The 56081-nt window shown below is 72.0% G+C and carries 52 protein-coding genes, 1 pseudogene and 1 riboswitch (1 of these 54 running past the window's edge); of the genes and pseudogenes, 26 read left to right on the top strand and 27 right to left on the bottom strand.

Annotated features, from left to right (window positions below):
* The 4 genes from ACWPOB_RS24430 to ACWPOB_RS24415 all read left to right on the top strand — a co-directional run.
* Positions 1-1179, top strand: partial view of a thymidine phosphorylase gene (locus tag ACWPOB_RS24430; RefSeq protein ID WP_455402394.1) — the 3' portion only. The gene continues 105 nt to the left of window position 1, outside the view; 1179 of the gene's 1284 nt are visible here — the last part of the coding sequence; the start codon falls outside the window, past its left edge; the stop codon is at positions 1177-1179.
* A 17-nt stretch (positions 1180-1196) separates the two neighbouring features.
* Positions 1197-2297, top strand: coding sequence for an adenosine deaminase (locus ACWPOB_RS24425; RefSeq protein ID WP_100057605.1), 1101 nt, complete (start codon positions 1197-1199; stop codon positions 2295-2297).
* A 54-nt stretch (positions 2298-2351) separates the two neighbouring features.
* Positions 2352-4442, top strand: coding sequence for an AAA family ATPase (locus tag ACWPOB_RS24420; protein ID WP_455402393.1), 2091 nt, complete (start codon positions 2352-2354; stop codon positions 4440-4442).
* A gap of 82 nt (positions 4443-4524) precedes the next feature.
* Positions 4525-5913 (top strand): NAD(P)/FAD-dependent oxidoreductase, encoded by a 1389-nt coding sequence (locus ACWPOB_RS24415; RefSeq protein WP_455402392.1) that lies wholly within the window; start codon positions 4525-4527, stop codon positions 5911-5913.
* Here the strand turns inward: ACWPOB_RS24415 and ACWPOB_RS24410 are convergent.
* The 5 genes from ACWPOB_RS24410 to ACWPOB_RS24390 form a co-directional block, all read right to left on the bottom strand.
* Entirely contained in the window at positions 5846-7078 is a 1233-nt protein-coding gene (locus ACWPOB_RS24410) for a primosomal protein (protein WP_100057608.1), read from the bottom strand. The genes ACWPOB_RS24415 and ACWPOB_RS24410 overlap by 68 nt on opposite strands.
* Before the next feature lie 60 nt (positions 7079-7138).
* On the bottom strand, positions 7139-7444 hold the full coding sequence (locus ACWPOB_RS24405) for a YbaB/EbfC family nucleoid-associated protein (protein ID WP_100057611.1): 306 nt from the start codon (positions 7442-7444) through the stop codon (positions 7139-7141).
* 5 nt (positions 7445-7449) lie between these two features.
* A complete protein-coding gene (locus ACWPOB_RS24400; RefSeq protein ID WP_050035492.1) occupies positions 7450-7782 on the bottom strand; it encodes a hypothetical protein in 333 nt (110 codons plus the stop codon).
* 97 nt (positions 7783-7879) lie between these two features.
* The gene (locus ACWPOB_RS24395) at positions 7880-8854 is read right to left on the bottom strand and encodes a C40 family peptidase (RefSeq protein WP_455402391.1); all 975 of its coding nucleotides are present in this window, start codon (positions 8852-8854) and stop codon (positions 7880-7882) included.
* On the bottom strand, positions 8851-9195 hold the full coding sequence (locus ACWPOB_RS24390) for a hypothetical protein (protein WP_455402390.1): 345 nt from the start codon (positions 9193-9195) through the stop codon (positions 8851-8853). Before ACWPOB_RS24390 ends, ACWPOB_RS24395 begins: the two co-directional genes overlap by 4 nt.
* A 171-nt stretch (positions 9196-9366) precedes the next feature.
* Positions 9367-9434, top strand: a riboswitch (guanidine-III (ykkC-III) riboswitch).
* 10 nt (positions 9435-9444) lie between these two features.
* On the opposite strand from ACWPOB_RS24390, the gene ACWPOB_RS24385 reads away from it, so the two are divergent.
* Entirely contained in the window at positions 9445-9759 is a 315-nt protein-coding gene (locus ACWPOB_RS24385) for a DMT family transporter (protein ID WP_100057291.1), read from the top strand.
* Between the two features lie 103 nt (positions 9760-9862).
* Here the strand turns inward: ACWPOB_RS24385 and ACWPOB_RS24380 are convergent, their stop codons facing one another.
* Genes ACWPOB_RS24380 through ACWPOB_RS24360 form a run of 5 tightly spaced genes read right to left on the bottom strand, consistent with a single transcriptional unit; the run spans position 9863 to position 15043 of the window.
* Positions 9863-11419, bottom strand: a complete 1557-nt coding sequence (locus ACWPOB_RS24380; RefSeq protein WP_455402389.1) for an MFS transporter — start codon at positions 11417-11419, stop codon at positions 9863-9865.
* Positions 11420-11434: 15 nt separating this feature from the next.
* On the bottom strand, positions 11435-12412 hold the full coding sequence (locus ACWPOB_RS24375) for a glycine betaine ABC transporter substrate-binding protein (RefSeq protein ID WP_455402388.1): 978 nt from the start codon (positions 12410-12412) through the stop codon (positions 11435-11437).
* Complete coding sequence (locus ACWPOB_RS24370; RefSeq protein WP_100057289.1) at positions 12409-13215, bottom strand: ABC transporter permease; 807 nt, start codon at positions 13213-13215, stop codon at positions 12409-12411. The genes ACWPOB_RS24375 and ACWPOB_RS24370 overlap by 4 nt, the downstream gene beginning before the upstream one ends.
* Positions 13212-14402 carry an ABC transporter ATP-binding protein gene (locus ACWPOB_RS24365; RefSeq protein ID WP_455402387.1) on the bottom strand — a complete coding sequence of 397 codons (1191 nt, stop codon included), beginning with the start codon at positions 14400-14402 and terminating at the stop codon, positions 13212-13214. Before ACWPOB_RS24365 ends, ACWPOB_RS24370 begins: the two co-directional genes overlap by 4 nt.
* Positions 14399-15043: an ABC transporter permease gene (locus tag ACWPOB_RS24360; RefSeq protein WP_455402403.1), complete on the bottom strand. Its 645-nt coding sequence runs from the start codon at positions 15041-15043 to the stop codon at positions 14399-14401. Before ACWPOB_RS24360 ends, ACWPOB_RS24365 begins: the two co-directional genes overlap by 4 nt.
* Positions 15044-15230: 187 nt before the next feature.
* On the opposite strand from ACWPOB_RS24360, the gene upp reads away from it, so the two are divergent.
* The gene (upp, locus tag ACWPOB_RS24355; RefSeq protein WP_100057293.1) at positions 15231-15854 is read left to right on the top strand and encodes a uracil phosphoribosyltransferase; all 624 of its coding nucleotides are present in this window, start codon (positions 15231-15233) and stop codon (positions 15852-15854) included.
* Positions 15855-16234: 380 nt separating this feature from the next.
* Positions 16235-16930 (top strand): MspA family porin, encoded by a 696-nt coding sequence (locus tag ACWPOB_RS24350; RefSeq protein WP_100057290.1) that lies wholly within the window; start codon positions 16235-16237, stop codon positions 16928-16930.
* A gap of 71 nt (positions 16931-17001) precedes the next feature.
* On the opposite strand, the gene ACWPOB_RS24345 is transcribed toward ACWPOB_RS24350, so the two are convergent.
* Both ACWPOB_RS24345 and ACWPOB_RS24340 read right to left on the bottom strand, forming a co-directional pair.
* Positions 17002-18477 carry a phospho-sugar mutase gene (locus ACWPOB_RS24345; RefSeq protein WP_455402386.1) on the bottom strand — a complete coding sequence of 492 codons (1476 nt, stop codon included), beginning with the start codon at positions 18475-18477 and terminating at the stop codon, positions 17002-17004.
* Entirely contained in the window at positions 18474-19286 is an 813-nt protein-coding gene (locus ACWPOB_RS24340) for a purine-nucleoside phosphorylase (protein WP_455402385.1), read from the bottom strand. The genes ACWPOB_RS24345 and ACWPOB_RS24340 overlap by 4 nt, the downstream gene beginning before the upstream one ends.
* Before the next feature lie 65 nt (positions 19287-19351).
* Here ACWPOB_RS24340 and ACWPOB_RS24335 point away from each other — a divergent pair, with 65 nt between their 5' ends.
* From ACWPOB_RS24335 to ACWPOB_RS24310, 6 genes are all read left to right on the top strand, one after another.
* A complete protein-coding gene (locus ACWPOB_RS24335; protein ID WP_100058051.1) occupies positions 19352-20050 on the top strand; it encodes an enoyl-CoA hydratase/isomerase family protein in 699 nt (232 codons plus the stop codon).
* A 34-nt stretch (positions 20051-20084) separates the two neighbouring features.
* The gene (locus ACWPOB_RS24330) at positions 20085-21245 is read left to right on the top strand and encodes a M20 family metallopeptidase (protein ID WP_100058053.1); all 1161 of its coding nucleotides are present in this window, start codon (positions 20085-20087) and stop codon (positions 21243-21245) included.
* Positions 21242-22396 (top strand): M20 family metallopeptidase, encoded by a 1155-nt coding sequence (locus ACWPOB_RS24325; RefSeq protein ID WP_100058050.1) that lies wholly within the window; start codon positions 21242-21244, stop codon positions 22394-22396. Before ACWPOB_RS24330 ends, ACWPOB_RS24325 begins: the two co-directional genes overlap by 4 nt.
* A 54-nt stretch (positions 22397-22450) precedes the next feature.
* On the top strand, positions 22451-23491 hold the full coding sequence (locus ACWPOB_RS24320) for an iron ABC transporter substrate-binding protein (protein WP_455402384.1): 1041 nt from the start codon (positions 22451-22453) through the stop codon (positions 23489-23491).
* Positions 23492-23595: 104 nt separating this feature from the next.
* Positions 23596-25050 carry an ABC transporter permease gene (locus ACWPOB_RS24315; protein ID WP_455402402.1) on the top strand — a complete coding sequence of 485 codons (1455 nt, stop codon included), beginning with the start codon at positions 23596-23598 and terminating at the stop codon, positions 25048-25050.
* Complete coding sequence (locus ACWPOB_RS24310; protein ID WP_100056769.1) at positions 25047-26093, top strand: ABC transporter ATP-binding protein; 1047 nt, start codon at positions 25047-25049, stop codon at positions 26091-26093. Before ACWPOB_RS24315 ends, ACWPOB_RS24310 begins: the two co-directional genes overlap by 4 nt.
* Here ACWPOB_RS24310 and ACWPOB_RS24305 read toward each other — a convergent pair.
* Positions 26090-26560: a gamma-glutamylcyclotransferase gene (locus ACWPOB_RS24305; RefSeq protein ID WP_006939627.1), complete on the bottom strand. Its 471-nt coding sequence runs from the start codon at positions 26558-26560 to the stop codon at positions 26090-26092. The genes ACWPOB_RS24310 and ACWPOB_RS24305 overlap by 4 nt on opposite strands.
* Positions 26561-26737: 177 nt before the next feature.
* On the opposite strand from ACWPOB_RS24305, the gene ACWPOB_RS24300 reads away from it, so the two are divergent.
* The 4 genes from ACWPOB_RS24300 (at position 26738) to ACWPOB_RS24285 (ending at position 30844) form a co-directional block, all read left to right on the top strand.
* Positions 26738-28138 carry an NAD(P)H-quinone dehydrogenase gene (locus ACWPOB_RS24300; protein ID WP_100056768.1) on the top strand — a complete coding sequence of 467 codons (1401 nt, stop codon included), beginning with the start codon at positions 26738-26740 and terminating at the stop codon, positions 28136-28138.
* Between the two features lie 61 nt (positions 28139-28199).
* Positions 28200-28619 (top strand): VOC family protein, encoded by a 420-nt coding sequence (locus tag ACWPOB_RS24295; RefSeq protein WP_100056767.1) that lies wholly within the window; start codon positions 28200-28202, stop codon positions 28617-28619.
* The gene (locus tag ACWPOB_RS24290; protein ID WP_455402383.1) at positions 28616-29431 is read left to right on the top strand and encodes a MerR family transcriptional regulator; all 816 of its coding nucleotides are present in this window, start codon (positions 28616-28618) and stop codon (positions 29429-29431) included. Before ACWPOB_RS24295 ends, ACWPOB_RS24290 begins: the two co-directional genes overlap by 4 nt.
* 243 nt (positions 29432-29674) lie before the next feature.
* Positions 29675-30844, top strand: coding sequence for an aminotransferase-like domain-containing protein (locus ACWPOB_RS24285; protein ID WP_455402401.1), 1170 nt, complete (start codon positions 29675-29677; stop codon positions 30842-30844).
* A gap of 6 nt (positions 30845-30850) precedes the next feature.
* Here the strand turns inward: ACWPOB_RS24285 and glpK are convergent, their stop codons facing one another.
* The gene (gene glpK, locus ACWPOB_RS24280; RefSeq protein ID WP_455402382.1) at positions 30851-32365 is read right to left on the bottom strand and encodes a glycerol kinase GlpK; all 1515 of its coding nucleotides are present in this window, start codon (positions 32363-32365) and stop codon (positions 30851-30853) included.
* Positions 32366-32460: 95 nt separating this feature from the next.
* Here glpK and glpD point away from each other — a divergent pair, with 95 nt between their 5' ends.
* A complete protein-coding gene (gene glpD, locus ACWPOB_RS24275) occupies positions 32461-34194 on the top strand; it encodes a glycerol-3-phosphate dehydrogenase (protein ID WP_100056764.1) in 1734 nt (577 codons plus the stop codon).
* Between the two features lie 77 nt (positions 34195-34271).
* On the opposite strand, the gene ACWPOB_RS24270 is transcribed toward glpD, so the two are convergent.
* Positions 34272-34808: a hypothetical protein gene (locus ACWPOB_RS24270; protein ID WP_100056771.1), complete on the bottom strand. Its 537-nt coding sequence runs from the start codon at positions 34806-34808 to the stop codon at positions 34272-34274.
* A gap of 151 nt (positions 34809-34959) precedes the next feature.
* Between ACWPOB_RS24270 and ACWPOB_RS24265 the strand changes: the two are divergent.
* Both ACWPOB_RS24265 and ACWPOB_RS24260 read left to right on the top strand, forming a co-directional pair.
* Positions 34960-35523, top strand: a pseudogene (locus tag ACWPOB_RS24265) (TetR/AcrR family transcriptional regulator); the annotation flags it as partial.
* A gap of 57 nt (positions 35524-35580) precedes the next feature.
* Positions 35581-35838 (top strand): DUF7218 family protein, encoded by a 258-nt coding sequence (locus tag ACWPOB_RS24260; protein WP_100056770.1) that lies wholly within the window; start codon positions 35581-35583, stop codon positions 35836-35838.
* Between the two features lie 83 nt (positions 35839-35921).
* Here the strand turns inward: ACWPOB_RS24260 and ACWPOB_RS24255 are convergent, their stop codons facing one another.
* The 5 genes from ACWPOB_RS24255 to ACWPOB_RS24235 form a co-directional block, all read right to left on the bottom strand.
* On the bottom strand, positions 35922-36716 hold the full coding sequence (locus tag ACWPOB_RS24255; protein WP_455402381.1) for a DNA-formamidopyrimidine glycosylase family protein: 795 nt from the start codon (positions 36714-36716) through the stop codon (positions 35922-35924).
* The gene (locus ACWPOB_RS24250; protein WP_455402380.1) at positions 36716-41233 is read right to left on the bottom strand and encodes an ATP-dependent helicase; all 4518 of its coding nucleotides are present in this window, start codon (positions 41231-41233) and stop codon (positions 36716-36718) included. The genes ACWPOB_RS24255 and ACWPOB_RS24250 overlap by 1 nt, the downstream gene beginning before the upstream one ends.
* Before the next feature lie 99 nt (positions 41234-41332).
* Entirely contained in the window at positions 41333-41896 is a 564-nt protein-coding gene (locus ACWPOB_RS24245; protein WP_455402379.1) for a hypothetical protein, read from the bottom strand.
* A 44-nt stretch (positions 41897-41940) separates the two neighbouring features.
* Positions 41941-43311 carry an FAD-binding oxidoreductase gene (locus ACWPOB_RS24240; protein ID WP_455402400.1) on the bottom strand — a complete coding sequence of 457 codons (1371 nt, stop codon included), beginning with the start codon at positions 43309-43311 and terminating at the stop codon, positions 41941-41943.
* The gene (locus tag ACWPOB_RS24235; RefSeq protein ID WP_100058100.1) at positions 43308-44852 is read right to left on the bottom strand and encodes an AMP-binding protein; all 1545 of its coding nucleotides are present in this window, start codon (positions 44850-44852) and stop codon (positions 43308-43310) included. The genes ACWPOB_RS24240 and ACWPOB_RS24235 overlap by 4 nt, the downstream gene beginning before the upstream one ends.
* A 139-nt stretch (positions 44853-44991) precedes the next feature.
* Here ACWPOB_RS24235 and ACWPOB_RS24230 point away from each other — a divergent pair, with 139 nt between their 5' ends.
* From ACWPOB_RS24230 to ACWPOB_RS24220, 3 genes are read left to right on the top strand one after another with little or no spacing between them, the layout of a single operon-like run.
* Positions 44992-45960 (top strand): hypothetical protein, encoded by a 969-nt coding sequence (locus ACWPOB_RS24230; RefSeq protein WP_455402378.1) that lies wholly within the window; start codon positions 44992-44994, stop codon positions 45958-45960.
* Between the two features lie 22 nt (positions 45961-45982).
* A complete protein-coding gene (locus ACWPOB_RS24225; RefSeq protein WP_455402377.1) occupies positions 45983-46360 on the top strand; it encodes a hypothetical protein in 378 nt (125 codons plus the stop codon).
* Positions 46357-46791: a pyridoxamine 5'-phosphate oxidase family protein gene (locus ACWPOB_RS24220; protein ID WP_455402376.1), complete on the top strand. Its 435-nt coding sequence runs from the start codon at positions 46357-46359 to the stop codon at positions 46789-46791. The genes ACWPOB_RS24225 and ACWPOB_RS24220 overlap by 4 nt, the downstream gene beginning before the upstream one ends.
* 9 nt (positions 46792-46800) lie before the next feature.
* Here ACWPOB_RS24220 and ACWPOB_RS24215 read toward each other — a convergent pair whose 3' ends face one another.
* Together ACWPOB_RS24215 and amaB are read right to left on the bottom strand one after the other, a co-directional pair.
* Complete coding sequence (locus ACWPOB_RS24215; protein ID WP_455402375.1) at positions 46801-47961, bottom strand: DUF4429 domain-containing protein; 1161 nt, start codon at positions 47959-47961, stop codon at positions 46801-46803.
* Positions 47958-49463 carry an L-piperidine-6-carboxylate dehydrogenase gene (gene amaB, locus ACWPOB_RS24210; protein WP_455402374.1) on the bottom strand — a complete coding sequence of 502 codons (1506 nt, stop codon included), beginning with the start codon at positions 49461-49463 and terminating at the stop codon, positions 47958-47960. Before amaB ends, ACWPOB_RS24215 begins: the two co-directional genes overlap by 4 nt.
* A 36-nt stretch (positions 49464-49499) precedes the next feature.
* Between amaB and ACWPOB_RS24205 the strand changes: the two genes are divergently transcribed.
* Both ACWPOB_RS24205 and lat read left to right on the top strand, forming a co-directional pair.
* A complete protein-coding gene (locus ACWPOB_RS24205) occupies positions 49500-49949 on the top strand; it encodes an Lrp/AsnC family transcriptional regulator (protein WP_006939604.1) in 450 nt (149 codons plus the stop codon).
* Positions 49950-50015: 66 nt separating this feature from the next.
* The gene (lat, locus tag ACWPOB_RS24200; RefSeq protein ID WP_455402373.1) at positions 50016-51359 is read left to right on the top strand and encodes an L-lysine 6-transaminase; all 1344 of its coding nucleotides are present in this window, start codon (positions 50016-50018) and stop codon (positions 51357-51359) included.
* Positions 51360-51395: 36 nt separating this feature from the next.
* Here lat and ACWPOB_RS24195 read toward each other — a convergent pair whose 3' ends face one another.
* A complete protein-coding gene (locus tag ACWPOB_RS24195; RefSeq protein ID WP_455402372.1) occupies positions 51396-53225 on the bottom strand; it encodes a sensor histidine kinase in 1830 nt (609 codons plus the stop codon).
* Between the two features lie 331 nt (positions 53226-53556).
* Between ACWPOB_RS24195 and ACWPOB_RS24190 the strand changes: the two genes are divergently transcribed.
* Positions 53557-54393 carry a tyrosine-protein phosphatase gene (locus tag ACWPOB_RS24190; protein WP_455402371.1) on the top strand — a complete coding sequence of 279 codons (837 nt, stop codon included), beginning with the start codon at positions 53557-53559 and terminating at the stop codon, positions 54391-54393.
* Between the two features lie 34 nt (positions 54394-54427).
* Here the strand turns inward: ACWPOB_RS24190 and ACWPOB_RS24185 are convergent, their stop codons facing one another.
* From ACWPOB_RS24185 to ACWPOB_RS24170, 4 genes are read right to left on the bottom strand one after another with little or no spacing between them, the layout of a single operon-like run.
* Positions 54428-54769 carry a VanZ family protein gene (locus ACWPOB_RS24185; protein WP_455402370.1) on the bottom strand — a complete coding sequence of 114 codons (342 nt, stop codon included), beginning with the start codon at positions 54767-54769 and terminating at the stop codon, positions 54428-54430.
* Entirely contained in the window at positions 54766-55026 is a 261-nt protein-coding gene (locus tag ACWPOB_RS24180; RefSeq protein WP_455402369.1) for a hypothetical protein, read from the bottom strand. The genes ACWPOB_RS24185 and ACWPOB_RS24180 overlap by 4 nt, the downstream gene beginning before the upstream one ends.
* Positions 55027-55407 (bottom strand): DUF1707 SHOCT-like domain-containing protein, encoded by a 381-nt coding sequence (locus ACWPOB_RS24175; protein WP_455402368.1) that lies wholly within the window; start codon positions 55405-55407, stop codon positions 55027-55029.
* A gap of 20 nt (positions 55408-55427) precedes the next feature.
* A complete protein-coding gene (locus tag ACWPOB_RS24170) occupies positions 55428-56030 on the bottom strand; it encodes a DUF1707 SHOCT-like domain-containing protein (RefSeq protein WP_455402367.1) in 603 nt (200 codons plus the stop codon).
* Positions 56031-56081 lie beyond the last annotated feature (51 nt).

Here is a 56081-nt window from a genome sequence, read left to right as displayed (position 1 = left end):
GACGAGCAGATGGCCGCCCTCGCGATGGCCGTCTACTTCCGGGGCATGACGCGCGCCGAGACGGCCCGCTGGACCACCGCCATGATCGACTCGGGCCGGCGGCTGGACTTCACCGGCCTGGGCCTGCCCACCGTCGACAAACACTCCACCGGCGGTGTGGGCGACAAGATCACCCTTCCGCTGGCCCCGCTCGTCGCCGCCTGCGGCGTCGCCGTGCCGCAGCTCTCCGGCCGCGGACTCGGCCACACCGGCGGCACCCTCGACAAGCTCGAATCGATCCCGGGCTGGCGCGCCGAGCTGAGCATCGCCGAGATCGCCGAGATCCTCGCCGACCCGGCGGTCGGCGCCGTCGTCTGCGCGGCCGGCGCCGACCTCGCCCCGGCCGACCGACGGCTCTACGCCCTGCGCGACGTCACCGGCACCGTCGAGTCCATCCCCCTGATCGCCAGCTCGATCATGAGCAAGAAGATCGCCGAGGGCACCGGCGCCCTCGTCCTCGACGTCAAGGTCGGCTCCGGGGCCTTCATGAAGGACCTCGGCGACGCCCGGGAACTCGCCCGCACCATGGTCGAGCTGGGCGAGGACGAAGGGCTGCACACCGTCGCGCTCCTCACCCGGATGGACGTCCCGCTCGGCCGGACCGCGGGCAATGCCCTCGAGGTGCGGGAGGCCGTCGAGGTACTCGCCGGCGACGGCCCGCCCGACGTGGTCGAGCTGACCCTCGCCCTCGCCCGCGAGATGCTCGCCGCCGTCGGCCGGGACGACGTCGACCCCGCGGACAAGTTGCGCGACGGCACCGCCATGGACCGGTGGCGCGCGATGATCGCCGCGCAGGGCGGCGACCCCGACGCGCCGCTGCCGGTCGCCCGGCACACCGAGGTGCTGCGCGCGCCCGGCGACGGCGTGCTCGCCGAACTCGACGCGATGGCGGTGGGTGTGGCCGCGTGGCGGCTCGGCGCCGGCCGCGAACGGCAGGGCGAACCCGTGCAGGCCGCGGCGGGGATCGAGCTGCACGTCAAGCCGGGGGAGCGGGTCCGCGCCGGGGACGTGATCGCCACCCTGCACACCGACACCCCGGCGAAGTTCCCCGCCGCGATGGCGACGCTCGGTGAGGGCGTGCGCATCTCCGACTCCGCGCCGGCGACACGGCCGCTCGTCGTCGAGCGGATCACCGCCTAGCCGACTACCGTCGGGGCATGACGGAGCCGGCGACGACGACACTGACCGAATCCGCGCTGCGGACCGCGCCGAAAGTGCTTCTGCACGACCACCTCGACGGCGGTCTGCGGCCGGGAACCGTACTCGAGCTGGCCGATGCCTGCGGCTACCGGCTGCCGGCCGGCACGGAACCCGAGCTGGCGCGCTGGTTCCGGGACTCGGCCGACAGCGGCTCGCTCGAGCGGTACCTCGAGACGTTCGCGCATACCGTGGCCGTCATGCAGACCCCGGACGGCCTCGAGCGGGTCGCCCGCGAATGCGTGCTCGACCTCGCCGCCGACGGCGTCGTCTACGCCGAGGTCCGCTTCGCCCCCGAACAGCATCTCGAGCGGGGGCTGGACCTGGACTCCGTGGTCGAGCACGTGCTCGAGGGGTTCCGGTCGGGGGAGTCCGCGGTGGAGGCCTCCGGCGCCCAGCCGATCCGGGTGCGGCTGCTGCTCACCGCGATGCGGCACGCGGCCCGGTCCCGTGAGATCGCCGAACTCGCGGTGCGGTTCCGCGACCGCGGCGTCGTCGGGTTCGACATCGCCGGCGCCGAGGCCGGCTACCCACCGAGCCGGCACCTCGACGCCTTCGAGTACATGCGCGCCGCCAACGCGCACTTCACGATCCACGCGGGGGAGGCCTTCGGGCTGCCGTCCATCCACGAGGCCATCGCGTTCTGCGGCACCGACCGCCTCGGCCACGGCGTGCGCATCGTCGACGACATCACCGTCGCCGCGGACGGCACCGCCACCCTCGGCCTGCTGGCGAACTACGTGCGCGACAAGCGGATACCGCTCGAGCTGTGCCCGAGTTCGAACGTGCAGACCGGCGCCGTCGACACCCTCGAGCGGCATCCGTTCGACCTGCTGGCGCGCCTGCGGTTCCGGGTCACCGTCAACACCGACAACCGCCTGATGAGCGACACGACGATGAGCAAGGAGATGATGCGGCTGGTCGAAACGTTCGGGTACGGGTGGTCCGACCTCGAGCGGTTCACGATCAACGCGATGAAGTCCGCGTTCCTGCCGTTCGACCAGCGGCTCGAGCTCATCGACGACGTGATCAAGCCCGGCTACGCCGTCCTGATCGGCTGACAGTACCCGCGGCGAACAGTACCCGCGGCGGACCTCGGCTCGTAGGGTCGAGGCATGAGGGATCACGTCCCGCCCTCGGCAACTCTCGGCGACGTGCTCGCCGCGCGCCGGCGGCACCGGTTCGTCGGTCGTTCGGCCGAGCTCGAACTGGTCCGTGCCGCCCTCGACTCGCCCCGATCCCCGTTCTCGGTGCTGTACCTGTACGGCCCCGGAGGGATCGGTAAGACGAGCCTGCTCGACGAGGTGGCCGATCTCGCCGTGAGGGCCGGTTCGGTCCTCGTGCGTCTCGACGGGCGGGACCTCGTTCCCGCCCCGGCCGCCGTGCTCGCCTCGTTGGCGGAGCACCTCCACGTGGACGCGAATCGAATCGTCACCGCCTCCGGGCAACGGCTGGTGATGGTGATCGACACGTACGAGGCACTCGCACCGATCGACGGCTGGATCCGCCGGGATCTGTTGCCGCGGTTGCCGGGCAGCGCGGTGACCGTGATCGCGGGGCGGAGTCCGCCGTCGCCGCGGTGGCGCTCGGACCTCGCATGGGGCGACCTGCTGCGGGTGGTGTCGTTGCGCAATCTCGCACCCCGGGAGAGCGTCGACTACCTGCGCGCCGTCGGGGTCCGGGACGACCTGCACGAACGCCTCTGCCGCGTGGCACACGGCCATCCGCTGGCGCTGTCGTTGCTCGCCGACGCGGTGCTCCGCGGCGGACGTGCCGACGCAGATCCGCTGACTCCCGACCTCGTGGGGACGCTGCTGCGCCGGTTCGTCGACGAGGAACCGGGCACCGTGCATCGTCGGGCCCTGGAGGTGTGCGCACTCGCCCGCGTGACCACCGAATCGCTCCTGCGGGACGCGCTGGGCACCGGCGACGACTGCGCCCACGACGCGTTCCGGTGGCTCCGGGGCCTCTCGTTCGTCGAGACCGGGGCCGACGGCCTCCATCCCCACGACCTGGCTCGCGACGTCATCGACGCCGACCTGTGGTGGCGGGACGCCGACAGCTATGCCGACGTCTTCCGCCGGGTATGGCGGCACATCCACCGAACCCTCGACTCGGCGACCGGACGGCGGCAACAGCAGGCGATCTTCGACCTCAAGTTCGTGTTCCGCAACCTCGCCGGCGTGCTCTCGCCGGTGCAGTGGGAGAGCTGGGGCCGGCACTATCCGGAACAGGCCACCGCCGCCGAGCATGCGGCGGTCGTCGAGCTGATCCGGACCGCGGAGGGAGAGGAGTCCGCCCGTCTCGCGCAGTGGTGGCTCGACCGGCAACCGGACGGCTTCTTCGTTCTGCGCTGCCTGGACGGGACCGTCCGCGGAGTGATCGGGCTGCTGGACCTCACCCGCGCCTCCGAAGAGGACCGGGATCGCGACCCGGGTGCCGCGGCGGCATGGCGGGCCGCGCGGCGATGCACGCCGGTGCGCGAGGGCGACGTCGTCACCCAGACCCGATTCGTCGTGGACCGGGAGACGTACCAGGATCCCTCACCGACGCTCAACGCAGTCCCGATCCTCACGATGCAGCGGTACCTCACCAGCCGGGGCCTCGCCTACGACGCGCTCGCCCTGGCCGAGCCGGACCGGTGGGACGACTACTTCGCCGTCGCCGACCTCCCGCGGGTCGACGGCGGCGACTTCGTCGTCGGTCCCCGCCGATTCGGCCTGTTCGCCCACGATTTCCGGCGCGTCCCGGTCGGCGCCTGGCTCGAACGGGTGACGGAACGGGGGCTGGCCCGCGGTCCGTCACCGTCCTTGCCCAGCGCACCCGTGCTGCTCGTACTCTCCCAACCCGAGTTCGCGCAGTCGGTCAAGCAGGGCCTGCACGACCTGCGGCAGCACGCTCTGCTCGCCCGCAATCCCCTGCTGCGCACCCGGTTGCTCCACGACCGGGCCGGCTCCGGTGAACCCGACGTCGCGCTGCTCGAGCAGGTGCTGCGCGACGCGGTCGCCACCCTCGCCGACCATCCCCGCGACGACAAACTGCTGCGGGCCGTCGACCGGACGTATCTGCGGCCGGCGGCGACCCAGGAGTCGGCCGCGGCAGCGCTCGGGCTGCCGTTCAGCACCTATCGGAGGCATCTGGCCGCAGGGGTGGAGCGGATCGTGTCGTGGCTGTGGGACCAGGAGGTGTACGGCCGCCGGCAGTGAGCACAACCGAGCACCGAACGGACTGGTGACCGAGCAGATTCCGGACGCATGCTTCTCGCACTCGAACGAGGAGGTGCCGGAAATGGTGACACGTATCGGTGATCGCGCCGTGGTTCTCGGTGCGGGAACGGCCGGTCTGCTTGCCGCGCGGGTGTTGTCGGATGCGTACTCGGACGTGGTGGTGATCGATCACGACAGACTGCCGGACGGTGCCGCGGCACGGCGCTGCGTACCGCAGGGTCGGCACATCCATGTGCTGGTGGCCGGCGGGATGCGCGCGATGGAGGAACTGCTGCCCGGGCTCACCGCCGATCTCGTCGGCGACGGTGCACCGATGGTGGACCAGTGCGGCGACGTGCGCTGGTATCTGGGTGGCCACCGCCTCCGGCAGGCGGAGAGCGACCTGACGGCGGTGAGCGCGAGCCGGCCGAATCTCGAGCATCGGGTGCGGTCCCGCGTCGCCGCACTTCCCGGAGTGCGGATCGTCGACCGTTGCGACGCGCTGGGATTGACCGTGAGCCGGGACGGTCGAAAGGTCACCGGCGTGCGCGTGCTCCGCAGGGCGGACGGCAGCGTCGAGGAAGTTGTCGACGCCGATCTCGTCGTCGACGCCACCGGCCGTGGTTCGCGAACCCCGGCGTGGCTCGAGCGGCTCGGATACCACCCTCCCGAGCGGGAGGAGGTGCGCGTCGACCTCACGTACGTCACGCGCACCTACGCCTCCGATCCGGCACTCATGGGCAGCGAACTGGGGATTCTGCTCGCGCCGTCGCCGCCGTACCCGCGCGGTGCCGCCATCCAGACGATCGAGAACGGTCGCTGCCTCGTGACGGCGGTGGGCATGCTCGGACACCGGCCCCCGTCCTCGCCGGACGGCTGGGTGGACTTCCTGCGGTCCCTGCCCCGCCCGGACGTGTACGACGCGATCCGGGACGCCGAGCCGCTCGACGCGCCCCGGTCGTATCACTTTCCGGCGAGTCGGCGGCAGCGCTACGAACGGTGCCGGCGGCTGCCGGAGGGACTGCTGGTGACCGGCGACGCTGCATGCAGTTTCAACCCGATCTACGCGCAGGGAATGAGCGTCGCGGCGTTCGAAGCCGGGCTGCTCGCCGAACACCTCACGGGCGGCCGGGAGCCGGACCCGCATCGATGGTTCCGGGATATGGCGAAGGTCGTCGACGTGCCCTGGGACATGGCGACCGGCGGCGACCTCGCCTGGCCGCAGGTCGAGGGCCGGCGCAGCGCGAAAGTGCGCCTGGCCAACCGTTACCTGCCGCTCGTCCACGCCGCTGCCGCGCAGGATCCCGAGGTGGTCCGCGCATTCTTCCGCGTCGCGGCAATGGTGGATCCGCCCGGGACGCTGTTCGCCCCGCCGGTGCTCGGGAGGGTGCTCCGCCGAACGATCAGTGCTTGTGCAGCCGGGTCTCGAACTCCCGCTCGAGAGCCCGCCACGCCTCGGCCTCCGCGGTGAACGGCGCGCTGGGCGCGAGCCGCGTCGGATCCGGCTCGAGCACGTAGTTGATGAACCAGCCCAGCTCCGTCGACCCGGCCAGCGCGGCGTCGGTGCTGTCGTCCTCGGCGTAGTTCGCGGCGTCGGTGAACAGTTCGACCGCCAGATCCAGCTGGTCGGCGTCCACCGCCTCCGTACCGTGCTCGATGTCGTCCGCGATCCCGGGCAGCACGTACACGTTCTCGTCCGTCACCTCGACCTCGAGGGAACCGTCCGTCGCCGCGTGCCGGATGTCGTCGTAGGTGCTGAGCGCCGCCAGATCGTGGTCGTGGTGGTCGGCCAGGTAGCGCGCCAGCGCCCGCTCCGTGGGGAACACGAGGATCGTCCCGTCGCGGCCGAGGAACAGCGCATCGTCGTCGAGGTAGCAGCGCAGGGTGAACCACGTGCCGTCGGAGGCGATGATCTTGACCGGGTCGATTCCGACCGCCGTCCAGAAGCTCGTGTCCTCGTTCTCGTCCCCGTCGACGAACTCGTATTCCTCGTCCTCCGCCTCCTCGGCGGCGTCCTCGGCCTCGACGATGTTCTCCTCGGCCGCGACGAGTTCCGCCTCGGCCTCGGCGACGAGCCCGGCGTCGACCTCGGGGGACTTCACGACGGCATCGAGCGCGTCGATCACCCCGTCCCAGTCCTCGGCGACGGCGGAGCCGACCCGGTTCCACAGCTCCCCGCCCTCGCGGCCCTCGAACGCCGCGACACCGTGGCTCAGCAGCGCCTCGATCTCCGCCCGCTCGAAGAACTTCGTCACCGACTCGAGCTCGCACACGTCGCCGAGGACGGAGACGATGTCGAACGTGTTCTGCAGTTCGGCGACGGACTCCGGGTCCGCGTCGTCCGCCACCAGTTCCGGCACACCGATCAGGTCGTACGAATGGCTCTCGTCCGGCTCGAACTCCTCCGCGGAGAGTTTCGCGACCACCGGCCAGGCCGGATGCTCGACGAGGTCGTTGTCGGCGCCGGAGCGGACGAACGCGACGAGCTCGGCCACCGCACCGAACGCGTACAGATCGTCACCGTGGCCGAGGAACGCCTCCCATTCGTCGTCGCCCTCGCGCCACCGCGGCGCCCAGAGGGTCACGACGTCGCCGTCGGTGAGACCGAGCTCGATCGGGACGATGTCTCCAGCCATGGTCGCCAAGCCTAGCCATGTCCCGGCCGAAGACATAGCTGGGCGCCGATGAGACGACCGTCACCCGAGCGCACCGCGGAGTTCCCCGAGCAGACGGGCTCGTTCGGCGGCGGCGGCCCGTGCCGCCTCGTGCGCCGTGGCCAGGATCGATGCCGCCACGTCGCGCGCGTGGAGCCCGCCCAGCGCCTCGTCGAGCCACAGTCGGGTCAGGGCGCCGTTGCCGTCCACCTCGGCCCGCACGAGGCCGTCCGGGCTCGTCGCGGCGCCCGACACCACGCCGAGTGCGGCCACGCAGTCCTGCAGGGCCCCGAGCCGCGTGCGCACACCGTCCACGATCTCCGTGATCCGCTGATCGCTCGCCGACATCGCGCTCACCACCCGGTCGCCGACGGAGAGCCGGCCGTCCGCGCGTCGTCGCGGCGTGCGCGCTGCACGTCGTCGTGGGTGGGCAGGCCCAGCCGGTTCAGCAGTCCCTCCGGCATTCCTCTGCCCGCCAGCTCCTCTCGGTGCAGCGCGGCGGCCTCGAGTGTGGCGCGACGGCACAGCGACACGATCTGTTCGGCCAGTTGTGCTGCCCCGTAACGTAGTTCGCTCTGATCGATGTGCAGGTCGACGGGCAGGCCCTGTTCGGTGGTGCGCACCGAGACGGTGCCGGACCGATTCCGGGCGGTCGCCGTCGTGATGGTCGTCTCCGCGGTGTCCATACCGGGTTGGACGCGACGCCGCGCCCGTCGGTTCCCGGCCTAGCCGGTGGGGCCCGTCGGTTCCCGGCCTGGCCGGTGGGGCCCGTAGGTTTCCGGCCTAACCGGTGGGACGGAAGAAGCCCTGGAACCCCATCCCGCTGTTCGTGGTCCGGATCGGCGACAGCTGCACCGGGTCGCCGGCCTCGACCATGAGGCCGTTACCGACGATCATCGCGACGTGCCCGTCCCACACCGCGAGGTCGCCGGGCTGCACCCCGCTCGCATCGACGGGAGTGCCGACGTCCTGCTCCTGCGCAAGGCGCGGAATCTGCACCCCTGCCTGCCCGTACGCCCACTGGGTCAGGCCGCTGCAGTCGAGGCCCTGCCCCGGTGCGGTGCCGCCCCATACGTAGGGCGTGCCCTGCTGGGAGAGCGCGTGACGCACCGCCTCGGCCGCCGCCTGATTGGGTGCCACGACAACGCTGCCGTCGGGCAGTCGCACCTCGGCGCCGTAGCCGCCGAAGGCCCGCAGCTCGCCGGCCTGTGCGGCGGCCGGATCGCCGGCCGTCGGTGCTGCCGGTGCGGGCTCCGAGGGCATCAGCTCCGCCATCCTGGTCGTCTGCTCGGCGAGTGACGAGGTGACCCGGGCCAGGACGTCGAGCCCGGCCGCGATGTGCTCGATCGCCGCGACCAGCAACATCATCTGCCCCTGCGGTAGCGCCGCCAGGGGAGCGGAGCGCTCGGCCAGCGCCGTGAACGATTCGATCAGCCGCGCGATCTCGGCTGCACCGGTCAGGACGGTCGTGGTCGCGTCCGCCGCGACGTCGGCGATGGCCGTCCCGCGGTCGGCGGCGGCGACGAGGTCGGCGAGCACCCGCTCGCCGCTGCGCACGGCCGTCTCCGCCGCGGCCCCCGCCCAGTCCCACGCGAGTTCGCCCAGCGCGGCCCGGCCCACCGAGTGCACGCCGTCGACCAGTTCGGCGCACGACCGCAGCACGGCGGCCGGGTCGGTGCCGACGGCTCCGGAGCCGAACGCCGACAACAGCTCGGCCAGGGGAGCGGTGAGCAGATCCGCCCCCGGCGCCGCGGTCACCGCGGGGCCCCGGCGGCGTTCAGCTGTGCCGACTGGGCGGCGACGACGCGTTCGTAGGCGGCCGCCGTAGCACCTGCGACCGAGCCCATGGCGTCGAAGGTGTCACCGAGACGGGTCAGTTCCGCTCCGTGGGCGCGGTGGGTGGCCGCGAACGCGGCGAGGAACTCGGCGCCGACCGGACCGAACACCGTCCCGAGCGGTGCCGGATCGGCCGCGCGTGCGTCGGCGGCGGCGTCATGCAGCCGCTCGCCCAGGGCCGCGGCGGTGTGTCCGAACGCCGCGATCGTCTCGGGCCGGGCGCGTACCACCTCGTGGTTGCCGCTGCCGGTGCCTGCGTCCATTCGGCCTGCTCCCCTCCGTGGAAACGGATCGTCCTTCCACCTCTTGGACGCAGCGGGCGGCGGCCCGGTTCCCTGCGGCCCCGCGGAATGGACACCACGGGCGAGCGCGTCCCTCTTTCCCGCCACGCAGAGGGTGAATTTGTTCCCCGCCACGGGGTGTGGGACCGTGGAAGCGAGCCTGCATGACCGGGCTCCCGGACGAGGGGCGCCGTACCCGGTGTGCGACAAGACGGCCCGTCGGAGGCCGTGATGTCGTGGTTGGTTCTGGTGGTGTCCGGGGTGCTGGAGGCGGTGTGGGCCACCGCGTTGGATCGGTCCAGGGGACTCAGCCGGCTCGGCCCGTCGGTGGTGTTCGTCGCGGCGTTGGTCGTGAGCATGGCGGGACTGGCGTATGCCATGCGCCGGCTGCCGGTGGGGACGTCCTACGCGGTGTGGGTGGGGATCGGTGCGGTGCTCACCGTGGCGTTCGCGATGGCCACGGGCGAGGAGGCGGTGTCGGCGTCGAAAATCGTGTTCCTGGGCATGATCGTCGGGGGCGTGATCGGGCTGAAGCTGGTGCACTGAACCCGTTCCGGAGGCACACCGCAGCCCTCGCGCCGGCCCGCGAGGAGCACCGGCCCCCGGAACCGGGTGCACGAATCCGCGCACGGCAGTGGCGGATCGGCCGTCACGGCGTGCGCGCGCCGGCGCCGTCGGGTCGTCGCGGCATGAGGAAGAAGACCAGCACCGCGACGACGAGCGGCAGCGCCGAGACGATCAGCATGGTGGTCGCGACGCCCTCGGTGAAGTCGACGCCGAGGGTCAGCCCGTGGGCGAGCTGCACCAGGTTGGGGTCGTACCCGGTGGGGCCGCCGCTGTGGGACATCGTCATCGTGACGGCGTGCTCGGCCTGCTCCGCCTCCTGGGCCGAGATGCCGCGAGTTGCGGCGTCCTCGAGCACTTCTCGCCGGTAGAACGCGTCGAGCAGCAGGATGTAGACGGTCGGGCCGAGGGCGTAGCCCATCATTCCGAACGCCGGCTGGACGGCGGCGACCGACCCGGTGTTGCCGGTCTCGGCCTGCGAGAGGATCGTGTCGGCGGTCGCGGTTCCGGCCACGAATCCGCCCAGATTGCTGGTCCACGTCGCCACGACGAGCGCCGCGACCGCCATCGTCGGGGCGACCGTCGCCGCCGTCACGAGGCCGCTCAGCACGATGATCAACAGTCCGGTCACCAGCACCGGGCGCGCGGTGTGCGCGGCGATCATCCGGCCGGCCAGCACGCTCGCCGCGGCGATCACGAGCGTGCCGGGAAGGTACAACAGTCCGACGGCCTGTGAGGACATGCCCAGCACGTAGTCGCCGAGCTGGCCGAGCACTGTTCCCAGACCGGCCGCGAGCAGGTTCACGGTCAGGACCGCGAGCACCGCGAGGAAGAAGGCACGGCGCCCGAACAGCGACAGGTTCAGGGCCGGCTCCGGCGTCCTGCGTTCGTGCCACACGAACGTCGCGGCGGCGGCGACGCTGACGCTCAGGGGCACCCAGGCGCGCGGTTCGGTGAGTCCGTCGGGCACCGCTCCGATCCCCGCCACCAGGCCGAGCAGAGCCACCCCGAACAGACTCACACCGAGGACGTCGACTCCGCCCGCGGCCCGGCGCGGTGGTTCGTCGACGAACCGGACGATCAGCGTCAGCGCGATCAGCGCGAGCGGCGGGGTGACGAGGAACAGCGATCGCCAGCCGAACGTCTCCACGACCCACCCGCCGACCGCCGGCGTGATGCCGTACAGGACCGTGTCGACGGCCATGAGGATGCCGAGAGCCGTCGACCGCAGTTCGGCCGGGAGGGAGGCGGTGACGAGCGCCAGCGACAGTCCCAGCAGCGCGGTCAGCGCCAGGCCGTCCAGGAAGCGCATCAGCAGCAGCACCGGATAGTTCGGCGCCAGCGACGACAGCAACCCGACGGCGATGTTGGCGACGAGGGCCCACACGAGCATGCGTGCGAGCCCGAACCGGTCGCCGAGAGTGCCGACAGCGAGGACGGATGCGGCCACCATGAGGGTGGAAGCGGCGGCGAGCATCCCGATCCGGTCGGCGGGAACGTCGAGACCGCGGCCCACGGTGGACAGGTTGAGGGTCAGCATCAGCGGGTCGACGGCCGCGATCGCGTAGGCGATCGCGGGACCGAGAACGGTCAGGAGGATCCGGCCGGTGAGGCGCGGCGCGGCCTCGGCGCGTTCGGCCATCACGCACACCCCGTCCTACTCGATGAAGCCCTTCTCCACGAGCCAGTCGTAGGCCACCTCGGCCGGCTCCCGGCCGTCGACGTCGATCTGCCCGTTCAGCTCGATGAGGGTCTCGTCGGTCAGCTCCCGCGTGACGGGTGCGAACAGGTCGGCGATCTGCGGATTCTCGTTGAGGGTCTCCTCGCGGACGACGACGGCCACGTTGTAGATGGGGAAGAACGTGCGGTCGTCCTCGAGCACCGCGAGATCGAGTGCCTCGATCCGTCCGTCCGTGGTGAACACCTCACCGAAGTTGCATTCGCCCCGGGCCGTCGCCTCGTAGATCGCCCCGGTGTCCAGGGTCTTGACGTTCTCCCGCGGGACCCCGGAGCCGAGGGGGATCCCGTACGTCTCGAGCATCGGCTGCAGGCCGTCGTTGCGGTTGGCGAACTCGGATTCCACGCAGAAGGTGCGTTCGGCGACCGGGATGTTCGCGATGTCGGAGAGCGAGTCCACGCCGAGGCGCTGGGCGTTGCGGCTGGTGGCCGCGAAGCCGTAGGTGTTGTTCATGGGGGCGGGCGGCAGCCACGCCAGATCGTTCTCACGCAGGTCCTCGTCGCGCACGGCCTGGTACTGGGCCTGCTCGTCCGGGATGGCCTCCTCGTGTCCGAGGTAGGCGATCCAGGCCGTTCCGGTGTACTCCCACTGGAGGTCGACCTGTCCCTCGAGCTGCGCCTGGCGGGAGCTGGCGCTGCCGGGGATGTTGGTCAGATCCGTGACGTCCGCACCGGCCGAGCGCAGGAGGATCACCGCCATCTTCCCGAGCAGGACTCCTTCGGAGAAGTTCTTCGACCCGACCGCGACGCTCGCCCCGTCGAGCCGTTCGACGGACTGCAGGGGACCGGCGAGCTCGCCGGTGGGGACGAAGCCGCCGGCGGTTCCGAGTCCGCAGGCGGTCAGGGTCGCCGCGACGAGCAGGGATCCGACGATGCGGGGCAGCAGGATCCGGGTCACCGGCGCAGCCCCTTCGGTTGCACCGCGAGTTCGAGGACCCGGCCCGCCCAGTCGATGAGCAGGGCGAGCAGCGCCACGAGCAGGGCCCCGCTGACGAGCACCGGATACCGGAAGAGCGTGATGCCGGTGACGATGAGGGAACCGAGGCCGCCGGCGTTGATGAACGTGGCCAAGGTGGCGGTGCCCACCAGCAGGACGAGGGCGGTGCGCACGCCGGTCATGATCACCGGTACGGCGAGCGGCAGTTCGACCCGCAGCAGCACCCCGGCGCCGGACATACCGATTCCGCGGCCGGCCTCGACGAGTGTGGGGTCGATGCCCTCGATCCCGGTGATCGTGTTCCGCAGCACCGGCAGCACGGCGTACAGGGTCAGGGCGACGACCGCCGTGCCGAATCCGAAGCCGAGCCAGATCGCGAGCAACACGATCAGGCCGATGGCCGGGGCCGCCTGGCCCGCGTTGGCGATCCCCACCGCCACGGGTGCGAGTGCGCGTGACCTCGGCCGGGTCAGGGCGATGCCGAGCGGGACGGCCACCGCCACGACGAGGATCGCCGAGACCACGGTGAGCCCGACGTGTTGCCAGAGCAGGGTCGTGATCGTGGTCCAGTCGAGTTGCCGGGCCTCGATCGAGTCGAGGTCGGCGTTGCCCCGCCACAGGGCCCACGCGGCGAACACCACCGCCACGAGGACGGGGATGACGACGAGCAGCCCCGTGTTCTCACGCCCCACGCCGGCGTCGCGCGAGCGTGTCCCGGTTCCCGCGGCGCGCGACGGCGCGGCCGGCTCGGCGTCCAGGCTCATATGCGGCTCCCGGTGTCGTCGGCGCCGGGCCCCGCCGAGCGTGGACCGGTGGGGCGGATCCGGTTGGTGACGGACTCGAAGTTCACCAATCCGAGGAATTCGTCGTGCCGGCCGGTCACGATCGCGGCCCCGTGCGCCGAGGTGAGCATCGCGTCGAGCGCATCGTTCAACGTGGCGTGCCGATCGAGCGTGATCACGCCTTGCGGTTCGCCGGCCGGGACGGACTCGGTGCCCTCGAGTTCGCGCACCCACAGCCACGCCACCGGCCGCCGTCGCTGGTCGAGGACGACGACGGTGTCGTCGTCGTTCGCCGCGGCGCGGGAGACCGCCTCGGCGGCGGGGCTTCCCACGGTGGCGGTGGTGCCGTCGACGAGGTCGAGGTCGTCGACCCGGCTGAGGGACAGCTGCTTGAGGGTGGACCCGGCGCCGACGAACTTCTCGACGAACCGGTTCGCCGGTGCCGAGAGGATCACCTCGGGGGTGTCGTACTGGGCGACGTGCGCGCCCTCCTCCATGATCAGGATGCGGTTGCCCAGCTTCACGGCCTCGTCGATGTCGTGGGTGACGCACACGATCGTCTTGCGCAGTTCCTCGTGGATGCGCAGAAGCTCGTCCTGCAGCCGGTGCCGGGTGATCGGATCGACCGCCCCGAACGGCTCGTCCATGAGCACCACGGGCGGGTCGGCGGCCAGGCCCCGCGCGACGCCGACCCGCTGCTGCTGGCCGCCGGACAGCTCCCGTGGGTACCGGTCGCAGTACTTTCCGGGATCCAGGTTGACCAGTTCGAGCAGCTCCACGACCCGGTCCGCGGTGCGTCGCTTGTCCCAGCCCAGCAGCCGGGGCACGATCGAGATGTTCTGGGCGACCGTCATGTGCGGGAAGAGGCTGCCGCCCTGGATCACGTACCCGATCCGCCGGCGCAGGTCGTCGACGTCCGCGGAACGGACGTCCTCACCCCCGATCAGGATGGTGCCGGAGGTGGGTTCGACGAGCCGGTTGATCATCTTCAGCGACGTGGTCTTGCCGCAACCGGACGGACCGACGAACATCACGATCTCGCCCGCCGGGATGTGCAGGCTCAGTCCGTCGACGGCGGGCCGGGCCTGACCGGGGAAGGTCTTCACCACGTCGACCAGGTCGATGTCGGTGCCGCTGATGCCCCCGGCGGAGTGTGCTGGCGTGTTCATCGGGCTCGGATTCCCTTCGAGACGGTGACCTTGCCGATCGCGAGGAGCAGTGCGTCGAGAGCGAGGGCGAGCACGACCACGCCCACCGTGCCCACGAGCGCGGAATTCAGGGCGTTGGCGCCACCGATCTGGGACAGGCCCGTGAAGATGAACGAGCCCAGGCCGGGGCCGAGGACGTAGGCGGCGATGGCGGCGACCCCCATGGACATCTGGGTGGAGACCCGCACCCCGGCGAGGATGACCGGCCAGGCCAGGGGGAGCCGTACGCGGGTGAGCGTGCCGACCTCGCCCATGCCGAGGCCTCGCGCCGACTCGACGAGCGCGCCGTCGACGCCCTGCAGGCCGACGACCGCATTGCGCAGCACGGGCAGCGCCGCGTAGAAGGCCACGGCGATGAACGCCGGGGTGACGCCGATTCCGACGAGCGGGATCAGGATGCCGAGCAGGGCGAACGACGGGATCGTCAGACCGATGGCGCTGAGCGCGTTCGCCACGGGTTCGAGCCGCGGGACGCGCGTGACGATCACCGCGATCACGACGGCGACGATCGTGGCGAGGAGGACGGCCTGCACGACCAGGCTCACGTGCTGGTAGGCGCTGAAGGCGATCTGTGCCTTCCGCTCGTCGACGAATTCCCACATGCGCACCCGTCCCGTCTCCCCGCACGCCCGACTGTCACGATGGCACAACTGCGGTGGGCTTCGGGCCGAGACGGAGAACCGCGACGGAGAACCCGGAGGCACGGACCGTCGATCGCCGCCCGAGGCCGGGTGGTCCGCGGCCCCACTCGGCGGCAGGCACACGGTGGCCGCGTTCTATCCTTCCGGCATGGATTCGCTCGTCGTCGACCATCCGCTCGCCGCCGCTCTCCTCACGACCCTGCGTGACGAGCGCAGCGACAACGCCGCCTTCCGGTACGCGCTGCGCCGACTGACCCAGATGCTGATCTACGAGGCGATCCGGGACGCCCCGGTGGAGCAGTTCGAGGTGCGCACGCCCGTCGCGACCACGACCGGTGTGCGCCTGCAGCAGCCCCCGCTGCTGGTGCCGGTGCTGCGCGCGGGGCTCGGCATGGTGGAGCAGGCGCACGCGCTGATCCCGCAGGCGCGCGTGGGCTTCGTGGGGTTGGCCCGGGACGAGAAGACGTTCGAGCCGGTGCCCTACCTCGAGTCGCTCCCGGACGACCTGTCCGGCCTGCCGGTCTACGTGCTCGACCCGATGCTCGCCACCGGCGGCTCCATGGTGCACACGATCGAGCTGCTGGTCACGCGCGGAGCAACCGACGTCACCGCAGTGTGCGTGGTCGCCGCCCCGGAGGGGGTGGCGGCGCTCGCCGACTCCGGTCATCCGGTCCGGTTGGTGACCGCGACGATCGACGAGGGACTCAACGAGGACAAGTACATCGTCCCGGGACTCGGGGACGCCGGCGACCGTCAGTTCGGACCTCGCTGAGGCGGCTCGCGGATCCGCTTGCGCCGCACCGTCGATCCGCATCGACGCCGATAGAGTCCTGTGTGTCCGCTTTGTCTGTTGTGTGACAGGATTACAATAGAGTTTCTTTTGGGATCTGGCGCGGGCCGGCTCCGCGGCATTGCGCGCCTCGCCGGCATCCGGCTCGGAACCCGCGAAACCGCAGGACAGGAAGGGATTCCGGTCGCAGTGCCGGACGTGACGAGGGTCCGGTCCGGAGCGGCGGTGCGTCCGGCCGATTCCGTCTCGTTTCGGCGAAGATGATCAACCCGCCTTCCGGACGGGGCTTCTGTGGTTACGCTCGCCGAGATCGGTTGGTTCGTCCACTGCCCTCGACCGTCCACGAAAATGAGGTCCGCTCGATGATCAACACCCTCTCCGGCAACAGGTTTCGACAGTGCGCCCGGGCCACCGCACTCGGTGCGGCCGCAGTGCTCGGCATGGTGGTGGGGTCCGGCAGTGCCGGAGCCGCTGTCGACAATGCCCGGACGCTGCCCCTCGGCAACAACAACGCCATCGAAGTGCTCCAGGCCGACACGTCGATCCAGTCCTATCCGCCGCTCGACAGCTCGCCCGTCAGCTTCGAGTTCTTCCACGACGAGGTCGTATCGGTCAACATCACCGGACCGGACGCGGATTCCTTCCAGGACACCAAGCTGACCATCGGATACCAGATCGGCTATCCGGTCGCTCTCAACGGTGCCATCGTGCACATCAACACCCCCAGCCTCGACTGGGAGGTCGGCAACGAGTTCGGCATCGGCGTCGAACTCGCCCCCGAGTTCGCGCTCGGGCTCGACGCGAGCACCGGCGCGACGATCGGCGGTTCGATCATCCCCTCCCAGGAGATCGAGGTCGATCTTGCGCCCGGCGGCATCACCGACGTGGCGTTCGTCCAGGACATGGAGTTCGACGGCAGGGCGGCGACCGTCCGGCTGGCGGGAGTCCACGGCTCGGTCTCGGGAGCGCTCGGCCCGGTCACGATCCGGCCGTACGCCAGGGCCGTCACCTCGAACAACGACACCGTCATCACATACGGGGTGCCGCACCGCCTCTGAGGATTGTCGTTCCTCCGCCGGTGCCGGTGGTGACCGCGACGGGCGGCCGCCACCGGCACCGGCGCTTCGCGTCAGCGCTCATCCAGCGCGGCTGCCCACGCGCGCAACGCCCGTAGTCGCGCCGTCGCGCCGTCGCGGTCACCGTCCGGGGCGACCGCCTCGAGATAGCACTTGAGCTTCGGCTCGGTGCCCGAGGGCCGCACCACGACCCGCACCGACGCACCCTCGAGCACCACCGCGTCCGTGCGCAGCGGGCCGGCCGCCGTCGCGAGGTCGGTGGCGGTGACCGGCTCCCCGGCGAGTTCGGCCGGCAGCGCGGACCGCAGCCGGCTCATGATCGCCCCGATCCGCGCGAGGTCGGTCACCCGGATCGAGACCTGATCGCCGAGATGCAGCCCGAACTCGCGGTACAGGGCGTCGAGGGCGTCGACGAGAGTGCGCCGCCGGGTCTTCAGCTCCGCGGCGTAGTCCGCGACGACGATCGCCGTGGCGATGCCGTCCTTGTCGCGCACCGCATCCGGGTCGACGCAGTGTCCGAGGGCCTCTTCGTACGCGTACACCAGCCCGTCGCCCGCGCGGGCGAGCCACTTGAAGCCCGTGAGGGTCTGCGCGTAGCGGGCGCCCCGCGCGGCGGCGAGCTTGCCGAGCAGGGTCGAGGAGACGATCGTCGTCGCCACCAGTGCACCGCGCGGGGCGCCCGCGAGAATCCGGTCGCCCAACAGCACCCCGGTCTCGTCGCCACGCAGCATCCGCCAGCCGTCGGGCGTGGGGACGCCCACGGCACACCGGTCGGCATCGGGATCGAGGGCGACGGCGATGTCGGCGCCGACCTCGGCAGCGAGCGCGAGCAGGGCGTCGGCGGACCCCGGCTCCTCCGGATTGGGGAACTCGACGGTGGGAAAGCGCGGGTCGGGCGCGAACTGTGCGTCGACGACGTGCACGTCGCAGAAGCCGGCCGCGCGCAGGGCTGCCACCGCGGTCTCCCCGCCGACGCCGTGCAGCGGCGTCAGCGCGACGCGGAGTTCCCGCGCCGCAGAGCGCGGCAGCGATGCGACGCGCGCGAGATACCGTGCCACCAGTTCGTCCCCGGCGGGTGCGACGGTGAGGCGCGGCACCGACGACGCGTCGCCGACGGCGTCGATCGCCGCCTCGATCTCCCGGTCGTCCGGCTCGACCAGTTGTGCACCGCCGCGGGTGTAGACCTTGTAGCCGTTGTCCGTGGCCGGGTTGTGCGACGCGGTGATCTGCACGCCCGCGACCGCGTCGAGCGTCCGCACGGCGTACGCCGTCACCGGGGTCGGGAGCGGGCGCGGCAACGCCACGACGTCGAAACCGGCGGCCGCGAGAACCTCTGTGGCGGCGGCGAAGAACTCGGCGGATCCCGTGCGCGCGTCGCGGCCGACGACCACGGTGCCGCCGCCGGACCCGCGCGCGTCGAGCCACCGGGCCAGGCCCGCGGTGGTGCGGACGACCACGTCCTCGTTCATGCAGTCCGGGCCGTCGCCGACGGGGCCGCGCAGCCCGGCGGTGCCGAAGCGCAGGGTCACAGCCGGCCCGCCAGTTCGCGCAGCAGGTCGCCCATGCGGGTGGCGGCGGCCCGTCCCGCCGCGAGGACCTCGTGGTGGTCGAGGTGCTCGCCGGTGATCCCCGCGGCGGCGTTGGTGACCAGGGAGATGCCGAGGACCCGGGCGCCGGCGGCACGCGCGGCGATGGTCTCGTGGACGGTGGACATGCCCACCAGGTCCGCGCCGAGGGTGCGCAGCATGCGGATTTCGGCGGGGGTCTCGTAGTGCGGGCCGGGCAGGCCGGCGTACACGCCCTCGCCGAGGGTCGGGTCGATCTCGCGGGCGAGGGCGCGCAGCCTCGGGCAGTAGGCATCGACGAGGTCGACGAACTGTGCGCCGACGAGCGGCGAGCGTCCGGTGAGGTTGAGGTGGTCGGAGATCAGGACCGGCTGACCGACCGCGTGATCGGGCCGGATGCCGCCGGCGGCGTTGGTGAGGACGACGGTGCGCGCGCCGGCGGCGACGGCGGTACGCACCGGATGCACGACGCGGCTCAGGTCGTGCCCTTCGTAGGCGTGGGTGCGGCCCGCGAGGAGCAGCACCGGGGTCTCGCCGACCCGCACCGAATGCACGGTGCCCGAATGTCCTTCGGCGGTGGGCGGGGCGAATCCCGGCAGTTCGCTCATCGGAACGGCGGCGACCGCTGTGCCGAAGCGCTCCACCGCGGCGCGCCAGCCGGAGCCGAGCACCACCGCGACGGAGTGCTCGGGCACGCCGGTGCGCTCGGCGAGTGCCGCGGCGGCGCGGGCGGCCTCGGCAGGGGGGTCGGCGATGGCGTCGGGTGCTCCCATGTCGGTCGACCCTAGCGCCAACCGTGTTATTACTCACCGGTAGGTTCTGGCGCTATCCTCTCCGCATGCCATACCTCGAACGCGACGGCGACGTCTTCGTCCTCCACCTCGGCGACCGCTCCGGCGGCGACACCGAGAACCGCTTCCACCCCGAGTGGCTCTCCGCCGTCCACGCGCTGCTCGACGAGGTCGTCGCGCACGACGGCCCGGCGGCGCTCGTCACCGCGGCCACCGGGAAGTTCTGGAGCAACGGCCTCGACACCGACTGGATCTTCGGCAACCTCCCCGGGCTGCCGGGTTACCTCGATTCCGTCCACGAGTTGTACGGGCGGATCCTCACCTTCCCCGCAGCCACCGTCGCGGCGGTGCAGGGCCATGCGTTCGGTGCCGGTGCGATGCTCGCGCTGACCCACGACTTCCGCGTGATGCGGGCCGATCGCGGCTTCTGGTGCCTGCCCGAGGTGTCGCTGAACATGCCGTTCACCGTGGGCATGTCCGCACTGCTGCGCGAGCGGCTGCCGATCCAGGCCGCGGTCGAGGCGACCACGACGGGCCGCCGGTTCGGCGGTGGTGACGCCCTCGCGGCGGGCATCGTCGAACAGGCCGTCGACGGCGACGCCGTGCTGGCCGCCGCCGTCGAGCGGGCCGCCGCCCTGACCGGCACCCGGGGCGCCAACCTGGCAGGCATCAAGCGCGGTCTGCACGCGCCGCTGATCGCGGCGCTCGAGACGAAGACGGACGAGTCGAACTTCCGCCTCGGGTGAGGTGCACTCGTTCCGCCCGTGCCAGACTGAGCGGGTGACGAGCGATGCGGACAGGGCGATCGAGGCTGCGTCGGACGGCCTGATCGCCCTGTCGCATTCGATCCACGCCGAGCCGGAGCTGGCCTTCGACGAACACCGCAGTGCCGCGAAGATCGTCGAACTGCTGCGCGGCGGCGGATTCGAGGTCCGGACCGGGATCGCCGATCTGCCCACCGCGTTCGACGCCCGGTTCGGCAGCGGGGAACTCGTCGTCGGCATCTGCGCCGAATACGACGCCCTGCCCGGGATCGGGCACGCGTGCGGGCACAACATCATCGCCGCCTCCGCCGCCGGCGCGGGCCTGGGTCTCGCCGCGGTCGCCGACGCCCTCGGCATCACCGTCCGCGTCATCGGCACGCCCGCCGAGGAGACCGGCGGCGGCAAGGTGCTCATGCTCGAGCGCGGCGTGTTCGCCGACGTCGGCATGGCCCTGATGGTGCACCCGGGCCCGTTCGACATCACCGGGGCGACGTCGCTGGCCCTCGCCGACATCGCCGTCACCTACACCGGTCGCGAGGCGCACGCCTCCGCCGCCCCCGAATACGGCCGCAACGCCGCCGACGCCGCGACCGTCGCGCAGGTCGCCGTCGGCCTGCTGCGTCAGCATCTGCTGCCCGGCCAGCAGATCCACGGGATCGTCAGCGACGGCGGCACCGCCCCGAACATCGTGCCCGCGCACACCGAACTGCTGTACTACCTGCGGGCGACGACCGCGGACTCCCTCGCCGACCTGTCCGAGCGTGCCGGGAACTGCTTCGCCGCCGGGGCTCTCGCCGCCGGCTGCACGCACGAGATCCGCACCGTGTCGCCGACCTATACCGAACTGACTCCCGACCCGTGGCTGGTCCGGGCTTATCGTGAGGAGATCATCGGTCTCGGGCGCACGCCGCTGCCCGTCGAGGAGGAAGGATCGCGCCCGCTGGGCAGCACGGACATGGGAAACGTGACGAACGTGGTGCCGGGTATCCACCCGGTGATCGGTCTCGACTCGGGTGGGGCGGTGACCCACCAGGCGGCGTTCGCCGCCGCGTGCGTCACCGCTTCGGCGGACCTCGCCGTCCTCGACGGCGCCCGCGCGCTCGCCGCGACGGCGGCCCGGGCGGCGACCGATCCCACGCAGCGTGCACGGCTGCTCGAGAACGTGGCGCGCCGATGAACCCGTACATCGAGAAGTGGCTGGGCGAGCACACCGACGACCTGTCGGCGTGGCGCCGGCACATCCACGCCAATCCCGAACTGGCCCGTCAGGAATACGCCACCACCGAGTTCGTCGGGAGCACGCTCGCCGCCGCCGGGCTCGAGCCGAAGGTGCTGCCGCGCGGCACGGGCCTGATCTGCGATCTCGGCCCCGAGGGCCCGCGGATCGCCCTGCGTGCCGACATGGACGCGTTGCCCATGCAGGAGCTGACGGGCCTGCCGTTCGCTTCCACCGTGCCGGGCGTGACACACGCCTGCGGGCACGACGCCCACACCACCGTCCTGCTCGGCACGGCGCTGGCGCTGAACTCGGTGCCCGAGCTGCCGGTGGGTGTGCGGCTGATCTTCCAGCCCGCCGAAGAGGTGATGCCCGGCGGCGCGCTCGACGTGGTCGCCGCGGGCGCGCTCGAGGGGGTGGCCCGGATCTTCGCGTTGCACTGCGATCCGCGGCTCGAGGCGGGCCGGGTCGGGGTGCGGGTCGGGGCGATCACCTCGGCCGCCGACACGGTCGAGCTGGTCCTCGACTCGCCGGGCGGGCACACGTCCCGCCCGCACCTGACGGGCGATCTGGTGTACGGGCTCGGCACCGTGATCACCGGGCTGCCGGGCATGCTCAGCCGGCGCATCGACCCGCGCACGAGCACGGTGATGGTGTGGGGCGCTGTCACGGCGGGCAAGGCCGCGAATGCGATTCCCCGCACCGGCATGCTGACCGGCACCGTCCGCACCGGCGACCACGAGACCTGGGAGCTGCTCGAGCCGATGGTGCGGGAGATCGTGCACGGTCTGCTCGCGCCGACCGGCCTGAGCTACGAGCTGGACTACCGGCGCGGCGTGCCGCCCGTCGTCAACGACGAGGTGTCGGCCCGGATGGTCGAGGACGCGGTGCGCGCGATCGACCCGGATGCGCTGGCGGACACTCCGCAGTCCGGTGGAGGAGAGGACTTCTCCTGGTACCTCGAGGAGGTTCCGGGCGCGATGGCCCGGCTGGGTGTGTGGCGGGGGACCGGGCCGAAGCTCGACATCCACCAGCCCGACTTCGATCTCGACGAACGGGCCCTGGCCGTCGGCGTACGGGTGATGACGAACCTGGTCCTGGGATCAGGTTAGGCTTGCACAACCTGTACGTTGCCTGTGAGTCGTCGCTCACGCCAGGAGGTCCGGATGCATTTTCGACGCAGAGCTGTCGCCGTACTGTCGGCCGGGGTCGTCGCCGCCGTGTTGGCCGCGTGCGGCAGCGACTCGGGATCGGGTGAGTCGGGGGGCGACTCCACCGGTGCGCTCACCCTGTACTCCGGGCGGAGCGAGAACCTGGTCGGACCGCTGATCGACCAGCTCGAGGGCACCCTCGGGTTCGAGGTCGACGTCGTCTACGGCAGCACCCCCGAGATCACCGGAAAGCTGGTCGAGGAGGGCGGCGCCTCGCCGGCCGACGTGGTGTTCACCCAGGACGCCGGTGCGCTCGGCCTGCTCGACCAGGCGGGGCTGCTCGAGACGCTGCCGGCGTCGGTGACCGAGCTGGTTCCCGCCGACTACCGCGCCGCCGACGGCACCTGGGTGGCGACCTCCGCGCGCGCCCGCGTGCTCGTCTACAACGACGAGAAGGTGCAGCCGCAGGATCTGCCCACCGGCATCGACGGCCTGCTGGACCCGAAGTGGAAGGGCCAGATCGGCTTCGCCCCGACCAACGCGTCGTTCCAGGCGTTCGTGACCGGGCTGCGCGTTGCGCGCGGCGAGGACGGAGCCCGCGCCTGGCTCGAGGCCTTCAAGGCCAACGAGCCGGTGGCGTTCGAGGGCAACGGCCCGCTGATGGAGGGTGTCGACACGGGCCAGGTCACCCTCGGCCTGACCAACCACTACTACTGGTACGGCCTCGCGGACGAGCGCGGTGCCGAGAACCTGAACGTGCAGGTCTACTACTTCCAGGCCGGTGATCCGGGCGCGCTGGTGAACATCGCCGGGGCCGGCGTGCTGAAGACCACGGACCAGAAGGAGCAGGCGGAGCAGTTCGTCGCCGCGCTGCTCTCGCCCGAGGCCCAGGCCTACTTCGCCGACGAGACGTCCGAGTACCCGGTCGTCGAGGGCGTCGAGACCAAGGACCAGTTGCGTCCGCTGTCGGAGATCGGCAACTCCGACATCGAACTCGCCGAACTCGCCTCGCTCGAGCAGACCCAGGCGTTGCTGCAGGAGCTGGGATTCATCTGATCCAGCTCGCCGCTCTCCGTCCCACCCGGCGCAGCCGGCCCGTTCTCACGCTGGCTGCGCTGGGTGTCTCGGTGTTCGCGCTCGCCCCGGTGGCACACCTGGTCATGCGTGCGTTCGCAGACGGTCCCGACCGCGTGTGGTCGCTGGTGTTCCGGCAGCGCACCCTCGATCTGGTGTGGCGCAGCGGCATTCTCGCGCTCACCGTCACCGTGGCCTGCCTCGTGATCGGCGTTACCGCCGCGTGGCTCACGGCACGCACCGACCTGCCCGGCCGGCGGTGGTTCGCCCTGGCGCTGAGCGTTCCGCTCGCCATCCCGTCGTACGTGTCCGGCTTCGTCTACATCGCCCAGTTCCCCGGCCTCGCGGGTTTCGCGGGGGCCGCGCTGGTCCTCACCGCGGCGAGCTTCCCGTACGTGTACCTGCCGGTATCCGCCGCGCTGGCCTCGGTCGATCCGGGACTCGAGGAGGTGGCCCGCACCCTCGGCCGGTCCCGGCTGCGCACCACGCTCACCGTGACCCTGCGGCAGGTGTGGCCGACCGCGGCGGCCGGCGGCCTGCTGGTGGCGCTGTACACCCTCAGCGACTTCGGCGCCGTCGCGCTGATGCGGTACGAGGCCTTCACCCTCGCCATTTACGGCAGCTACCGGGGGCTGCTCGACCGCACCCCGGCCGCGGTGTTCGGCCTGGTGCTCGTCGTTCTCGCCGTCGCGCTGACGGTCTCCGAGCGCCGGGTGCGCCGCGGGGCCACCGCGCGCGTCGGTTCCGGCGCCCCACGAGCCGCCGCGGCCGTGCCGCTGGGCGGGCAGCGGTGGACGGCCCTGGCGTTCCTCGCCGTCGTGCTGGTGGTCAGCGTCGGCGTTCCGCTGGCCGGACTCGCGCGCTGGCTGTGGTTCTCGCAGCAGGCGGCGATCGACTGGGCGGGGATCTGGACGGCGACGACGTACACGCTGTGGGTGGCGGCTCTCGGGGCATTGCTGACGACGGCGCTGGCCCTGCCGGTGGGCACCCTGGCGGCGCGCTCGACCTCGCCGGTGGCGCGGTTCACCGAGAGCGCCGCCTACGTCGGGTTCGCGCTGCCCGGTATCACCGTGGGTCTGGCCCTGGTCTTCTTCGGTATCCGGCTGTTGCCGCAGTGGTACCAGCACACCCCGATGCTCGTGATCGGCTACGCGGTGCTGTTCCTGCCGCTCGCCGTCGGGTCGATCCGCGCGGCCGTCGCCTCGATCCCGCTCGGCCTCGAGGACGCGTCCGCGACCCTCGGCAGCGGACGGCTGCGGACCGGCATCCGGGTGATGGTCCCGCTGGCCGCGCCCGGTGTCGTCGCGGGGGCGGCGCTGGCGTTCCTCACCATCGCGAAGGAACTGCCCGCGACGTTGTTGCTCGTGCCGATCGGGGAGGACACCCTGGCGTCACGGATGTGGAAGTACACCGAGACCCTCGAATACGGTTCGGCGGCCCCGTACGCCGCGATCCTGGTGCTCATCGCCGCGCTGCCGTCGCTGGTGCTGGGCCGACTGTTGCGGGGCCGGGTCGATGCGGAAAGTGGCGGTGAGGAATGAGCGGGCTCTCCATCGAGGGCGTATGCGCCCGGTACGGGCGGACCGAGGTCGTCAGCGACGTCTCGCTGACGGTGGAGCGAGGCGCGTTGCTGGCCGTGCTCGGGCCCTCGGGCGGGGGCAAGACCACTCTGCTGCGCGTCGTCGCGGGTCTGCACCCGGCGAGCGCGGGGCGCGTCGTCGCGGACGGACGCGACCTCACAGCTCTGCCGCCGGAGCGCCGAGGGGTGGGGCTGGTGCCGCAGGAGGGTGCGCTCTTCCCGCATCTGAGCGTGGCGCGCAACGTCGGCTACGGGCTGGTGCAGCCGACGTGGCGATCGATGGTACGGCAGAAGTCCGTCCGGCACCGCCGCGTGGCGGAACTGCTCGACCTGGTCGGCCTGGCCGGCACCGGTCAGCGCAAGCCGTCGCAGCTGTCCGGCGGCCAGCAGCAGCGCATCGCGCTGGCGCGGGCGCTGGCCCCGAACCCGTCCGTCGTACTGCTCGACGAGCCGTTCAGCGCCCTCGACGCCGGGCTGCGGGCCAGCCTGCGCACCGAGGTCCGCACCCTGCTGCGGGACCAGGAGGTCGCCTCCGTGCTGGTCACCCACGACCAGGCCGAGGCCCTGGCCATCGCGGACACGGTCGCGGTGATGCTCGGCGGGCGTGTCGCCCAGGTGGGCACCCCGGAGGACGTCTACCGGTGGCCCGCGACGCTCGAGGTGGGCGCATTCGTGGGGGATTCGGTCGTCCTCGACGCCGATGCGGACGGCGACCGCGCGCACACGGTGATCGGTGCGGTCCCGCTCGCCGCCCCGGCCCACGGCAAGGGCCACGTGCTCGTGCGCCCGGAACAGGTGCAGGTCGCCGCGGCCGACGAGCCGTCGAAGTTCACCGTGCTCGACGTCGCCTTCGGCGGGGCACTGACGGAGGTGCGGGTGACCGGCGCCGGGCAGACGATCCGGGCGCAGCGGGCCGCGTCGCACGACGTGCAGGCCGGGGATCCGGTGACGCTGCGGGTCGGCGTCCCGGTGCCGTTCTACCCGGACCGGCCGGCGGGGGACTAGAAGCTGTCGGGCCGGCCCGGCCCGACGTTGCGGCTGTTGCGGGTGCGCAGGTCGCGCACGTAGTCGGCGGGGGCTCCCGCGATCTCGGCGGCGTCGGCCATCACGCCCAGGTAGCGCGCCGACGGCAGGCCGCCCTCGTACGCGTCGAGGACGTACAGCCAGGCGAGCACGGGCCCGTCGTCGGTGTCCACGCGCAGTCGGATCTTGCGGTGGATGCCGAGTTCGGAGCCCTCCCACCGGTCGAGGCTGCGTTCGTCCTCGTCGGGTACGTCGTACAGCACCACGAACACCTTCGAGTCGGGATCCTCGACGACGGTGGCGAGCGCTCCCTCCCAGCCGATGTCGCCGCCGCTGAACGTCAGCCGCCAGCCGTGGAGCCAGCCGGTTCCGGCCATCGGCGAATGCGGGCAGCGCTGCAGCATCTGCTCGGGATGCATGTTGGAGCCGTAGGCGGCGTAGATCGGCACGGGGTACAGGCTAATGGCTGACCGTCCGGCGCAGGACACGGGGCGCTGGCCGCTGCGTGGCCGAGTCCGCGTGCGCAGGACGGGGCCGGTGGCATAGCGTGTCTGCGGACGTTCGGCAACCCCGGCGCCCGCACACCCGGACCGAGGACCATCTCGGAATCGATACAGAGGAGAACAATGACCCGGATCGTGATCATCGGCGGCGGCCCTGCGGGCTACGAGGCGGCGCTGGTGGCGGCTCAGTACGGCGCGACCGTGTCACTGATCGATTCGGACGGGATCGGCGGTGCCTGCGTGCTCTTCGACTGCGTGCCGTCCAAGACGTTCATCGCTTCCACCGGCATCCGCACCGACATGCGCCGGGCCGCCGACCTCGGCGTCCAGCTCGAAAGCGCCGGGGTGGCGCTGCCCGAGGTCAACGCCCGCGTCAAGAGCCTCGCCCGCGCGCAGTCCGCGGACATCCGCACCAAGCTCGAGGCGGCCGGCGTGCAGTTGCTCAGCGGCCGCGGCGAGCTCATCGACAGCCAGGTCGGGATGGCGGCGCATCAGGTGCGCGCCAACCTCTTCACGGGCGAGGAGCGGATCCTCGACGCCGACGTCGTGCTCATCGCGACCGGCGCGAGCCCGCGGGTGCTGCCCGGCGCGGAGCCGGACGGCGACCGCATCCTCAACTGGCGTCAGCTCTACGACCTCGACGCCCTGCCCGAGCACCTCGTGGTCGTCGGTTCCGGTGTCACCGGCGCCGAGTTCGTCTCCGCCTACACGGAGGTCGGTGTTCAGGTGACGCTGGTCTCGAGCCGTGACCGGGTGCTGCCGCACGAGGACGAGGACGCCGCCCTCGTGCTCGAGGACGCCTTCGCCGAGCGGGGCGTGAACCTGGTCAAGCACGCCCGTGCCGACGCCGTCGAGCGCACCGAGAACGGGATCCGGGTCAAGCTGGCCGACGGGCGCATCGTCGAGGGCAGCCATGCCCTGATGACGGTCGGCTCGGTGCCGAACACCGCCGACCTCGGACTCGAGAAGGTCGGCCTGCAACTCGACCGGGGCGGTTACATCCAGGTCGACCGAGTCTCGCGCACGCCCGTCTCGGGTATCTACGCCGCCGGCGACTGCACCGGGTTGCTGCCACTGGCGTCGGTGGCCGCGATGCAGGGCCGCATCGCGATGTACCACGCCCTCGGCGAGGGGGTGAGCCCGATCCGGCTCAAGACCGTCGCCTCGGCGGTGTTCACGCGGCCCGAGATCGCCACGGTCGGCGTCAGCCAGGCCGCGATCGACAACGGCGAGGTGCCGGCCCGCACCGTGATGCTGCCGCTGCACACCAATCCCCGTGCGAAGATGTCGGGGCTGCGCCGCGGCTTCGTGAAGATCTTCTGCCGTCCCGCCACCGGCGTCGTGATCGGTGGCGTGGTGGTCGCCCCCACCGCCTCGGAGCTGATCCTGCCCATCGCGATCGCGGTGCAGAACAACCTCAGCGTCGACGATCTCGCCCACACCTTCTCGGTGTACCCGTCGCTGACCGGGTCGATCACCGAGGCGGCGCGCCAGCTGATGCGGCACGACGACCACCTGGACTGAGCGGGATGACCGGCGTCGACGTTCTTGACTCTCTCGCTGGGGTAGGGTCGACGGTGGACGCATGCGAACGAACAGCATCTTCCCCGTGGTCCCCGCTCACGACGTCGCCCGCAGCCGCGACTTCTATGCCGGGCTGCTCGGTCTGCGTGTGGTTTTCGACAGCGGCTGGTATGTGCAGCTGCAGGCGGCGACCGACGAGACCGTGCAGCTCGGTCTCGTGGCACGCGGCCACGAGACGATTCCCCGAGCCCACCTCTCCGCTCCCGCCGGCGTGCTGATCTCGGTGGAGGTCGACGACGTGGACGCCGTGTATGCGCGCGCCGGCGACCTCGCACTCCCGGTCGCGTTGGAACTGCGCGACGAGGACTTCGGGCAGCGGCACTTCATGACCGTCGATCCCGACGGCCTGCTCGTCGACGTCATCACGGTGATCCCGTACGCGCCGGAGGTTGCCGGAAGCGGGGCGGTGGTGACCGGGTGAGCCCGGCCGACGGATGGCTGAGCATCGGCGAGTTCGCGCGGATGTCCCGGCTGAGCGTCAGGACGCTGCGCCACTACGACCGCGAACGGCTGCTCGCTCCAGGCCGGGTCGATCCGCGTACCGGATACCGGTACTACTCGCGCGAGCAGCTCGCCTCGGCTCTGCGCATCGCGGTATTGCGCAGAGCCGAGGTGTCCGTCCCCGCGATCCGTCTCCTCCTGCAGGACCCCGGACACACCGAGGTCGTCCTCGCCGCGGAGCGGGAACGGATCGAGCGCGAGGCCGCCCGTAAGCACCGGGCGCTCGCCCTCGTCGCGTCCCTCGCCGAGGCCGAAGCCGGCGGCCTCTCCGTGCGCCGGCACTGGATCGAGGATCGAATGGTCTTGTGGCGCAATGGGGAATCGACCGCCGAATCTCTGGATTCGGATGTGACGAACCTCGTGACGGCGCTGCTGGCCGACGCGTCGAGCGCCGGGCTGCCCACCGACGCGCCGGTGGTGGGGCAGTACCCGGCCACCCTCGACGGCGTGGTGCAGTTCGGCGTCGGTCTCGAGTTGCGGTCCCCGCTCGGACGTGCGGAAACTGCCACGACGACGCTGCCGGGCGGGACTTTCGCGGGCGTGGACTTCGTCGGTCCGGTCGCGCTGCTGCCGGTCGCCTACCACGCACTGTTCGGGTGGCTCGACGAGCGCGGTCTCGCGGCCGAGGGGCCGTTCCGGGAGTACTACCTCACCGACCCGCGTGACGTCGCTGCCGATGCGATGCGTACGCGGGTGCTGCACCCAGTGCCGGGTGAGCACGTTCCGGGATGAGGGTTCCCCGAGGCCGGCGCGCCGCGGCTCCCGCGCCGGCTTCGCCCCACCGGATCAGTGTTCCATAGTGTGGGATCTGCATTCCACAGTATGGTCAGGTGGTGCTACGGTGGGGCGAGGACCGGATCCGGTCCGTTATCGACAGCCTCGCGCCTACCGCGGACCCGGGACGAATGAGGTGTTCTCCCAGCCTGTCCAGGAGTTCCCGTGTCCGTCGACCACAATCTGCGCCCCGCCCGCCGCATGCAAGGCCTGCGCAGCTCCGCCATCCGTGACCTGCTCGCCCTGACCGCCCGGCCCGACGTCCTGAGCCTCGCCGGCGGGCTCCCGGCGCCCGAGCTGCTGCCCACCGCGAGGATCGCCGACGCCGCCACCACCGTGCTCCGTGACCCGGCTGCCGCCCAGTACGCCGAGACCTCCGGACGCGGTGACCTGCGCGCCGTGATCGCCGCGCGCGAGGGCGAGCGGCTCGGACGCGCCGTCCACCCGGACGAGGTCGTGGTCACCCACGGCTCCCAGCAGGCGCTGAGCCTGCTCGCTCAGGTGCTGCTCGACCCGGGGGACACGGTGATCGTCGAGGAGCCCGCGTACACCGGGGCGCTGCAGGTCTTCCGCGCCGCCGAGGCCCGCGTGGTCCCGGTACCGCTCGACGACGACGGCATGGACACCGGAGCGCTCGAACGCCTCCTGGCCGCGGGGGAGCGGCCCGTGCTCGTGCACACCGTCGCGACGTTCCACAACCCGCGCGGCGTCGTGCTGTCCGCGGCTCGGCGCCGGCACCTCGCGGCCCTCGCCGACCGGTACGGATTCCGCGTCGTCGAGGACGATCCGTACGGCGAGCTGTGGTTCGGACAGGCACCTCCGGCGCCCGTCGCGTCGTGGTCGGACCGCGTCGTCCGGCTCTCGAGTGCCTCGAAGACCCTCGCCCCGGCGTTACGGGTGGGGTGGCTGCACGGCGACCGGCGGCTGTGCGCGGCCGTGGAGCTGCTCAAACAGGGCGCCGATCTGTGCGGCTCGTCCCTGACCCAGGCGATCGCCGCCGCGCTCCTCGCCGACGGGCCCTGGTACGCCGGGCACCTGGACCGGCTGCGGGACACCTACGGCGCCCGCGCCACGGCGCTGTCGGCCGCCCTCGCCGCGGAGTTCGGCGACGCGGTCGTCTCCTCCGCCGTGCGCGGCGGCATGTTCACCTGGGTGCGGTTCGCCGGCGAGCTCGACACGGCCGAGTTGTTGCCCGTCGCGGCCGAGCACGGTGTCGCGTTCGTGCCGGGGTCCGCCTTCGCGGTCTCCGGGGACCACAGTCGCACTGCGCGGCTGTGCTTCGCCACCGCCGGGGAGGCCGACCTCGCCGAGGCGGCGCGCCGGCTCGGCCGCGCCGTGCGTGCCGTGCAGCCCAGGACCGCACGCGCGTAACGCGGCTCAGGCCCAGCCGTAGGTCCGCTCGACCGCCTTGTTCCACTCGGCATAGAGCCGCTCCCGCTCGGCAGTGTCCATCTTCGGTTCCCAGGTGCGGCCGGCCGCCCAGTTGCGCCGGATGTCGTCCTCGCCCTCCCAGAAGCCGACCGCAAGGCCCGCCGCGTACGCCGCGCCGAGCGCGGTGGTCTCGGCGACCACGGGCCGGACCACCGGGGCGCCGAGGATGTCCGACTGGAACTGCATCAGCGTTTCGTTGACGACCATCCCGCCGTCCACCTTCAGGGTGTGCAACTCGACGCCGGAGTCGGCGTGCATCGCCTCGATCACCTCGCGGGTCTGGTAGGCGGTCGCCTCGAGCGCGGCGCGCGCCAGGTGCCCCCTGTTGACGAAGCGGGTGAGCCCGGCGATCACGCCGCGCGCGTCGGGGCGCCACCGCGGCGCGAACAGGCCGGAGAACGCCGGCACGAAGTACGCGCCGCCGTTGTCGGGGACGGTCGCGGCGAGATCCTCGATCTCCGCGGCCGTACGGATGAGCCCGAGATTGTCGCGCATCCACTGCACGAGCGACCCCGTGACCGCGATCGAACCCTCGAGGGCATACACCGCCGGGGCGTCGCCGACGCGGTAGCAGACGGTGGTCAGCAGCCCGTGCTCGCTCCGGACCGGCGTCGTCCCGGTGTTGAGCAGCAGGAAGTTCCCGGTCCCGTAGGTGTTCTTCGCCTCGCCCGGCGACAGGCACGCCTGGCCGAACGTCGCGGCCTGCTGGTCGCCGAGGATGCCCGCCACCGGGACGCCGGCGAGCGGCCCGCGTTCGCGGGCGTACCCGTAGATCTCCGACGAGCTGCGGATCTCCGGCAGCATCGACATCGGGATCCCGAAGTCCGCGCAGATGTCCGGATCCCATTGCAGCGTCTCGAGATTCATGAGCATCGTGCGAGAGGCGTTGGTGACGTCGGTGAGGTGCACTCCCGGCTGCCGGTTGCCTGCGCCGGTGCCGCCGGTGAGGTTCCACAGGATCCAGCTGTCCACCGTCCCGAACGCGAGCTCGCCGGCCTCCGCCTTTTCCCGGGCTCCCTCGACGTTGTCGAGGATCCACCGCACCTTCGGGCCCGCGAAGTACGTCGACAGCGGCAGGCCCGTGGCCTTGCGATACCGGTCCACGCCCGCGTCGCCGGCGAGCTGCTCGACCAGGCGATCGGTGCGGGTGTCCTGCCACACGATCGCGTTGTGGACGGGCCGGCCGGTGGAGCGTTCCCACACGACCGTCGTCTCGCGCTGGTTGGTGATCCCGATCGCGGCGATGTCGGCGCGTGTCAGATCCGCCTTCGCCAGGGCCAGGGCGGCGACTTCGCGGGTGTTGAGCCACAGCGTTTCCGGATCGTGTTCCACCCAGCCGGCGCGGGGGAGGATCTGTTCGTGCTCGGTCTGGGCCCAGGCCACGATGCGGCCGTCGTGGTCGAAGATGATGCAGCGGCTCGACGTGGTCCCCTGATCGATCGCGGCGATGTATCGGGTCACGGCAACCTCTCCGGGCGTATGGTTCGGGACGGCAGTCTGCGGACGAACCTACTAGCCTGAGTGCGGAAACGTCGGCGACTCACGGGAGCGATGCGGTGACCAACCAACCAGGCGTCCAGATTCTCGGGCCGCAGCAGCGCCGTGACGCGTGGCGACGGCTCGGCTCGGAGCAGTTCGACGTGGTGGTCATCGGCGGCGGCGTCGTCGGCGCCGGTGCCGCCCTGGACGCCGCCACCCGCGGGTTGAAGGTCGCACTCGTGGAGGCGCGGGACTTCGCCTCCGGCACGTCGAGCCGCTCGTCGAAGATGTTCCACGGTGGGCTGCGCTATCTCGAGCAGCTCGAGTTCGGGCTCGTCCGCGAGGCGCTGCGGGAACGCGAGCTGTCGCTCTCGACGCTGGCCCCGCATCTGGTCAAGCCGTTGAAGTTCCTCTTCCCCGTCACCCACCGGGTGTGGGAGCGCCCGTACATCGCCGCGGGCATCTTCCTGTACGACCGGATGGGCGGCGCCAAGTCCGTGCCCGCGCAGAAACACCTGACCCGCTCCGCGGCGCTGCGCATGGCGCCCGGGCTCAAGCGCGATTCGCTCGTGGGCGGGATCCGGTACTACGACACCGTCGTCGACGACGCCCGTCACACCATGACGGTGGCCCGCACGGCCGCGCACTACGGCGCCGTGGTGCGCACCTCGACCCAGGTGGTCGGGTTCCTGCGCGAGGCCGACCGCGTCTCCGGCGTGCGGGTGCGCGACTCGGAGGACGGGTCGGTCACCGAGGTGAAGGGGCACGTGGTGATCAACGCCACGGGGGTGTGGACCGACGAGATCCAGGCCCTGTCCCGGCAGCGCGGCCGGTTCCGGGTGCGCGCCTCGAAAGGCGTGCACATCGTGGTGCCGCGCGACCGGATCGTCAGCGACTCGGCGATCATCCTGCGCACCGAGAAGTCGGTGCTGTTCGTGATCCCGTGGGGCAGCCATTGGATCATCGGCACCACCGACACCGATTGGAACCTCGACCTCGCCCACCCGGCCGCGACGAAGGCCGACATCGACTACATCCTCGACCACGTGAACCGGGTCCTGGTCGTCCCGCTCACCGACGACGACATCGATGGCGTGTACGCGGGCCTGCGGCCGCTGCTGGCCGGGGAGAGCGACGAGACGTCGAAGCTGTCGCGCGAGCACGCCGTCGCCCGGGTCGCACCCGGGCTCGTGGCGATCGCCGGCGGCAAGTACACCACCTACCGCGTGATGGCCGAGGACGCCGTCGACCTGGCGGCCGAGGACATCCCCGCGCGGATCGCCCCGTCCATCACCGAACGGGTGCCGCTGGTGGGCGCCGACGGCTACTTCGCGCTCGTGAACCAGACGATGCAGCTCGCCGAGCGGTACGGCCTGCACCCGTACCGGGTCAAGCATCTGCTCGACCGATACGGGTCGCTGATCGACGAGATGCTGGAGCTGGCGGCCGACCGTCCCGAGCTGCTCGAACCGCTCACGGATGCGCCGCAGTACCTGCAGGTGGAGGTCGTGTACGCGGCGGCCGCGGAGGGAGCGCTGCATCTCGAGGACATCCTCGCCCGCCGCACCCGCATCTCCATCGAGTACCCGCACCGCGGCGTACACTGCGCCGAGCAGACGGCCCGCCTGGTCGCCCCCGTCCTCGGCTGGGACGCCGCGACGGTGGAGCAGGAGATCGCGACCTACCGGGCCCGGGTCGAAGCGGAGATCCGGTCGCAGAGCCGGCCCGACGACGAGTCCGCCGACGCGCTGCGGGCCGCCGCCCCGGAGGCCCGCGCGGAGATCCTCGAGCCGGTGCCGACGGGCGTCTGAGGCGCCACCGGCGCGCGTCCCAGCCCTGTCGGTGGCCCGGAAGGTCGGTGGCCCGGAAGGTCAGTGGCCGGGAAAGGTCAGTGGGTCAGGATCACCTTGACGAGCACCACGGTCGCGGCAACCGCGGTGAGTGCGACGGCACTGACCAGTGAGGTGCGCCCCGGCCGCTCCCCGTTGAGGCGGCCGATGACGAAGACGATGCCACCGATCCGCAGCAGCACGGCGACCTCGGCGAGCAGCTGGGCCGTGCGCGGTTCGAGCCAGCCCAGCCAGCCGATTCCCAGGATCACGCACGGCAGGACCGCCGAACTCAGGATCGGCACCGAATTGCGCAGTTCGGCGATCTTCTCCGCCCGGGTCAGCGGGGTCCCCTGGCGCACGGTGTGCCCGACCGCCTCGGCGAACACGTGGGCGACGAACGTCGACAGCGCCGTACCGAGCACGATCGCGATGCCGACGTACTTCGGACTGGTGACGATCGGTACGAGCGCCGCGAGCACCAGGACGTTGCCGTAGATGTAGGCGCTGATACGGCTGGCGGCGTTGCCCCGGTCCAGGGGTGTGCGCCGGGAGAACAACGGACCGTGCAGGAGCGCGTGGGCATCGGAGTCCATGCCGACAAGGGTGACAGACGGCGGTCGCACGGAGCCTGCGACTGCACACATCCGCTGCGTCCGGGCCGCGGCGTAGGATCCGACGACGCAGGGGGTCGACGACGGGATCGCGGTGGTGGAGAGGGTGCGACGGCGCTGGGGCGGCACCGACATGGCGGAACGCCGGCGGGCACGCCGCGACGCGCTGCTCTCGGTGGGCATCGATCTGCTCGGGGCGCCCGAGGGACCGGCGGTCAACGTGCGCGCCGTGTGCCGGGCGGCCGGACTGACGGAACGGTACTTCTACGAAAGCTTCGAGGACCGGGACGCATTCGTGCGCGCCGTGTATGCCGCCGTCGGGGAACGGGTGCGCACGGCGCTGGAGGCCGCGGTCGGTACGGCCCCGCGACCGGGGGATCTTCCCGAGGCGGCGGTCCGGGCCTTCGTCGAGCTGATCGTCGACCGCCCGGCCGTGGGCCGTGTGCTGCTGCTCGGCCCGCTGCGGGAGCCGTCGCTCGGTGGTCAGGGACTCGACCTCGCTCCCACGTTCGTGCTGCTCGTTCAGCAGCAGCTCATGGCGATCGCCGACCGCGAGGAGCGGCACATGGTGGCGGTCGGGCTCGTCGGGGCGCTGACGAGCCTGTTCATCGGCTATCTGGACGGCACCGTCGCGGTGTCGCCGGAGCGGTTGGTGCGGCACTGCGTGGGCCTGCTCGTCCAGGCCGGACGTGTAGGGCCGCAGGCGGAGGGGTATTCGCAGGACGACGGCACGCTCGACGAAAGGAGGGGCATCATGCCCAGGTCGTCGATCAAGGACGAGAAGCTGTATCAGGAACTGCGCGACGACGGCGCCTCCAAGGAGAAGGCCGCCCGGATCTCGAACGCGGCGGCGAATCGCGGCCGGTCCTCCGTCGGCCACAAGGGCGGTACGTCGGGGTCCTACGAGGACTGGACCGTCGACGAGCTGAAGAAGAGGGCCAAGGAGCTCGGGATCTCGGGCTACTCGTCCAAGCGCAAGGGCGAGCTCATCGACGCGCTGCGCAACCACTGAGCTGCGGAACGACTGAGCTGCGGAACGACTGAGCTGCGGAACGACTGAGCTGCGGAACGACCGAGCCGGCGGGACGCGCCGGCTCAACCGTCCCCGTCGCGCGGCTGACAGTGCGGGCACCAGTCGATCTTGCGGTCCGGGTCGCCCGCCGACCCCAGCATGCCGGTCCGGATCGTGGTTCCGCACCGGCGGCACGGCTTGCCCGCGCGTCCGTATACCCAGGTGCCCCGGCCGGGCCGGCGGTCGCCGGTGGTGATCCGGCTGACGCGGTCCCGGTTGAACACCAGCAGGCGGTGCGCCAGGTCGACCCAGGAGGCCGCATCTCCCGCGTCCGCGACCGGTGTCGACGGGTGCACGCCCCGCAGGAAGCACAGCTCGCACCGGTACACGTTGCCCACCCCGGCCATCACCCGTTGATCGAGCAGCGCCAGACCGACGGGTCGGCCCGGATCGCGCATCAGGTTCGCGGCGGCGGCTGCCGGGTCCCAGTCCGGCCCGAGCAGATCGGGTCCCAGGTGTCCCACGGCCTCCTCCTCGCGGTCGCGGTCCAGCACCTCGACGATCCCGAGGTCGAAACCCACGGCCTCCGCGTCCGCGACCGCGAGCACGATCCTGGCGTGGTATCCCTGACGGCGCCAGCGGGTCCCGGGCGCATGAACGTCCCACACCCCCTCCATCTTCAGGTGGGTGTGGACGGTGTGCGCACCGACGCGGATCAGGAGATGCTTGCCCCGGGCGAGCACCTCGTCGACCACGGTGCCGGTCAGATCGACCGTCGCGTACCGGGGCACGCGGATATCGCAGCGCGTCAACGGCTTTCCCGCGAGGGCGCGGCGCAGCCGGGTGGCCGCCTGGAAGACGGTGTCGCCCTCGGGCATCAGGCCCTCAACCGGAAACCACGAGGCGTGGCCGAGAAGCCGGCCTCGGCGAGGAACTCCGCGAACAGGTGACCGTGAATGGAACTGCCGTCGACCTTCTCGACGACGAGCGTGTCGAGGCCCCCGCCCTTGACCGACCCGGCCAGTGACGCGCACGCGCCGCGGAGTGTCCCCGGGTCCTCGGTGAACGTCAGCACCGTGCGGCCGCCGCGTTCGACGAACAGACCCAGCTCGCCGTCGACGAGCACCACCAGCCCCCCGGCCTTGCGGCCGGGGCGGTGCCGCGGCGAGTCCTCGGGCGCCGCCGACTTCGGCCAAGGCAGTGCCGCGCCGTACGGGTTCGCCGGGTCGCACGCGGCCAGCGTCACCGCGGGTGTGCCGGTGTGGCGGCCCTCGAGCGACTCGCCGTAGGACCGCAACCGGTCCACGACCTCCGGGGTGGAGAACTGCGCACCGCCGAGCGTGTCGACGAAGTAGCCGCGGCGGCACCGCCCCGTCTCCTCGAACCGGCTCAGCACCTTGTACATCAGGGCGAAGCCGCCCGGCACGCCCTCGGCGACGACCGCGCCGCGGGTGACCACACCGTAGCGCTCGAGCAGCAGGTCCGCGGCGGCGTGGGCGCGCACCGTCGGATCGGTTTCCCGGTCGGGCAGCAGCGACCACCGCCCACCGACCGTCGGTGGCCCGGTCCGGCTCGGCAGCGCCGGACGGCCGCGGTACATCCGGGCGCGCGGGGCGCGGCGGGGCGTGCGGTGCGCGGGGGTTGCGCGCGAGGTGTCGCCGACGAGGGCGCGCAGCGCGGCCGGCGTGTCCCCCGAGACGAGGCCGGCCCACACGAGATCCCACAGCGCCGAGGCGGTTTCCGTGTCGGTGGTGCCGAGGGCCTCGGTGAGCTGACGGAAGAAGAACGCCCCGCCGCCCGCGAGCGTGTCCAGGATGCCGCGGTGGACGTCGGTCTGTTCGATCTCGGCCGCCGGCGCGAGGGTCAGGGGGGCGGTGTCGGTCAGGTGCAGCGACACCCAGCCGTCCTTGCCGGAGATCTGCCCCGACCCCGCCCACAGCACCTCGCCCGTCGTGGTGAGTTCGTCGAGCATCGCGGGGGAGTAGTCCCGCACCCGCGGCGCGAGGATCAGCGGCTCGAGAGCGCTCGCCGGCACCGGCACCCCGGCCAGTTGCTCGACGACCGCGGCCACCCCGTCCACCCCGCGCAGGCCGCCGCCCACGTGCTGCCACGCCGGCAGGAACCGGCCGAGGGTGGCGGTGCCGACCGGCTCCACCTCGTGTCGTGCCGCCGCGAGCGACCGTCGCCGCAGCCGCCGCAGCACCTCGGTGTCGCACCACTCGGCGCCCGTCGTGCCGGGCCGGAACTCACCTGCGCTGACCCGCTTCTCGGCGGCCAGCCGGTGCAGCATGTCCTGCACCACCGCGGTGCCGAGCCCGAACCGGGCCGCCGCCTCCGCCGCGGTGAACGGGCCGTGGGTGCGGGCGTACCGGCCGATCAGGTCGCCCAGCGGATCGGGCACCGGCTCGACGAACGCCGTCGGCACACCGATCGGCAGCGGCACCCCGAGCGCGTCCCGGAGACGCGAGGCGTCCTCGATGGCCGACCACCGCTCGTGGCCGGCGAAGGACACCTTCAGCACCCGTCGCTGCGCATCCAGCTCGTCGAGCCATGCGGCGGGCTCGGCCGTGGTGCGCTCGGCGATCTCGGTCTCGGTCAGCGGGCCGAGCAGCCGGAGCAGGTCCGCGACGCCTTCGGCGTCGCGGACCTTGCGGTCCGGGGCCAGGTGCTGCAGCTCCAGCTCGGCCCGGGCGATGACCTCGGCGTCGAGCAGTTCCCGCAGCTCCACACGCCCGAGCAGTTCGGCGAGCAGTGTCGAGTCCAGCGACAGGGCCGCGGCGCGCCGTTCTGCCAGGGGGCTGTCGCCCTCGTACATGAACGCGCCGACGTAGTCGAACAGCAGTGAGGTCGCGAACGGTGACGCGGTGGCCGTCTCGACCTCCACGATGCGGACCTGCCGCCGCGCGACGCGGCCGAGCAGGTCCCGCAGGGCGGGCAGGTCGTAGACGTCCTGCAGGCATTCCCGCACCGTCTCGAGCAGGATCGGGAAGGTGGGGTAGCGACGGGCCACGTCGAGCAGCTGCGCCGAGCGCTGCCGCTGCTGCCACAGCGGCGCCCGCTTGCCGGGCGTGCGCCGCGGCAGCAGCAGTGCCCGCGCCGCGCACTCCCGGAAGCGGGAGGCGAACAGCGCCGAGCCGCCGACCTGCTCGGTGACCAGGTCCTCGATCTCGTCGGTGTCGAAGGCGAACACCTCCGCGCCGGGCGGGGCGTCCTCGGTGTCGGGGAGCCGGACGATGATGCCGTCGTCCGAGGCCGTGGGCGCGGCCTCGACGCCGTACCGGTCGAGCAGCCGTGCGCCCACGGCGAGCGCCCACGGCGCGTGCACGCGCATCCCGTACGGGGAGTGCAGCACGAGGCGCCAGTCGCCGAGTTCGTCGCGGAACCGCTCGACCACCAGGGTCCGGTCGGTGGGCAGGTGGCCGGTGGCGTTGCGCTGCTCCTCGAGCAGCCGTGTCAGGTTGGCGGTCGCGTTGTCGTCGAGGCCGCCGCGACGGCACCGGGCGGCGGCGTCCGCCGGATCGGCGTGCCCGAGTTCGCGCACGAACGCCCCCAGCGCGGCGCCGAGTTCGGCCGGGCGGCCGACTCCGTCACCGTGCCAGAACGGCAGCCTGCCGGGCTGCCCGTAGGCGGGGGAGACCAGCACCCGGTCGAAGGTGATCTCCTCGATGCGCCAGCTCGTCGCGCCGAGCGCGAACACGTCGCCCACCCGGGACTCGTACACCATCTCCTCGTCGAGTTCGCCGACCCGGGTGGCCTTCTCGCCGACCATGTACACGGTGAACAGGCCGCGGTCGGGGATCGTGCCGCCCGAGGTGACGGCCAGCCGCTGCGCGCCCGGCCGGCCGGTGAGGGTGCCGGCGGTGCGATCCCACACCACCCGGGGCCGCAGCTCGGCGAACTCGTCCGACGGGTACCGCCCGGCCAGCAGGTCCAGCGTCGACTCGTACGCCGAGCGGGGCAGCGTCGCGAAGGAGCCGCTGCGCCGCACCGTGTCGAACCACTCGTCCACGTCGAGCGGCTCGAGCGCGACCGCGGCGACGGTCTGCTGGGCGAGCACGTCCAGCGGGTTGGCGGGCACCTGCAGGGCCTCGATGTGCCCGCCCACCATCCGTTCGACCGTGACCGCGCAGTGCACCAGGTCGGTGCGGTGCTTGGGGAACAGCACCCCGCGGGAGACCTCGCCCACCTGGTGGCCCGCCCGCCCGACGCGCTGCAGTCCGCTCGCCACCGACGGTGGTGCCGACACCTGGATCACCAGGTCGACCGCGCCCATGTCGATGCCGAGTTCGAGGCTCGAGGTGGCGACGACGCAGCGCAGCCGCCCGGACTTCAGGTCGTCCTCGATCAGCGCCCGCTGGTCCTTGCTCACCGAACCGTGGTGCGCCCGCGCCAGCAGCGGCTGCGCGCCGAACGCGACCTCGGTGGGCGCCCCGATCTGCGCCGGGGGCGGTGGCCGGCGGTCCACCGCCTCGCCCTCGCGTTCGGCGTGGATCTCGTTGAGCCGGGCCGTCAACCGCTCGGCGAGGCGGCGGGAGTTGGCGAACACGATGGTGGAACGGTGCGCGACGATGAGGTCGACGATCTGCTCCTCGACGTGCGGCCAGATCGACCCGGCCTGCGGAACCCCCGGCATCCCGTCGTCCGAGAGTTCCGGCTGCACGCCCAATTCGGTCATGTCCTCGACGGGCACCCGCACCGTGAGATCCCACGTCTTGGCGGACGGCGGGGCGACGATGCGGATCGGCGCCGTCCCGGCGAGGAACCGACCCACCTCCTCGTGCGGGCGCACCGTCGCCGACAGGCCGATCCGCTGCGCCGGCCGTCCGAGCAGCAGGTCGAGCCGTTCGAGTGAAATTGCAAGATGCGCACCGCGTTTCGTTCCGGCGACGGCGTGCACCTCGTCGACGATGACGGTCTCCACGCCGGCGAGGGTCTCGCGCGCCGCGGAGGTGAGCATGAGGAACAGCGACTCGGGGGTGGTGATGAGGATGTCCGGCGGGGTGCGGATCAGGGCGCGCCGGTCCGCCGCCGACGTGTCGCCCGAGCGCACGCCGACGGTGATCTCCGGCGGTTCGAGGCCGAGCCGCCGCGCGGTCTGGGTGATGCCGACCAGCGGCGAGCGCAGGTTCCGTTCCACGTCCACCGCGAGGGCCTTGAGCGGGGATACGTAGAGCACGCGGGTGCCGGGGTGGTCGGTCGGGGTGGCCGCGAGGCGGTCGAGCGACCACAGGAACGCCGAGAGCGTCTTGCCGGATCCGGTGGGGGCCACCACCAGGGTGTGCGCGCCGGAGGAGATCGACTCCCAGGCCCCGAGCTGCGCGGCGGTCGGGGCCTCGAACGCGCCCGCGAACCACTGCCGGGTGGGCTCGGAGAAACGGGTCAGGACGTCGGTCACCGTTCCATGGTGCACCGCCGGTACGACACGCCGGAGGTTTCCCGGACGCCGCGCTCGTGCCGGTGGGCCCCCGGCCGGCGGCGGGTCTGGGGCCGGACGTCAGTCGGCCAGCGCGAACCGCGCGAGCTGCGCACAGTGGTGAGCCGACCACCGGCACTTACCGTTGCGCATCACGCGGCCGACGAGCGCGGCGGCGGCCGGCTCCCACGGTACGGCGGCGAACTGCGCGCGGCTGGCGGGTCCGTCGGACCAGCCGATCGACACGACCGGCCCGTCGGGGTGGAACTGCAGGTCCGAGTGGGCCGCCGCGAGCACGTCCACGCTCGTTCCGGCGGCCGCCTCGAGGTCGTCGACGGCCACGGTGACCCGGCCGCCGATCCGGCGGGGCTCCGCCGCCGGGGCCTCCACGTACAGTCCCGCGGCCTCGATCGCGCCGACGTGCACGCTCACCAGCGGTTCCGCCTCGGTGGAGCCGTCGTGCGGCGGCAGGCACACCACCGACCAGTACTCGCGTTCACTCATCCTCGGGTTGGGCACCGCGGCGCGCACGTAGTCGCGCAGCCAGGCTGTCGCCGCGGCGAACTCCGGGTACTGCTCGAACGTCCGGTACCGGGTGTCGCGCAGCGGCAGGCCCGCCGGCGACAAGGGCGTACGGGCGTTCACTGGATTGGGTCCTCACGCACGCGGCCACCGTACTCGATCTTGCTTCAGAGGATGACGCCCGGATTGAGGATGGATTCCGGGTCGAGCGCCGCCTTGATCCGCCGGGTCAGGGCCATCACGTCGGGACCCACCTGATCCGGCAGCCACGCCTTCTTCAGCCGGCCCACCCCGTGCTCCCCGGTGATGGTGCCGCCCAGCGCGATCGCCAGGTCCATGATCTGCCCGAAGGCCACGTGCGCGCGGGCCGTCTGGTCGGCGTCGGCGGGGTCGTACACGATCAGCGGATGGGTGTTGCCGTCGCCGGCGTGCGCGATCACCGCCACCGTCACCGCATTGCGGTCGGCGATCTCGGCGACACCCCCGACCAGTGCCGGCAGCGCCGGCAGGGGCACGCCGACATCCTCGAGCAGCAGGCTGCCGGTCCGTTCGACCGCCGGGATGGCCATCCGCCGTGCCGCTGCGAACGCCTCGCCCTCCTCGGGGTCGTCGGTCGAGAACACCTCCTCGGCACCGGCGTCCTCGCACGCCCGCACCATCGTCGCGATCTCCTGCGCCGAGGCCGTGCCCGGCGCGTCGGACCGGGCGATGAGCATCGCCTCGGTGTCGCGGTCCAGTCCCATGTGCAGCGCGTCCTCGACCGCATTGATCGAGGCGCGGTCCATGAACTCGAGCATCGCCGGGCGCAACGTGGCCGTCACGGCCAGCACCGCGTCGGCCGCAGCCTGGACCGAGCCGAACGTGGCGACCATCGTCGATGCCGGCGGTTGCGGCGGGAGGAGCCGCAGGGTCACCTCGGTGATGATGCCGAGGGTGCCCTCGCTGCCGACGAACAGCTTGGTCAGCGACAGGCCCGCCACGTCCTTGAGGCGGGGTCCGCCGAGCCGCACCGCGGTGCCGTCGGCGAGCACCACCTCGAGGCCGAGGACGTAGTCCGTGGTGACGCCGTACTTCACGCAGCACAGCCCCCCGGCGTTGGTCGCCGCGTTGCCGCCGATCGTGCACATCTCGAACGAGGACGGGTCGGGCGGATACCACAGCCCGTGCTCGGCCGCGGCCCGCTTGACCTCGGCGTTGAGCAGTCCCGGCTGGACGACCGCCGTGCGGGTGACCGGGTCCACGGTGATCGCCCGCATCCGCTCGGTGCTGAGCACGATCCCGCCCGGCACCCCGCCTGCCCCGCCGGACAGGCTGGTGCCCGCGCCGCGCGGCACCACGGGCACCCGGTGCCCGCTCGCCCACCGCAGTGTGGCTTGCACGTCCGCCGTGCGCGTGGCCCGCACGACCGCGCGCGGCACCGCCGCGTCCGGATCGCGGGCCCAGTCCTGCCGGTACCCGGCGAGCAGGTCCGGATCGGTGATCAGCGCGCCGTCCGGGAGCTGGTCGGCGAGCTCGGCGAGATCGGCGGGCACCGTCAGCCTGCCGGGGTGAGGTAGCGGGCGCGCAGCTTGTGCTTGACGAGCTTGCCGGTGGGCGTGCGCGGCAGGTCGTCGGAGAAGTCGATGCTGCGCGGCGCTTTGAAGTGGGAGACGCGCTCGCGGACGAAGTCGAGGAGCTCGCGCTCGACCTCGGGTCCGGGCTCGACGCCGTCGGCGAGCTGGACGACGGCCTTGACCTCCTCGCCCATCTCCTCGTTGGGGACCCCGATCACCGCGACGTCGTACACCTTGGGGTGCAGGGTGAGGATGTTCTCCGATTCCTGCGGGTAGATGTTCACGCCGCCGGAGATGATCGTGAACGCGGCCCGGTCGGTGAGGTACAGGTAGCGCTCCTCGTCGAGGTATCCGATGTCGCCGCTGGTGGTCCACGTCGGATGATCGGGGTGCGTCGCCTTCTCGGTCTTCTCCGGGTCGTTGTGGTACTCGAACGGCCGCTCGTCGCGCTCCCACCACACCGTGCCCGTGGCACCGACCGGCAGCTCGGCGCCGCTGTCGTCGCAGATGTGGACGATGCCCATCACGCCGTCGCGACCCACGGATCCCGGGTGCTCGAGCGCCTGCTCCGAGTCGATGAACGTGGCGCCCGCGCCCTCGGTCGAGGCGTAGTACTCGTACACGATCGGGCCCCACCACTCGATCATGGCGCGCTTGATCTCCGGCGGGCACGGCGCCGCCGCGTGGATGGCGACCTTCAGGCTCGACATGTCGTACTTGCCGCGCACCTCTTCGGGGAGCTTGAGCATCCGCACGAACATCGTCGGCACCCACTGGCTGTGGGTGACGCGGTAACGCTCGATCAGGGCGAGCGCCTCCTCCGGCTCGAACCGGTCCATGAGGACCACCGTGCCCCCGACGGACTGAACGACTCCGCAGAAGCGAAGCGGCGCAGCGTGATACAACGGGGCCGGGCACAGGTACACCGACTCGGCGTCGAAGCCGTACATCGGGGCGAACACCGCCGTGTAGGGGTCCGGGACGTCCTGGACCTGTCCCTCGGGCAGCTTCGGCTTGATGCCCTTGGGCCGGCCGGTGGTGCCCGAGGAGTAGAGCATGTCCTGACCACGCGGCTGCGACTCCAGCGGCGAGGCGTCGAATGCCGCGAGCGCGTGGGCGTAGTCGTCGAAGCCGGGCAGTGCACCGCCGTACGCGAGCCGGCGGATCACGTTCGGGTAGGCCCCGGAACGGGTGTCGATCGCGGTCGCCGCGCCCGCCGAGGCGAGGAGCACCTTCGCGCCGCAGTCGTTGACCACGTATGCGGCCTCGGCGGGGGTGAGGTGCCAGTTGACCACCGTGACGTACAGGCCGGAACGCAGCGCCGCCCAGTAGACCTCCATCACCCGCAGGTCGTTGTCCGAGATCAGCGCGATGTGGTCGCCCGGCTCGAGTCCGGCGGCGCGCAGGTATTTCGCGAGGCGGACGGAGCTCTCGTCGAGCTGCCGGTAGGTGAGCGACTCCCCGGTGGCGGGCCGCACGATGGCGGGCTTGTCGGGGGTCGTGGCGACGAAGTTCCCAGGAAACATGCCCCTTGGTCTACCACAGCTGTGGCCCGGGTCACGTGAGTCGAGAGGCGCTCGGCGCAACTGCTCGACCGGCCCGTCCGGTCGGCGTACCCTCACCCGCACGTGAACGGCACCGGAGCATGCGGACGGGAGGGACGACGTGGCGCTCGCTCTCGAGAAGGACCGCCTGGTGTTCGAGTTCCCGGAGGTGCACGCCGATGCCCGCATGGCCGTCTCCTTCCACCGCACCCTGCGGGTGCCGGACGACGGCAACACCTACCCGTTGCCGCCCGGCCTGGGACGGTTCCCGCTGCGGACCGTCGCCGGACTCGACGACGCCCGGATACCGGACTCGTGGCGGTCCCGCGGCGGACTGGTGATGCCGATGTGGCAGTCGGAGGCGTGCTGGCTCGGGTTCGAGTCCCGGTACCCGTTCCTGGTGAACGTCGCCGCCGGGGACGTCGACGCGCTCACCGGCGAACCCTGGTCGGCGGGGCCGGACTTCGAACGCGAGGACTACCTCGAGGTGCCGGCGCAACCGTGGCTCGACGGTTTCGTCGTGGCGCAGGGGCGGGTGCGCCAGTTCGTCGCGATGCCGCTCGGTTCCGGCTACAGCGTCGAGGAGCAGCTGCGGTCCGGGCCGGCGCAGGGCGGGATCTGCATCGCGGCGTACCCCATGCGGGCGCGCCGATGGGAGGAACGTGCCGAGTTCGACGCCCGGCGCCCGATGCACTCCTTCGCGCCGGCCGCGGCCATGGGGCTCGGTGCCGGCGGGTCCGTCGAGCAGGGCGTCGCCACCCCGGTCGAACCGCACGATGCGTGGGACCTCGACCACCGCTCGGTCGTCGACGTGCACCTGGTGAACAGCGAGCAGTGGCGCGCGGTCACCGGGGAGGACCCACCGACCCGGCCCCTGGCCGCCGCCGACTACACCGGGCGCGGATTCCCGTGGTTCGAGCTCTACGACGAGACCGTCGCGCGGCAGGGGGCGCAGCCGCTCGCGGACGTCGACACGGTCGCCGACGTCGGGCGGCGCCGCGGGGAGCCGTTGCCCGGCAACGAGACCGTCACGGTGCCCGAACCGATCCGGATCCGGCCGGCCCCGCGCGATCCCGGCCGTCGCGGATGATCCGGCGGTATCGTCTGTCGGCATGGGGCGGATCACCCAGCGCGTCGAACCGGAACCGCTTGCCGGAAGACTGCTCGAGCACGGTCGGGCGGCGGTCGCGTTCGACGACGCCGGTGCGGTCACCGCGCTGCCCGCGCGGGTCCGGCGACGCGACGGCGAGTTGTGGGTCGGTGTGCCACGGGAGGCGGTGCCGCCGTCGGCCGGACTCGACCGGGTCACCGTCCTGCTCGACGACGGCGAATTCTGGTTCGAGCTGCGGGCGGTGAACTGGCGCGGACGCCTCGCCGCGGCGGATGCCCCCGCCCCCGACGGTCGCGAGGACCTCGCCTGGTTCGTGTTCACGCCCCGGCGGGCCACCGCGTGGGACTACGCGACCCTGCACGAGGAGCGGGACGCGTGAAGGCCGACGACGCCGTCGTGCGCGACTTCCTCGACCGCGCCCTCGTAGCGCGCCTGGCAACCCGCTCGCCGAAGGGCGCGGCCGCCCTGGCCCCGCTGTGGTTCGTGCAGTTCGACGGCCGGTTGTACTTCGGCACCGGTCGCAGCACCGTGGCGGCGCGCAACGCGGCCGCGAATCCCGACGTCGTGGTGCTGCTCGACGACGGTGAGCGGGGACCCGTCCTGCGGCTGCACGGCCGGGCCACCGTGCGGCCGGGCGGGCCACCGGCGGCCGTCATGGCCCGCTTCGGCCGGAAGTACTACCTCGGCGGGTGGCGCTCGGAACTGTCCCACGCGCGAAGCTGGCTCCTGCGTACGCGGTACTACGGCCGGACCGAACCGGCCACGATCGTCGTCGAACCGGGGGAGGCCGAGCTGCTGCGGCGGCCCTGAGGGGTGTCCTCACGACGGCGGTCCCGTGTTCACGGCTGCGACGTGCCGCAGCCACTCGGCGAGCGCCTGGAATCGCTGCCGGTCGGGATGGTGGAACACCACCGTGTCGGGATCCGCCGACGACGGCGCGCCGTCCCGGCCGCTCCCCGTCACGATCCGGAGCATGCCGTCGGTCTGCGGCAGCGCCGGGCGGAACTGCACGTCCACCACGTCCCGCAGACGGATCCGCCTGGGCGTCAACGGAACTGGACCCAACGCCCGCGCCACGGAGCCCTCCCGCAGGATCCACAGCCGGTCGCCCTGCACGACGATCTGCCCGCCCCACCCGTGGTACCGGTGCATCGGCAGCACCGGGTCGGGCGGGTCGGCGACCGGGCCGGGCGCCAGCCGCGGCACGATCACCGGCGGTCCGTCCAGGACGCGCTCGTCGATCTCGTCGGCCGGCGTCACCGACACCGTCACCTCGGCCGCCAGCCGGGATCCGCTCACCGCGGCCCGCGCGGCGGTGCGGAGCCCGCGCGCGGACAGGTGCGTCACGATCGGCAGCAGACGCGCACTGGACCGTCGGCCGAGGTACCCGCACGCCCGGTCGTCCACCCGCACCTCCACCAGCGCGCCGTCCGCCTCGTGGAGGGTGACGAGCAGGGCGTACTTGCCGGGCGGGTCGGCGTAGGGGTGCAGCAGGTCGAAGTGCCGTTCCTCCCCGGTGACCTGGAGGGTCCGGCCCGCGGGCAGCAGCGTGTAGGGCACGTCCGGAGGATCGTTGCGGGGCACCAGCCGGGCCGGGGCGCCGAGGCTGACCGAGACGCGGGCGATGATGCGGCCGCTGCGCGCCGGGTCGTCGTTGTAGGCGCCCGCATCGGCGGCCCAGATGCGGGCCGGCACGGTCGGCAGATACCCGCCTGCGACGACGCGGCGGAGCACCGGCCCGTAGCGCAGCGCGTCGCCGTCGCCGAGGATGCCCAGCGTCAGCCCGTCCGCGCGCACGCTGACGCCGTGTGTCTCCGGCAGCAGGGACACCCCTCTCCGGATCTCGGCGCCGGCCGGCTCGAACGCCGCGCCGAGGGTCCGCACGATGTGGTCGGTCCACGCGAACTCGCCCTCGATCTCGGTGTCGAACCGGTCCGGTCGGCACCCCCACAGTCGGTACGGAACCAGCTTGTCGCTCAACCGAACTCCACACCCTGCGCCAGCGGGAGGTCGTCGGAGTAGTTGATGGTGTTGGTGGCGCGGCGCATGTACGCCTTCCACGAGTCCGAACCCGACTCGCGGCCGCCGCCGGTCTCCTTCTCGCCGCCGAACGCGCCCCCGATCTCCGCGCCGGAGGTGCCGATGTTGACATTGGCGATGCCGCAGTCCGAGGCGGCGAGGAAGCGCTCGGCCTCGCGCTGGTCGGTGGTGAAGATCGACGACGAAAGTCCTTGGGGCACCCCGTTGTGCAGGGCGATCGCCTCGTCGAAGCCGTCGTAGGCCAGCACGTAGAGGATCGGGGCGAACGTCTCCTCGCGCACCACGTCCGTCTGCGCCGGCATCCGCACGACGGCGGGCCGGACGTACACCCCGTCACCGGGGACCTCGACGGGGTCGCCGCCCGTGACGAGAATGCCGCCGTCGAGTTCGGCGCGCTCGAGCGCGGTCCGCATCGCGGCGTGGGCACGGCCGTCGATCAACGGTCCGACGAGCACTCCGTCGTCGAACGGATCGCCCACCCGCAGCCCCGAGTAGGCCTTGGCGATCCGCTCGGTCAGCTCGTCGACGACGGAGCGATGGGCGATCAGCCGTCGCAGGGTGGTGCAGCGCTGCCCGGCGGTGCCGGCCGCGGCGAACACCACGGCCCGCACGGCGAGGTCGAGGTCCGCGGAGGGGCCGACGATCGCGCCGTTGTTGCCGCCGAGTTCGAGCAGGCAGCGCCCGAACCGCGCCGCCACCCGGGGCGCGACGATGCGGCCCATCCGGATCGAGCCCGTCGCGCTGACCAGCGCGACGCGCGGATCGTCGACCAGCGCCTCGCCGACGGCGGCGTCGCCGACCAGGACGTGGTGCAGGCCGCCGGGGGCGCCCACGTCGCCCGCGGCCCGCTCGAGCAGCGCGTGGCAGGCCAGCGCCGTGAGCGGGGTCTTCTCGGAGGGCTTCCACACCACCGGATCGCCGCACACGAGCGCGATCGCGGTGTTCCAGGACCACACGGCGACGGGGAAGTTGAACGCAGAGATCACCGCGACCACCCCCAGCGGATGCCACGTCTCCATCAGCCGGTGGCCGGGTCGCTCGGAGGGCATCGTGCGGCCGTAGAGCTGGCGCGAGAGGCCGACCGCGAACTCGCAGATGTCGATCATCTCCTGCACCTCGCCGAGCGCCTCGGAGGGGATCTTTCCGGCCTCGAGCGTGACGAGCTCGGCGAGATCGGACTTGTGCTCGCCGAGCAGGTCCCCGAGCCTGCGGACCAGCCGTCCCCGCATCGGCGCCGGGACCTGCCGCCAGTGCTCGAAGGCCGCGCTCGCCGCGGCGACCGTGGCGTCGACGTCCGCGGCGCGGGCCGGGTGCAGCCGCGCGAGCTCCGAACCGTCGATCGGGCTGGTGACCGTGTGGGCGCCGTCGAGGGCGGGGGTGCTCGCCCCGCAGCGACGCAGCGCGGCAGCGGCGCGATCGTGCAGATTGCCAGTCGGATTCATCGTCGATGTCCTTTCCGGTTCGGTTAGCCTGCGCGGATGGCGGAAAACTCGAAGGAGTCCCTGGACGAGATCGACCGGCTGCTCATGCGCGAACTGGTGGTGGACGGCCGGGCGACGCTGGCCACCCTCGCCGAGAAGGCCGGATTGTCGATCTCCGCGGTGCAGTCCCGGGTTCGCCGCCTCGAAGCCCGGCAGGTGATCCGCGGATATGCGGCGAAGGTCGATCCCGAAGCGCTCGGGTTGATGCTGTCGGCGTTCGTTGCGATCACCCCTCTCGACCCGTCCCAACCCGACGACGCGCCGGCGCGGTTGCGGCACATCGATGCCATCGAATCCTGCCACTCCGTGGCGGGGGACGAGAGCTACATCCTGCTCGTGCGCGTCGCCTCGCCGCGGGCGCTCGAACAACTGCTGCAGGAGATCCGCGCGACGGCGAATGTGGCCACCCGCAGCACCGTCATCCTCCAAACATTTTACGAACGATAGTCGCAGGAAGGGGTGATCTTCCTTTATCACGCCGATCTTGGCGGAACTTTGACGTACCCTCTGGGCATGAGCACTGCATTCCGACACCCGGACGGTGCCCGCGAGCTGCCCCCGAGCCGGGTACACGCCGTTCTGCGCGAACATCTGCTGGTGGACGGGTTCGACCTCGTCCTCGACCTCGACCGATCGCGGGGCGTGCGGCTCGTCGATCAACGGGACGGCACGACCTACCTCGACATGTTCGGGTTCTTCGCGTCCTCCGCCCTCGGGATGAACCCTCCCGACATCGTCGACGACCCGGCGTTCGCCGCCGAACTCGCCGCGGCCGCCGCGAACAAGCCCAGCAACTCCGACATCTACACGGTGGCGATGGCCCGGTTCGTCGACACCTTCGCGCGGGTGCTCGGCGACCCGGCCCTGCCGCACCTGTTCTTCGTCGACGGCGGCGGGCTCGCGGTGGAGAACGCACTCAAGGCGGCCTTCGACTGGAAGAGCCGGCTGAACGAGGCGCGCGGACTCGGCTCCGACCTCGGGGGCAGCGTTCTCCACCTGACCGAGGCGTTCCACGGTCGCACCGGCTACACGATGTCCCTCACCAACACGGACCCGATCAAGACGGCCCGGTACCCCAAGTTCCGCTGGCCGCGCATCGACGCGCCCTACCTCGCCGACGATCGCGACGTCGAGGCCGCGGAGGCGCATGCGCTGCAGCAGGCGCGCCGGGCGTTCGCCGAGAATCCGCACGACATCGCCTGTTTCATCGCCGAACCCATCCAGGGCGAGGGCGGCGACCATCACTTCCGGCCGCAGTTCTTCCAGGCCATGGCGGAACTGTGCCGCCGGCACGATGCGCTGCTGATCTTCGACGAGGTGCAGACCGGCGTCGGGCTGACGGGAACGACCTGGGCCTACCAGCAGTTCGACGTCGCCCCCGACATCGTCGCCTTCGGCAAGAAGACCCAGGTCTGCGGCATCATGGCCGGCGGCCGGATCGACGAGATCCCCGACAACGTCTTCACGGTCTCGTCGCGGCTCAACTCCACCTGGGGCGGCAACCTGACCGACATGGTCCGTGCCCGGCGCATTCTCGAGGTGATCGAGCGGGACCGGCTCGTCGACCGCGCACGCATGACCGGGGCGCATCTGCTGTCCGGCTTGAACCAGCTCGCCGTCCGCCACCGGCTGGTCGGCGAGCCGCGCGGACGCGGCCTGATGTGCGCGCTCACCCTGCCCACACCGACCATCCGCGACGCCGTGCTCACCCGCCTGCGTGTCGACGAGCACGTGCTGATGATCGGTACCGGGCAGCGCGGCATCCGGTTCCGGCCGCCGCTGACGGTCACCACCGCCGAGCTGGACGAGACGCTCGACGCACTGGACCGCGTGCTGGGGGAGGTGGCACGGCACTGATCCGCCGGGCCGGAACCGTCCGCCGGACGGGCCCGGTCAGGACTCGACGTCGAGGTGGAACGGGAGCGTGACGTCGACGGTCGTGCCGCGGCCCTCGGGACTGTCGAGCACGAGGTCGCCGCCGAGAGCCGCGGTCCGATCCCGCAGCCCGTCCAGCCCCCCGCCGGGCGTCGGCCGCGCACCACCGCATCCGTTGTCGCGGATCGTCATGCGCAGCGCGTCACCCGCCCGGTGCAGGCAGATGCGGACGGCGGTGGCCCCGGAGTGTTTCCCGGCATTGGTGACGGCCTCCGCCCCGATGAGGTACGCGGCGAGCTCGACGGGAGGCGAGGGCCGGTCGGGGAGACCGTCGTCGATGCCGACGGGCACGGGTGCCCGCTCGGCCAGCGAGCGCAGCGCAGCCGCGAGCCCGCGCTCGGTGAGCACCGCCGGGTACACACCCCGGGCGAGCTCCCGCAGTTCCGTCAGGGCGGTGTCGAGTTCGGCGGCACCGTCCGCGAGCAGGCGCCGCAGACCGGCCTCGTCCCCGGCGCGCTGGGCGCGGCGCAACAACAGCGACGCGGCGACGAGCCGTTGCTGCGCCCCGTCGTGCAGGTCGCGCTCGAGGCGTCGCCGCTGGATGTCGCCGGCCGCGACGATCCGTTCGCGGGAGCGACGCACCTCGTCGAGCCGGAGCTGCAGGTCCGCCTGCAACCGCTCGTGCTCGAGGGCCAGCGCGGTGGCGCTGTGGACCGCGGCGAGCAGCTCGGGTTGAGTCTCGAGGGACGGGTCGTACACCAGGGCGCCCACGGGATTGCCGGCGCGTTCGAGGATGGTCGCCGCGCGCGAATCGGAACGGCGGGGAAGAGAGTGGACCGACCCGTCCGGATCGACGTATGCCGCGCGCTCCGGCGCATAGGTCCACAGCACCAGGCTCGGGTCGTGCACGGCTCGCCGCAGCGCGTCGACGAATCCGACATCGATGGGGGCGGAACCGATCTCCACCATCGCGTCGCTGACCGCGGCACGCGCCAGCCGGTACCGGACGAGACCGACCGCCACCGCCAGCGGAAACAGCGCCGTGGTCGGATAGCGCAGGTTGAGCACCCACGACGGGGGCGACCAGGGAAGGCTCACCGCGCTCGACAGCACCACGATCGTGATCACCGCCGAGAGGCCGTACGCGACACCGAGCGGCGCGAAGCCGGCCCGGTACGCCGGCGATCCCGAACGCCAGCGAACGACCACCACCAGCACGAGCGTCCCCACGATCAGGAACGCGCAGAACCCGACGACGAGCTGCACGGCCCGTGCCAGCGACGGATCGTCTCGGAGCAGAAGAAGATTCGTCGACGTCGACGGTGATGCCGCGGGTGCGGTCCGCGGATCGAAGAACAGCCACTCGGCCACGATGCCGATCGTGGCGAGAAGCCACGCGGCGCCCACGAACAGGCGCTGCCACCGTCGGTGCAGCCGGCCGGTCGGGAACCCGATCAGGGCCTGCAGCAGGACGGGCAGATACAGGTTCGTCGCCGCCACGCCGACGGTGAAGGCCATGGGCTCGCCGGAACGTCGCAGGCCGCCGAGGAACCACAACAAACCGGCCATGAGGATGAGTGGCCCGGTCAGGTCGTGCGGGCGGTTGTTCCATGCGATCGCTCCGGACACGACGAATGCGACTCCGGTGCCGAGGAACAGCGCGAGTTCGGTGGGCCCGAACACCGGCAGGAACGGCCCCTCGGCGGCGGCGAAGGATTCCCGCGGCCCGAGGAGCAGCGTGCGGGCCGGATCCCGCAGCGCCACCGGCGACCAGTCCACCGCCGCGGCGATCGCCGCGACCAGCACCGCGGTGACCACGACGAGCAGCTGGATGACTCGGTGCCGCACGGCCGGCCTCCTCCCGGACCGCTCGGTCTCCTCCCGGACCGCTCGGTCTCCTCCCGGACCGTCTCAGTCTCCTCCTGCGCCGTCGCCGGCACCACCGTGCTGGCACGGAACGCGTGCGGGTGTCACCACGGTCCCGCATCCCGGTGTCACCACGGATGCGGCGGCGGGGTGCCGAACAACAGAGTTGTGGTGTGTCCGGAACCCGCCGGACCACCCGGAAGTGGCGGCGAGAGCGCCGCAAGAACCAGAAGGCAATGCTGTTCGCCGGTGCGGCGGGCCCAGGCGGGTGCACCGATCGGGCTGTGTGAACCGACCCGGTTAGGGTGGGCGCATGTCGGACTCCGCCGCCGGTCGTCCCGGTGCCCCCACCTCCCGAGGGTCGATGCCCGGTCTCGAAGCGACGTCGATACCGAACCTGCGCGACGTCGGTGGATACGCCACGCGCGACGGTGCGTCGGTGCGCCGGGGCATCGTCTTCCGGTCCACCGACCTGAGCCGGGTGACCGACGCCGATGCGCGTGTGCTGTCCGGGCTCGGCCTGGCGACTGTCGTGGACCTGCGGACCGAACCGGAGCGGCAGGCGGCGCCGGACCGGCTCCCGGAGGGAGTGCGTACCCTCGCCCTCGACGTGCTCGCCGACCGCGAGCACGGTTCGATCGCCGCGCACATGAAGGAGCTTCTGACCGACGCCGCGTTCGCCCGCGAGGTCCTCGGGGACGGGCGCGGCGCCGAATACCTGCGGGGCAGTTACCGTGACTTCGTCCTGCTGCCGAGCGCCCGCGCCGCATATCGGACGTTGTTGCAGACCCTGCTGACCGGCGACGCCGACCCGGTGCTCGTGCACTGCACCACCGGCAAGGACCGCACGGGGTGGGCGTCGGCCGTCCTGCTGCTCGCGCTGGGCGTGGACGAGGACACCGTCTTCGAGGACTACCTGCTCACCAACGAGCGGCTGCTGCCGGTGTTCGCCCCGGTCCTCGAAGCACTCACGGCGAAGGGGGTGCCCCGCGGTGACCTCGAATCCGTCCTCGGTGTCCGCGCCGAGTACCTCGCGACGGCGCTCGCGGCGGCGGAGGAGACCTTCGGGTCGTTCGACCGCTACCTGAGCGACGCCCTGGGGCTCACGGACTCCGGTCGGGCGCTGCTACGGCAACGACTCCTGGAATGACGGCCGGGGGAGCGGGACGCCCAGGCGCCGGCCCCTACGGTTCCGAGAGATTCCGCCGGCGTGCGGCCTCGAACACCGTGACACCGATCGCCACGCCGACCAGGTCCGCGCACCAGTCCCACACCGACCCCGACCGCCGGACCGCGACGGTCGCCTGCAGGACCTCCGTGAGCACCCCGTACACCGCGAGCCACGCGACGGTCGCGGCGGGCGGGATCCGGGCGAAGCGGGACGCGTACGCGAGCACCGCGAACATCAGTGCGTGCGTGATCTTGTCGGCGTACGGGAACCCGGACGGGGTCGTATCGCCCGGAAGCATGAGCAGCACGGTGACGACCACGAACGTGAGCGCCACCGGAACGAACCGGGCGGTCATGCAGATTCGGTGACCGTCATGCTCCAGGCGCTCTCGGCGAACCGGCGCACGGCGGACAACGCGGCGGCCAGCGCGTCCTCGCAACCGGGTTCGGCCGACCCGGTGAGCGTCCCGTCGGGCCGGAGTTCGACGGTGGCTTCGACGGCGGCGGTCGTCGCCTCCCGCACCGACCAGTGGTAGCCCGTGCCGGCGGCCCACTCGTCGGGGCGTTCGGCGAGCAGGTACCAGTTGCCGGCGTTGATCTCGACGGGGTCCACTCAGCAGCCGCCCTTCGTGCCCTTGGTCGCGGAGTACAGGATGCCCGCGGCCGGGATCAGCAGGAACCACAACCAGTTGTCGAAGACGAAGAACAGCAGGAGCGCGACGAGGGGGATCAGCCCCATGGCGGCGGTGCGCCACCTCTCCCGCTGCTCGGCCTTCGCGGTGTCGTCCACCGCCGCAGGCGTGTTCGGGGTCGCCGGGGGAAGGTCGGTGAACAGGGCGTCGAGTTCGGCGCGGGTGGTGGCGGCCGCCGCCTTCGCGCTGCGCTCGTCGAACTCGACGAGGGTGAGCCTGCCCGCACCGAAGTGCTCACCGAGCAGGTTCAGCGCCTGTTCGCGTTCGACGGTGCCGATGCGGACCTCGGGGGAGTCGGCCATGGGTCCACACTAATGGGTCGTCAGCGACCGGTCCCGCCGGTGCCGGTCCGGAATGCTCGGGAGATGATCAGGATCAGCGCGACGGCGGAGATCAGCAGCGCGATGGGATGCCGCAGCACCAGCGCCGGCGCGACGGCGAACATGCTCATCGTCAGCAGCCACACCACGTCCGGGACGTCGCGCGTCGCGGGCGGCTGTGGGTCCCGGGAGTGCGGGTCCCGGGAGGCGGGGGCGGGGAGCGGCGGGACGTCGCGGAGAAAGGCCGGCTCGGCCGTGCGCGGCCGTCCGCCGCGGGCGCGGACGGCGACGGTGGCGGCGACCGTCGCGCCCGTCATGATCCACACGTTCGGTTCTAGGAGTTCGTAGAACGCGAACAGTCCGAGGACCACGACCGGGACCAGAAGCCACCACCCGCGCCGGTGCCCGTCGGCCCGGCCGGTCACGGTGGGCAGGTCGGTGAACAGGAGCGCGAGATCGCGGCGGGTGACGGCGGCGGCGATGCGGCCGCTGCGGTCCTCGAACTCGGTGAGGGTGAGGCGACCGGCACCGAAGTGCTCGCCGAGCAGGCGCTGGGCCTGTTCGCGCTCGGCCGTGCCGATACGGACCTCCGGTGAATCGGCCATATCACCACCCTAGCCCCGGAACGAACGACGGCGCGCCCCGCGAATCCGAGG

The organism is Rhodococcus sp. 2H158 (assembly GCF_053764755.1).
Note: the sequence above shows the minus strand (reverse complement) of the source record. Positions and strands in the feature narration are given on the sequence as shown.

Bases quoted from the DNA above. Each gene is read 5' to 3' on its own strand.
- ACWPOB_RS24315 (WP_455402402.1), top strand. From the start codon at position 23,596: ATGCGTGCGTTCGCAGACGGTCCCGACCGCGTGTGGTCGCTGGTGTTC.
- ACWPOB_RS24370 (WP_100057289.1), bottom strand. From the start codon at position 13,215: ATGAGCCTGGACGCCGAGCCGGCCGCGCCGTCGCGCGCCGCGGGAACC.
- ACWPOB_RS24295 (WP_100056767.1), top strand. From the start codon at position 28,200: ATGCGAACGAACAGCATCTTCCCCGTGGTCCCCGCTCACGACGTCGCC.
- amaB (WP_455402374.1), bottom strand. From the start codon at position 49,463: ATGAATCCGACTGGCAATCTGCACGATCGCGCCGCTGCCGCGCTGCGT.
- ACWPOB_RS24170 (WP_455402367.1), bottom strand. From the start codon at position 56,030: ATGGCCGATTCACCGGAGGTCCGTATCGGCACGGCCGAGCGCGAACAG.
- ACWPOB_RS24190 (WP_455402371.1), top strand. From the start codon at position 53,557: ATGTCGGACTCCGCCGCCGGTCGTCCCGGTGCCCCCACCTCCCGAGGG.
- ACWPOB_RS24255 (WP_455402381.1), bottom strand. From the start codon at position 36,716: ATGCCCGAGGGCGACACCGTCTTCCAGGCGGCCACCCGGCTGCGCCGC.
- ACWPOB_RS24360 (WP_455402403.1), bottom strand. From the start codon at position 15,043: ATGTGGGAATTCGTCGACGAGCGGAAGGCACAGATCGCCTTCAGCGCC.
- ACWPOB_RS24415 (WP_455402392.1), top strand. From the start codon at position 4,525: ATGGTGACACGTATCGGTGATCGCGCCGTGGTTCTCGGTGCGGGAACG.
- ACWPOB_RS24365 (WP_455402387.1), bottom strand. From the start codon at position 14,402: ATGAACACGCCAGCACACTCCGCCGGGGGCATCAGCGGCACCGACATC.
- ACWPOB_RS24175 (WP_455402368.1), bottom strand. From the start codon at position 55,407: ATGGCCGACTCCCCCGAGGTCCGCATCGGCACCGTCGAACGCGAACAG.
- ACWPOB_RS24225 (WP_455402377.1), top strand. From the start codon at position 45,983: ATGGGGCGGATCACCCAGCGCGTCGAACCGGAACCGCTTGCCGGAAGA.
- ACWPOB_RS24350 (WP_100057290.1), top strand. From the start codon at position 16,235: ATGATCAACACCCTCTCCGGCAACAGGTTTCGACAGTGCGCCCGGGCC.
- ACWPOB_RS24410 (WP_100057608.1), bottom strand. From the start codon at position 7,078: ATGGCTGGAGACATCGTCCCGATCGAGCTCGGTCTCACCGACGGCGAC.
- ACWPOB_RS24405 (WP_100057611.1), bottom strand. From the start codon at position 7,444: ATGTCGGCGAGCGATCAGCGGATCACGGAGATCGTGGACGGTGTGCGC.
- ACWPOB_RS24320 (WP_455402384.1), top strand. From the start codon at position 22,451: ATGCATTTTCGACGCAGAGCTGTCGCCGTACTGTCGGCCGGGGTCGTC.
- ACWPOB_RS24385 (WP_100057291.1), top strand. From the start codon at position 9,445: ATGTCGTGGTTGGTTCTGGTGGTGTCCGGGGTGCTGGAGGCGGTGTGG.
- upp (WP_100057293.1), top strand. From the start codon at position 15,231: ATGGATTCGCTCGTCGTCGACCATCCGCTCGCCGCCGCTCTCCTCACG.
- ACWPOB_RS24260 (WP_100056770.1), top strand. From the start codon at position 35,581: ATGCCCAGGTCGTCGATCAAGGACGAGAAGCTGTATCAGGAACTGCGC.
- ACWPOB_RS24325 (WP_100058050.1), top strand. From the start codon at position 21,242: ATGAACCCGTACATCGAGAAGTGGCTGGGCGAGCACACCGACGACCTG.
- ACWPOB_RS24340 (WP_455402385.1), bottom strand. From the start codon at position 19,286: ATGGGAGCACCCGACGCCATCGCCGACCCCCCTGCCGAGGCCGCCCGC.
- ACWPOB_RS24420 (WP_455402393.1), top strand. From the start codon at position 2,352: ATGAGGGATCACGTCCCGCCCTCGGCAACTCTCGGCGACGTGCTCGCC.
- ACWPOB_RS24335 (WP_100058051.1), top strand. From the start codon at position 19,352: ATGCCATACCTCGAACGCGACGGCGACGTCTTCGTCCTCCACCTCGGC.
- ACWPOB_RS24300 (WP_100056768.1), top strand. From the start codon at position 26,738: ATGACCCGGATCGTGATCATCGGCGGCGGCCCTGCGGGCTACGAGGCG.
- ACWPOB_RS24380 (WP_455402389.1), bottom strand. From the start codon at position 11,419: ATGGCCGAACGCGCCGAGGCCGCGCCGCGCCTCACCGGCCGGATCCTC.
- ACWPOB_RS24400 (WP_050035492.1), bottom strand. From the start codon at position 7,782: ATGGACACCGCGGAGACGACCATCACGACGGCGACCGCCCGGAATCGG.
- ACWPOB_RS24310 (WP_100056769.1), top strand. From the start codon at position 25,047: ATGAGCGGGCTCTCCATCGAGGGCGTATGCGCCCGGTACGGGCGGACC.
- ACWPOB_RS24285 (WP_455402401.1), top strand. From the start codon at position 29,675: ATGCAAGGCCTGCGCAGCTCCGCCATCCGTGACCTGCTCGCCCTGACC.
- ACWPOB_RS24235 (WP_100058100.1), bottom strand. From the start codon at position 44,852: ATGTTTCCTGGGAACTTCGTCGCCACGACCCCCGACAAGCCCGCCATC.
- ACWPOB_RS24270 (WP_100056771.1), bottom strand. From the start codon at position 34,808: ATGGACTCCGATGCCCACGCGCTCCTGCACGGTCCGTTGTTCTCCCGG.
- ACWPOB_RS24425 (WP_100057605.1), top strand. From the start codon at position 1,197: ATGACGGAGCCGGCGACGACGACACTGACCGAATCCGCGCTGCGGACC.
- lat (WP_455402373.1), top strand. From the start codon at position 50,016: ATGAGCACTGCATTCCGACACCCGGACGGTGCCCGCGAGCTGCCCCCG.
- ACWPOB_RS24205 (WP_006939604.1), top strand. From the start codon at position 49,500: ATGGCGGAAAACTCGAAGGAGTCCCTGGACGAGATCGACCGGCTGCTC.
- ACWPOB_RS24185 (WP_455402370.1), bottom strand. From the start codon at position 54,769: ATGACCGCCCGGTTCGTTCCGGTGGCGCTCACGTTCGTGGTCGTCACC.
- ACWPOB_RS24390 (WP_455402390.1), bottom strand. From the start codon at position 9,195: ATGGACGCAGGCACCGGCAGCGGCAACCACGAGGTGGTACGCGCCCGG.